We start from the raw sequence: 57671 nt of genomic DNA on the forward strand, positions 1-57671 counted from the left end.
CCCTAATAACAGCTTCCATGTATTATTAGCATCTTTACCGTCCGCTGTTGTATTACTCATACCAGCTACAGGTTTTCTTATAACATCACTCATCTTGCATATCCCTTTCAAACAATCGTCAAAGTCTTATCGTGACTGACTTTGACAATCTTATTGTTATCAAAACAATGATTAGCAAAGCCTGTATAAATGCTGACATTTCACTAAATCGTGTCAGTCGCTATTAATCTGCCATTACTTCACAGACAGGTATTCTATTGTCGATTACTATATTGCAGCATCTGAATATTGTAGATCCTGTGCAAGCAAGCTTGGCATGAAGACATACCACTCTTGCTCTTCTTTCAAAAACTTACCATGGTTATAAGGCGCAAATGGTGAATTAGGATCAATCGCTTCTGGGCGGTACTGATCCTGAGTAAACTGCTCAATACCGAGCACTTGATCGACCAGTAGTCCTGAAAAACTATTATCATGGTCAACAACCATAACTTTTCGCTGGCTTAACTGAGACAGTCGACTCGGAACTTGCAAAAAATGTGACAAATCCGTGAGCGGTAACAAACGTCCACGGATATTGGCAATACCTAGCATCCAAGGCTTTACTAGAGGTAAGCTTGTGTATTCTGGCATGGACAACACCTCTGATACCTGACCCATAGGGGCAACCAAGCGTTGCCCACCAATTTCAAATACCACACCCTGCCAATCAAATGCTTGACCACCGCGGCGACCACTTTTACGCGCACGTGCCAAATCTGCTATACGCAGAAGCTCAATAAATCCTCTAGAAGCCACAAGTTACTCCATCACTTTGCGAATCATATTGACCAATCCATTTTCGTCAACTGGTTTACTCATATACTCTTTAGCGCCTTGGCGTTTGCCCCAAACTCTATCGGTTTCCTGATTTTTGGTACTGATCATAATGACAGGAATATGCGCGGTTGTTTTGCCACGAGTAATCTTTCGCGTGGCTTGAAAGCCGTTCATCTCAGGCATAACCACATCCATCAAAATAACATCTGGCAAATGATCAGCGGCCATTTGACAGCCTTGCTCGCCGTTTGAAGCTTCTAGTACTTGAAAATTATTTTTGGCAAGCATGTCGCGAAATTTCGCCATTTCTGATGGCGAGTCGTCAATGACTAAAACTGTAGCCATAGGGATTTCCTTTATTTCTAAGATATCCATGAGGATATATTGTTGAAGTAAAACGATTGAAAACAATACCCAAAATTTATTGGTGGTATATTTTTTATCATAATTACTCAAAAATTGAGCAATCACTTCCAATCTTAACAATCATTACGGTTAAGTCTAGCTATACCTGACTAGCGGTACTGATTGATAGCATCAAAAAGCTCATCTTTACTAAATGGCTTGGTCAAATACTCATCAGACCCGACAATACGACCACGTGCTTTATCAAACAAACCATCTTTAGACGACAACATAATTACAGGCTTATTGGCGTAATCTGGGTTATTTTTTATCAATGCGCAAGTCTGATAACCATCCAAACGAGGCATCATAATATCGACAAAAATAATGTCTGGATTATTATCAACAATTTTTGCTAAAGCATCAAAACCATCAATAGCAGTTACTACTTCACAGCCTGCCTTTTGTAACAAGGTTTCTGCGGTACGGCGAATGGTTTTTGAGTCATCAATTACCATCACTTTTAGGCCATCAAAATTATTTTCCATTATCATTATCCTATGAACAACTATTTATACGTAACGCTCTTCTGTCTATACAAAGTCTTAACCATTAATCTCAGACCGTAACGACAGTCAGCATTAAAACGATACAGAAGATTAAGCATATATCAAAACTTATTCTGACAGCGGCTATTTTTTATCAGTGTCTGCCCATCAAACACAGCGTCAACATGGGTTACTATACGCACTTTGCAATTAATAAGCTCACATAATCGAGCGTTATTCTTAGTATATTGGGCTTGTCACCCTACTCTTGTTTGTGGATATCAATCAAACTCATGTAAGCGCTGAAGACACTTGGGCATATTTTTAGGCATATTTTAAAATCAATCATCGCCAAAGCAAAGTAATCAAATCAATGTAGTAAACAAATTTACGATACTTTTGCATTATATAGAATCAATAGCCACATTGCTGAATAATTTGCATTTGTGATAAAAATGTATCAGTGTATTTCTTTATGTTTGTTTTAGCACAGTTATTAACCCTTTTCCAGTTATTCACGAATTAATATTCAGACTATTGAGTCTTAAAAACATCTGTTCTTATCTGATAAATGAATAACTTTTGTTGCTGATCTGGCAAAAGGGCTTAACCTACTTAAGTTTGGTAAGTAGGCTGCACTCATTCCACCACGTGACAATTCACTATATAATAAGGTAATGACTATAATGGTAACTGCTATGACAGCCTATAAACATTCGAAAAAAAGCCTATACTTGCTTGGTGCTTTATTGCTCGCTGCTTGTCAGCCATCACCATCCAATAGTGAGCCAGTCGCTGCTGAAAATGAAGCCGCTATAGATACGCCGCTTGTCATTACCAGTGATAGCGTCACCATGACACCAGATCATATACTCAGTGTAAAGCCTTCACGATATCAGCCAAGTCTTGGTCTGCAAGGTAATATCGAGCCTATTAAACAGACCTCATTTGTGGCAGTACATCCTATAACCATCGAAGAAACCTTAGTCAGTGAAGGTCAATGGGTAGAGAAAGGGTCACCGCTGCTTGTTTTTAGGCGTGCAGGTACTGCTAAAGATGTAGCATCTACAGATGATTCTATAGACAACGATACAGCAGCTACTGAAACCAAAGAGTCAACGCTAGCAGACAAACAGCAAGCAAATGCAAGTGCCAAAGCTGTACAGCCAACTAAAGATAAAGATATTGCGGTCGCAAAAGAAACTACCAATGATATAAAGTCACCAGCAACAGACTTAGTAACCGCAAAAGCTGACGATGGTGCTAATAGCAATAGCACTAACAGTAGCGGATCTACCAACAATGAATCCGATAGCAACAACGTAGAGAGTAGCGCCGCAACACCAAGTGGACAATACAATTTGATTACCATACATGCCAGCTTCTCAGGTCGCGTAGAAAACCTAAATGCGAAAGCTGGGCAAAAGATGGCAGCGCGCGCGTCTTTATTGCAACTTAGTGATGAAACAAAACTGCATTTTGCAGCGACCCTGCCTATCCAAGCAGAACCTCAGCTTTCAGTGGGTCAAACCGTTAACTTTACGGTCGAGAGTATGACTGATAAATTTACTGGACAAGTCAGCAAACTGGTCTCAACCAGTCAACCAAAAAAGCTCTTGGTTTATGTTAACGTCATTGACAATGAAGCCAGTCGTGACAAACTACTGCCAGAGATGAAAGTCACTGGGCGAGTCAACTACGGACAAATAGATGTCGGTACAATCGTACCCAAGCGCGCTTTGCATGACGTTGATTTAACAGAGCTACAAAAGCCGCCATATATGCCACTTAGACCGTTGGCTGCTAATGTTTGGGTTATTGGGCAAGACCAGCGCTTAACACGCCAGCCTATTGAGGTTGTTGAATATGATCCGAATACCCAGCAGTATTTAATCGCTGGGGTGAGTAACGATAGTTTGATTTGTTTGGCTGATTTACCTGTTGATTCTGAAGGGAAAAAAGTCATCGTGTCATAGCAGCTTACCTTGACAGTTACATTATGTAGAAACATTAACAAAGCTTCTCTTGTTTTGTAACAGCATAATTAGGCACTATGACGTACCTTATATAGCGTTAACCGAGTATTTTAGACAGCCTTTTTATAATGGCTTAGTCTTTTATACATTTAAAAAATTAGAGGCTCGCCTGTTTAATTATATTAATGATTTAATTGCTTTAAAGTCAAAATCATTCGAACAATTATCATAATTAGGCAATTAGCGCGTATTAGAGTTTTAGCAAATCATAACAACAACTAGAGGATATCCCATGAGCAAGCAGATTTTATTGATTGAAGACGATCCAGATTTAGCAGAGCTGATTAGTGATTATTTGACCATGAACTACTATGATGTCCATCATGCTGGTCTTGGTCAAGAAGGTCTCGATCTATTAGATACCAAAGAGCGTGATATTGATTTGGTCGTACTGGACTTGATGCTGCCTGATATGGATGGTATGCAAGTGTGCCAAAAAATCCGTGGCAACAAAAACAATATGACCAACAAAGTACCTATTATCATGCTAACTGCGAAAGGTGATACTACCGACCGCGTACTAGGATTAGAGATGGGTGCTGATGACTATATCGCCAAGCCTTTTGAGCCACGCGAGCTTCTCGCTCGTATCCGTGCTGTCATTCGTCGTCACGAACAGCCAAATCAGGCAGACAGCCAATCAGATAGCCTAACTTTTGGTCGTTTGAGTGTGTTCCCTGATAGCCATGAAGTGACTATCGATGATGAGCCTGTACGTCTGACAACGCATCAGTTCCAACTGCTGCATTATTTTGCCACTCATTCTGGCAAGGTACTAAATCGCGAGCAGCTATGGCAGGCAATGCCAAATGATGACAGCTCAGACAATATCGACCGTGCTATTGACGTTCATATCTCGCGTCTGCGTGCTCTGATTGAAGACAATCCGCGTCAACCAAAACGCATCATCACGGTACGCGGCGTTGGCTATCAATTTGCTACTGATCAGGTTTAATCTAACACAGTCGATTAATCAGCAACTTGTTGAGCTCAGTCGTACCAGTCCATATCAGCGTCCGATAGTAGAGATTGTTTAATGCAGCAATTGGGTTTTCGTTCCGTATTTGCCAAGTTATTTGCCAGCGTCATGCTGGCACTTACTTTATTTGCCGTAGCGATGGTGTTGTTGACCCAATTGGTCCATGACAAAGATGCAGGCATACGGTCGGAGATATTAGCGACGCAGATCTTAGGACAAATCGATCCATTTTTACATGAATTAAATATCTCTATTAGTAAAGATAACCGTCTACAGTCGCGGTTCATGCTCGCTGTTGTCAAAAAAAGCTTTGATATTTTTGATGAGTCTCTTCAAGCAAAAATGGGCTTGTATGACAGTGAAGGTCGGATGCTCATGCAGACTGACAACAGTGACTTACCACTAGAATTACCGCCAACGCCTTCTTTGTTTTCACGTGTTTTTCCTTCGTTCGCAGATACTCCGCCTACCAAACAGGCGCAAGTATATAGTAGTACGGGCTATACGCTACTGTATGAATCACGTTTGCCACCCAAAAAACCTGTGTTGTCTGCTGCGCTAAATCTGTTTACTGGTACTCTATTGCTGCTCATCATTATGGCAGGTGTTCTCTGGCTCATAGCCCGTACCATGACCTGGCGCATCGATCAGTTGAGCCAGCAGATGACTCAACTGGGTGATGGCGATTTTACGGTTCGCGTGAATGCTCGGGGTAATGATGAAATCGCTTCACTCGCACGAGGCTTCAACCAAGCAGCGCAAAAAATCGAGCATCTCGTCGATGCCAATAACTTATTACTGGCACATGCCTCCCATGAGTTACGTACACCCATCACGCGTATTCGCTTACAGATCGAAATGATGGACATGTTAGCTGGTGCGTTGCCAACTGATACCAAAGCCAAATTTGATAAGCGCGCTCATGCCATCACTCGAGACTTATCGGGGCTCAATGACTTGGTAGAGAGTATCTTATTGGTCAGTCGTCTAGATGCGGGCCATGCCTTGCAACAGATTGAAGATTTAGACTTATATGACCTTGTCAATCAAGAGCGTCAACACTATCCTGAAGCGACCTTGATTGGTGAGCACATTATGATTGATGGTCAATCATCAATGTTGACTCACCTCATCCGTAATCTATTGACCAATGCTATGCTGCATGGCAAGCCGCCTGTCACTGTGCTTCTTTATGGGGTTCAAACTATCGAAGACGCTGGAGTAGTCCCTGATTATCTGTTGCAAACGGTACTCGCCAACAGTTTCACTGATTATAATAGCTTGGAATTTGATTCTTATGATAATCAGACTGATGTCACTGCGAACCATCAAAATAATCCAAGTGAACATGATGGCTATGATAATTATGAGCGAAACGATACTGATAAACCTGAATCAGTCGACCTCATAGATAAGTTACCAGCACCGCCGATATATATGAACGGTGAAAATGTGCCCGTTAGTGAAGACATAGACACTCATATAGACACCAATACAACGACTAGCGATAGTATAGATACTACTCTGACAGAAGATAATACTGATACTAGTAGAGGCTCAGCAAACCATTTAGGTATGCCAAAATCGGCTAATGACTCGTCATTACTTGCGAACTACCATAGCTTCACCAATGAGTTGACTGATAGAGTCAAAAAAGTAATGTGGAGAGCTGTTCCTGACTCTGACTCCGAAGCAACTACTAAAAATACTGACCACCCTATTCCTAATGGTACAGTCCAGTCTACAGATAACAAAACATTCATTAGCAAAGACACTCTCGAGAGTCACCGTCAGCAGAACACTGAAAATATGCTCAATGAAACAGCTAACACTAAAAATGCCAGTAAAGACAGCGCTAAAACCAATACTAAAAACAGCAATGACATATCAGCGCCGCCGCGCAAAGAAGGACTTTTTGCCAAGCATATGAAAAAGGCAAAGGCTGAACCTGTACGCCCGCAACCTAAATATGCAGTACTGGCAGTGATTGATGAAGGGACAGGTATCCCTGAAGAGAAACGCGAAGAAGTGTTTAGCCCATTCGTACGCTTACAGCAGAAGAACAAAGGTTCTGGCTTAGGTTTATCGCTGGTTTCACAAATTGTCACCGCACATCAAGGTCGCATCACTACCGATACGCTAAATGGTCATACTCGGTTCTTGGTTGCTATACCTGTCAAGCACGATCCTCATTATCATCAGCATGATTGATCACTTATATTAAGAGTATAACGACTTTCGTTGTATTACCGCCCCTTCTACCTTCCAAACGCCCTATCCTTAATAGCTATTCATCATAAGCTGGACACGGATGTGCATATCCAAAGTGCCAGATAATATGCTATATTACCGCCCCTTATTATACGGTTATTGACCGTCGTTGTTTTAGTTAGGCTCCTCGCATAGCGATAGAGCCATAACGACGCATAATAATCACAAAAAATTTATTAAATTTTGAGCCCTCCATGAACGACATGATTGTCTTAAACGATGTGACCAAAAGTTTTTTAAGCGACCGCTCAATCAAAGACAAAGACGGCAAACCGCATTGGTTTACTGCTGTTGAGCCGACGTCTCTAACGATCAAGCAAGGCGAAATTTTTGGTCTAATGGGTTATTCAGGTGCAGGCAAATCGACCTTATTGCGTCTCATCAATATGCTTGAACGTCCAGACTCAGGTCAAGTCATGATAGATGGTACTGACTTGACCACGTTATCTGCTAGTGAACTGCGTATTGCCCGTCATAATATTGGTATGATTTTTCAGCAGTTCAATTTGATGTCTAATCATACTGTCTTTGACAATGTCGCATTTAATTTGAGAGTGTCAGGCTATCCTAGTCATGATATTCATAAGCGCGTTATGGACTGTCTTGAAATCGTAGATTTGACTGATCGAGCAGGTCATTACCCTGCTCAATTATCAGGTGGACAAAAACAACGTGTCGGTATTGCCCGTGCAATTGCCCCGAGCCCAAAAGTACTATTGGCCGATGAGCCAACCAGTGCACTAGATCCTGCAACGACTCGCAGTCTACTCACCTGTTTGCGCGATATCAATGAGCAACTTGGCGTGACTATCGTTATCGTAACTCATGAGATGAGTGTGATACGCCGGCTTTGCGATCGTGCCGCATTATTGCATCAAGGTCAGTTGTTAGAAGTAGCCGATGTACAAGATGGTCTGATTCAGGCAACCACCCCAATTGGCAAAGGTTTAGTCGTTGAGGACTAATGAGGCAGGAGAAATAGATATGTTAACTGGTACTGAATTATCCGCCTCTATAGACAAGCTGCTTGTTCTACGTAAAGAGATTATGAGCGCGTTCGTTGATACCTTTATCATGCTTGGTATCTCGACCACGGTAGCCATCATCATCGGTGGACTGTTTGGCGTATTCTTGTTTTTGTCTAGTGATCGACAGTTTTTGCAAAACAAGACACTGTACGGTGTACTTGGTGGTATCACCAACTTTATGCGTGCCTTCCCATTTGTAATTTTGATGATTGCGATGAGTCCGTTTACCAAGGCTATTGTTGGCACAGGTATTGGTCCTATTGCGGCATCATTGGTACTGGCAATTGCAGGATCGTTTTATTTTGCGCGCTTGGTCGAGCAAAACCTACGTGAAGTGCCGCGCGGTATCATTGAAGCCACTGAGTCGATGGGCGCCGGGCCTTTTACTATTATCAAAGTATTGCTCAATGAAGCACGCTCAGGCCTGGTACTGTCAGTGACTATTCTTTGTATCAGCTTGCTGTCTTATTCGGCGGCGGCAGGTATGATCGGCGGCGGTGGTTTGGGTGACTTGGCCATTCGTTATGGCTATTATCGCTATCAAACCGAAGTCATGATTTTTATTGTGATTGTACTATCGATCATGGTCATATCAATTCAAGCCTCTGGTAACTGGCTTGCCAATCGTTTGGACAAACGTTAAACCGCTTTAGAGAATACTTGACATTACGAGCGACTAGGTTTATTTTTGGCAACACTCAATCCCATCTCAGCGCTCATAAAAAGCAGCATTACTATTTATAATGTTGCTTTTTTAATGTTTAGACAATAAACATTTTATTTAATCCCATTCATTATTAAGGACATATTATGAAATTAACAGATATCAGCCGTCAGTTGGCCAGCGCATTTGCCGCTGTTGGTGTATCAGGTTTGGTCTTGGTTGGTTGCAGCAATTCATCAGCGCCAGAAGCGACCAAAGAACCAGTCACCGAAGGATCAACTGCTGAAACTGCCGCTAGCGATATCGATCCTGAACATACCAAAATCGTTATCGGTACCACTGAAGGCGATTTTGCTGATATGGTTCGTAACCAAGTGAAAGGTACACTTGAAGCACAAGGTTATGAAGTTGAGCTAATTGCATTTACTGACTATGTGCGTCCTAACCTTGCATTGGCTGAAGGCGATTTGGATATCAACATTTTCCAGCATAAGCCGTACCTCGATACCTTCAAGACAGAGAACAATCTTGATCTTGTCGAAGTATTCCAAGTACCAACTGCACCACTTGGCATCTACTCTGGTAAAAAAGACAGCCTTGATGCTGCATTTAAAGGCATGAGTGTTTCTGCGCCTAACGACCCAAGTAACTTTGCCCGTGCGTTGGTCATGATGGATGATCTTGGCTGGATTACCCTCAAAGACGATATCGATCCGCTAACTGCATCAAAAGCAGATATCGCTGACAATAGCAAATACGATATTGAAATCGTTGAGCTAGAAGCAGCCCAGCTGCCACGTGCACGTGACGAAGTAGACTTTGCAGTAATCAACGGCAACTATGCTACTGACTCTGGTATCGAGCTGACTGAAGCACTATTCCAAGAGCCAAGCTTCTCTTATGTCAACTGGTCAGCAATCAAATCTGCTGATACTGGCAAGAAATGGGTTGAGGATGTTACCAATGCTTATAACTCAGAAGCTTTCAAAAAGTACGCTCACGAAACGTTCCCTGGCTACAAGTACCCAAAAATCTGGGGTACTGACCACAGCGCGCATATGGGCACTGCCGAAACTGAAAGCGCTGACGCTCCAGAAGCTGCTGCTCAGTAAGACTTAGACTGCATATCCAAATCGTAAGTATTTAGGCTTTGAGTACCTGAGCTTTAAGTGCTTAAGTATATTTATGATTATGAACGTCCGTCACTTGATAGTGATGGACGTTTTTTTATGGCAATAACTATAAAACTTTTTTACTCTTGAATAGCCTGTGTAGATCCATCTGATTATTAAATATCACGTTACAGCCTGTTTGCCCTTTGTAGGGTTGCGTCACTCGACCTTCCACTTTGGGCTCGTTTTTCTTATAGTAGACGAGACTGATTAGTGACGCGTCGACAATTAAATATCGACCTTTTAAAAATGATGATCGAACAAAATTTTTATTGCTTTAACTAAGCCTATCAAATAATACCGATTGCCTTACTATCAGTAATTATATCGAAATTAATCAATAATAATAGAAACTACAAACAGAACAAGGATAATAATATGAGTGCCAAAAGCTATAATATTCGTACTGCTGGACAAGCAAATATTCCCGTTTTAGGATTGGGCACGTGGCAGTCAACGGGACAAGATTGTATCGATGTGGTCAAAAAAGGCCTACAGATGGGTTATGAGCATATCGATACCGCCCAAGCTTATGACAATGAAAAAGAAGTTGGTGAAGGTATTAAACAATCAGGGATAGCTCGCGATAAATTCTTTTTGACTACCAAGATTTTTCCTGACGATATGAAGTTTGAGCCAGAGAAGCTAAAAGCTGCTGCGCAAAAATCATTAGAAAATCTGGGCGTAGACTATGTCGATCTATTGCTATTACACTGGCCAGACGACCGCGTACCATTGTCTGAAACTATTCCTGCATTGTGTGAGTTACAAAAGCAAGGTTTGACGCGTCATATCGGTGTTTCGAACTTTAATATTGCCAATATTATTGAAGCCAAAAAATCTGCTGATGTGCCTATCGTAGTGAACCAAGTAGAGTTTCATCCGTTTATCAAGCAAGACACACTACAAACCTTTTTGAATAATCACCATATCTTGCTAGAAGCCTACTCACCGCTAGCGCGTGGCGATGTGTTTGATAACGATATTATCAAAGAGATTGCTGATAATCACAATGTAACACCAGCGCAAATATCGTTGGCGTGGATACTGTCAGACAAGCACCGCGTTGCTATCCCAAAAACCTCGAATCCTGATCACTTACAAGGCAATTTAGATGCTACCAAGGTAGAGCTGAGTGCAGACGAGCTAGAAAAAATTGGTAAGCTTGCAAGCTCTGATGGTCGTAAGATTGAGCATCCTGATTATACTCCTGTATGGGATGACTAATGTGGCGAGTACTTCGTTAATTGGTTGAATGTAGAACAAAAAAAAGCCACCGATCATCGGTGGATTTTTTTATATTCTAAATACTCTATAGCTTAAATGCATACAGCCACTACTGTTGTAGCGTGTCAGTCTCGTGAATTTTTACGGCAGGGTTATATTGCTCAGAGGAAGGCACTACCCCGCTACGATTGTTTTCTTTCATAGACTTGGCAACTTCTGGTGGCATGTAATTTTCGTCATGCTTAGCCAATACTTCACCTGCCACAAAGGTTTCGCCTTGCATTTTACCAGTGGCGACCACGCCTGAGTTTTCAGCAAACAAATCTGGCAAAATACCTTGATAAGTCACGGGTACTGTCGATTGAAAATCAGTGATCGCAAACTCGACATTTAGAGGATTATCCGCTGCGCGCTGCACACTACCTGCAACCACCATACCACCAGCACGAATACGTTTGTCTTGAGGCGCTTCTCCTTGAGCAATGGCAGTCGCATCAAAGTAGTAGTCAGTTTGCTGCCCGATAGCATAGATAACCAACATAACTGCTACGGCGGCACCTGCCAGCGTAAACATAACCCACGTCAGTTTTTTCCGACGAACTGCATTCATACCACTACCCCATTAACGAGTCGCTGTTTTATAAACCATAATCTGTCTATCAAACAGAAAAATTTGAAGAAACCACCATTAGAAAAACGTTCCGAAAATGTCTTTCTAATCGTACTCTTCTAATCGCTATATGGTAGCATTTTTCAGACAAATCAATAAGCCTCATCATTGCCTATAAAGTCATATTTTTGTCAGTGTAAGGATACGGTGCCTTACAGTAAAACTATGATATTAAGATGATTTTTTATTCAGAACTCTTTTTATTCAAAATTTTTGGTAGCAGGTGTTTGTGTTTTGGTAGTACGTTGTGCCTGGCGCGCTTGTTGGATAGTGAGCTGTTTGATGAGCGCTTGGCGTTGTCTGCGACTGTAGATGATAAAAGCCAATATTACACCGACGGTAATCGCCCAGCATGTCCATACAAAAACCCCATGCTTACCCATGGCAATGAACTCAGATATGCTATAAAAGTAGGGCTGCATAGTATATTCCTGACCGTTACTTGTGTTGACTACGAATGTATTCTTTGACCCATGCCTTGCCTTGATCACGGTTTAAAATCAGCGTATTGGTACGATAAATCGCTAATGTCGCAACCAGTAAATAGCTGCCTATAATCATTAGTAGTAGCGGCATCCACATATCTGCCGACATTTTGGGTGCTGCCGTCAAACTAAAGGTCGCCCCTTGATGCAAGGTGTTCCACCACTCCACTGAGTACTTGATAATAGGCAGGTTCACTGCGCCTACGATGGATAGTATTGCGGCTGCTTTACCACGATTGGCGGTATGCTCAAAAGCAGCAAACAGCGCCATGACGCCCGCGTATAGAAATGCCAATATGAGCATTGACGTCAGGCGCGCATCCCATACCCAATAGGTGCCCCATGTTGGCTTTGCCCAAATGGAACCTGTGAGTAAACTAATAACGCATAGCAAAAACCCCATTGGAGCAAGCGCCTGCGCGACTAAGCTGGCAGTCTTAATCTTCCATACCAAATAAATCACTCCCAGAACTGCAAGAGAAAAATAGATAGAAATAGCAAGACTGGCCGCTGGTACATGGATAAAGATAATGCGATAGCTATTACCCTGAAGATAATCAGGCGGCGCAAAAGCAAGGCCCCATACACTACCAATGAGCAAACAGATACTGGCTAATATCGCAAGCCACTTGACCCAAGGGCCAAAAATACGAAAAAACTGCTTGGTGCCTACAGTGGTTAAGAAACCCTGCCAAATGCGCTGCCACAAGCTAGGGGATGAGACGTTATTCAGGTTGGGCATGAGAATAAACCTATTACACAGCTTACTGGTTTTGACCGATATAGTGCAAAAAAGCACTCCTATTGGCTCACCTGCTGGCGTTAAACACTGGATAGAATCTACAAAGATCTGTGTACGTATTCAATAGACTATTATAGCAAAATTGCCCGTTTTCAACACGATGTTAATACGCTGGATTTGGACTACGGGGTTTCGAACATACCTCTTAATTGAGCCATGACATTTTGAGGGTTGTTGCAATCACCCAAGGCATCACCAATACTGAGATAATGCTTCCTGCCAATAGTAGTGCTAATATAGGCAAACCGTTAAGTCCCGTGGCAAATAAGTCGACCGCGCCTGTCGCAAAAATCAATACGGGTAACTGCATAGGCAACGCAATCAAAGGCACCAGCACTGCACCATTCTTTAGTGATAGTGTCAGGCTACTAGCGACCGCTGACAGCATCAACAGCATCGGACTGCCTGTCACGATAGATGCCATCAACACCCATGCCTCAAACCAGCTCAGCTGAAACAAAGGCACCGCAAGCAAGCTCAGCATTGCCACAATACCACTACTAAATATCCAGTGAATGACCAGACGTATCAGCACCCATAACGGTAGTGACGCTTTGGCGACGACCAATTGCGCAAGCGTACCATTATCAAGCGCAGGCTTAAATAAACCATCAACACCCATGACCAGTGACAATAATGCCGCGATCCAGACTGCCGATACACCAAGGCGCTGTAACAGCGCAGGCTCACTACCCACCGCTAGCGGAAATAAAGTAATAATCACTAAAAACAAGACTAGCGGATACAACCATTGCACCGCTCCTTGCTGCTTGACTTGCCATTCGCGGCGCCACAGCTGACCAAACCCAATCCCACGCGGTGTGGTGACGATACTCACGGGTTTTTTGCTTGCCACTGCAGCTGAGTTTGCTTGCGTTGGACTGTCTGTCATTATTCGTCCTTTTACCTATACTGATAGTACTGCTAGCAGTCCCATTTAGACCATATAATCTGACAAATCGAGTACCTGATTGGCCACACCGACCGTCTGATGACTGGTCATGAGTATCGACCCACCAGCCTGTGCAAAGTCACATAGCCGCGCCTCCATTCTCGCCACCATATCCACATCCAGCGCTGTAAAAGGCTCATCAAGCAGCCATAATGGCGTCACATCAGGGGTTAATAAATATAAGCGTGCCAGCGTGATACGCCGCGTTTGTCCCGCAGACAGATGACTTGAGCTGATCGTCTCAAACCCTTGTAGACCTACCCAAGTGAGCGCATCATCAATATCGGATGCGCTTGGGCTGATACCATACAAGTTCAGTAAGAACGTCAGATTTTGCGCGACGGTTAGATTAGGATGAATACCCAACTGATGCGAGACATAAAGCGGCTGGATAGGCAAGCTCGATTGATCCTGATAAGCAACTCCACCTACCAGAACTGGCAACAATCCTGCTAACTGCATGAGCAACGTCGTTTTTCCCGTACCATTTGCCCCAATAAGATGGCAGATACTACCGGCAGATAAATGCAATGAGACCCCTTCACACAGCGGTATCTCACCGCGCTGAACCGTCAGCTCGTCAAGTGTAAGTAAAGGCGTATCCAAAACCGTCATCCAAACCTCTGATTATTTATCAAGTGGCAGTCAACATTCCTCACAAATAAAGGTAATGTTCGTGGCATAATACCCTATGACCACCACAAACACACAGTATAACAAATTGTCGATTACTCTGACTTTAAAAAGTACAACCTCAAAAAATACGACCTCAAAATATGACTTTGAAACCTATGCAGACTTTACCAGATAGCCAAAACGACACGACTAATACCTCACCAACCAGCCGTTTAACAGTAGATAGCTTGATTGATGCTCAGATTGATTTTATACAGCAGTGGCTGCATCAGCAGGCTGAACCTCTAGCGATGGAGGCGTGGCAATGGTTTGGGGCGCAGCCCTTGAGCAAATATATTAAATGCGAGCATTTGCAGCATGTGATGAAGGACTGGCTATTAAACCAGCCGATGACTGAGGTAATGCGCAAAGACATACGTGATATTTTGCACACCCTCATTTATCACCCGGTCAATGACAACGTGCCTTTGTCTGAATTGGTCGATGATGTACAAGTTGAAACCCTTGCTAATTACATCGGTAGCCATGAACAGCAGCGTAACGTATTGATTCATACGCTGGTCGGCAACGAAACCTTTGCAGACCTACTGACCCAAACGCTCTATCATGCTATCAATGACTTTATGGATACCACACTTGATAAAGCAGGCGGCGTCGGTAAATTAATGAAGCTTGGACGCAGCTCTTTTGAGAAGGCAACCAATAGAAACCTCGATGAAAAACTGCAAACGTATTTGCATCGTAATATTAAAGATTTGACACGAAAAGCCGAATTTAACGCACAAGAACACTTATCGAATAAAGAAGTAGCGCGTCTAATGGTCATGGGCTGGGATCGTATCAAAGATCAACCGATCAGCGAGCTGCAAACCTATCTAAGCGATGAGCCTGGCAATAGTAGTATTGATCATATCGAAGCCAGTATTCAGCAAAGCTACAACCGTCTCAGAGTATCACCGTATTTGCACAGCTTGGTGTCAGCAAGTATCGACACATGGTATGCCAATCATCAGTCTGACACGATGGCAACTATCGCTGCGGGTCTGCACATTGATGACGATGCGATGCGTCAATGTAGTGCTTCGCTACTGCCTATCGTCAAAGATGCTATTGATGCGCCTTGGTTTACCGCTCATCTACATGACATGCTAGAAGCATTTTATGCGCAGCCTACTATTAAAGAAGGACTCGCGCTGAACCAAGATTAAGCTGTCGTTTTGCTTGTTTGCTATTTTAACTTTACTTACTTGTCAGCATACTATTATGGGTCAACGCAACAAACTCAGCCTGTGGCAAAAAATCAAACGGTTACTGACTGCATCCGCGCCGCAGTCGGTTATCGATGGTACAGGTGAGCAAGCAGATTTATCACTCGCTGATAGTAACGCTGACCACCATGCTAACACTGCTAACGATAAAACTGGTATATACACTAATGTCATTGCCCGTAGTTCTGAGACTACTGATAATAACTCCTCTGCCGCTACCTCTGAACCAGATGCCAGCCAAGTCCGTGAGCAACTAAACTCCTCTCGTCTAAAGCCTGATCATTCAGTAGCAGAAACACAGCGCCCCAGTGACACGCCCATTGTCGACTGCTTAAAACAATATTTCAGCGATAAGCAATGGCACTATACGCATTATCGACCCAAGACGAATGATAGCCAGCAATCACATCACTTATCCTTGAGAATGCGCCACAAACAGGTCAACTGTGGTTATCTGTTTCGTGTACAAGAAAAAAATAAGCTGCTGGCTGTTTATGGTATCTTGCCATTTTTGATACCAGAGAGTCATCAAAACGCGGCACTACTACTCATTACCCAGATCAATTATGACATGCTGATCGGTAATTTAGAGATGGATATCAATGATGGGGAGATACGCTACAAAAACGCTATCGACGTTGAAGCCGTCGGTATTGATAATGATATCATTGAGCACTTGCTGCAAAGCGTGGTCGCGATGACTACCGTTGCCAATGAGCTGTTTGATAACCTAATCAACAATCAAGATCCTGCTGAAGATATGCAAACGCTGCTTATCGAGCTACGTCAGCAGTCAGATGCGCGTACATTCTTCTTGCCGACCCAGTTTGTTCAATAACTCGGTTTATTCAGTAAGCCAGTTTTTTCAGTAAACTGGTTGTTTATCAAGCGATAATTAGCGATAGCTCGCCTCTGTCTTTGTGCTTATCTATCTAAAATAACCACCCTATCTACAACAACCCTCAATATGAAGCTAGAATTTTTATGCTAAAAATTGCCTACTCTGATGTCTTTCGTTATTCTGTGCCCGAAAAACATCGCTTCCCCATGCAAAAGTACATCTTGATTCCTGAGCGCCTACTGGCAGAAGGAACCATTACCCAAGACAATTTCTTTGCCCCTGCCCGCTTAAGCGAAGCTGAGATTCTGACCACACATACTCCAGAATACTGGTATCAGCTCAAAACGCAAACCCTACCACGAAAGGCTGCGCGAGCTATTGGGTTTGAGATGACGCCGCAGCTGGTGGAGCGTGGCCGCTATATTGCTCATGCCACCTATGAGTGCGCACTCTATGCTCAGCAATATGGCGTGGCCATGAATGTTGCAGGTGGTACTCATCATTCTTTTGCCGGTCATGGAGAAGGGTTTTGTGTCTTTAATGATGTCTGTATTGCCAGCAACTTATTATTAAATCGCGGACAGGCACAAAAGATTTTGATTGTAGATTTGGATGTTCATCAAGGCAATGGTAACGCCAGTATCATGACGGATGAGCCACGCGTCTTTGTCTTTAGTATGCACGGTGCCAAGAACTATCCATTTCGTAAGCAAGTGTCCGATCTAGATATCGAGCTGGACAACGATGCAGGTGATGAAGCGTATTTGCAGATATTAGAGGAGACGTTACCTCGTTTAATTGCTGAAGTTGCGCCAGATATGATTTTTTATCAGTCTGCCGTTGATGTGCTTGCAACAGATAAGCTTGGCAAACTTGGTTTGACACCAGCAGGTTGCAAAGCACGTGATGAATACGTCTTGCAACAAGCAAAAGCTGCCAGCATTCCTGTTGCTATCGTGATGGGCGGTGGCTATTCAGAAGATATCGAAGATGTGGTCGAAGCGCACTGTAATACTTTTCGTTTGGCACAGCAGATATATTTTAGTGAGACTGTTCAACTTACAACGACATAAGGCAAAGTTTATATGGCGAAACTATTGATAGGCATAGGTATTGTGCTGGTTATTATCGGTATTATCTGGTTGCTGTTTCCAAGTGCTTTTTCTTGGATAGGTAATATGCCAGGCGATATCAAACATACTTCAGGCAATACGCGAGTGTATTTCCCAGTAGTGACTATGATAGTGATTAGTGTCGTCGCGACTATTCTCTTAAATATGTTTAACCGTTAAACCATATTGAGAGACTCGATTGTGCCGACTAAACCAACTCTTGCAATCTCAGTAGCCTTGGTAGCTTCAGCAAGATTTTGAGCTAGCCTTTCAGCTGACCATTGTTATGTTGAGCGTCCCTCCTATATTGGCTCTGACTTAGCATAGTGCATTAAGACAACGATACTACAATAGTGCTGTGATCCCCTGCCAGCCAACGCGTACGCCAAGCACGATTAAGATCAATAAAATAAGCTGACGAAAACGTGCTTGTGGCAAATAACGACGTAAACGAATACCAATCAAAAGCGTGGTTATAGACAATATACTCAAAAAAGCAATTAACTGCCACTCGCCGCTACTGAGCGCCATGATAGGCTCGCGTAAGACGATAATTTGGGCGATTTTTCCTAAGAAGTAGCACATGTTGCCCACTTTGGCGATAGTGTTTTTATCATCACTTGCAGACAATAGATACATCATCAGGATGGTAGACATGGCATTGGTCGAACCGCCGATAACGCCTGCACTAAAGCCAACAGCAATCAGTACCGGCTTGGTATCTGGTAGACGGATTTGTTTTCCGAGTAGACTACTCACCACATAAAAGGCTATCACCGCCGCCAATAGCAATAAAATATAAGCGCTATTGATCCATAGCAACAGCTTAGCGCCCAAAATACTACCGAGTAAGCTGGTAAGCGCAAGCAGCCAATAGCGCCTGCCGTAATAGATAAAGTTTTGCCAAATAGTGCGCTCACCACCTGCCAACCATGTCATTGCATTGAGTAGTAAAGAGGGGAAAATAACCAAGACAATGGCGTGTGGCAACGGGTAAATACTGGCAAGCGCCGTGGTCGTCACCAAGGTCACACCCAGCCCACTAATACCATGTAACAGCGATGCCAGCGCAAAAATAATCGTTAGCACTAGCATCTGAGTGCTATCGTTACCAGCCATATCTATCATATCGGTCACACCATTTTAGGCTCTGCGCTCATGTCTACTGGTTGTAAGCCTGTACCTTTAGCCGTTTTTGCGTTGACCGATTACTTCACCGATGATGCCAGCCAACTGCTCAGCGATTTTGTCTTTGCTGGTCTTTTCTAGTGCTATCGCATCACGTGCATAATACTCTGAGAAGAATACCTGCATTGCATTATCATCGCTGGCAAAACCAATATCTGCGCGTGAGACATCGTTACAAGCAATCATATCGAGATCTTTTGCGACCAATTTACCACGTGCATAACGCTCAACATCTTGCGTTTCTGCGGCAAAGCCGACGACAAACAGCTCTGGATGCGCAAGAGAAATGGTCGCTAAAATATCAGGGTTTTTAACCAGGCTAAGCGTCATCGCATCTTGCGTTTTTTTGATTTTTTGCGGTGCGGCTTCTTCAGTACGATAATCGGCAACTGCTGCAGTCGCGATAAAGACATCTGCCTTTGTGACTGGGTTGTGATCATGAGAATGTAGCGAGTCGTGGTCATAGTCGTGATTATGATTGCCATCTTCACCGCAACCACAATCGCTATGATGGTGTTCTTTGGATTGGGTATGAGAATGATCGTGCATATGCTCATGAGAATGGTCGTGTTCTTCTTCAAAATCCAGTTGCAGCTCACTGTGCGTGCCATCCACACACTGCTGTGCAGCAATCAGCATATCTTCGGCAGACAGCACATCGATACGTGTGACATTGAGCGGTGTAGGCAAAGCGACTTTGCCGCCTGCAATCAAGACGACATCTGCACCAGCTGCAACGCAGGCACGCGCTAAAGCAAAACCCATTTTTCCTGAAGAGTGGTTGGATAAGTAGCGTACAGGGTCAATTGCCTCTACCGTTGGACCTGCAGTAATAACGACCCTCTTGCCTGCTAACAGCTGGGGGGTCGTTTGCATTGCATTGAATAGCAATACTTCGGCTAATAACTGCTCAGGCTCAGGCAATCGCCCTGCGCCTACATCACCGCACGCTTGCTCACCGCTAGCTGGTTGGATAATTTGATAATTCATATCCCGTAGGGTTTGTACATTTAAGTTTACCGCTGGATGCGCCCACATCTGCTGATTCATCGCAGGAGCAACAATGACAGGTGCTGTAGTGGCAAGGCACACTGTCGTCAACAAGTCATCTGCCATACCCATGGCCAGACGTGCGAGCGTGTTGGCAGAGGCAGGTGCGATGACAACCAAATCAGCCCATTTAGCCAGCTCAATGTGACCCATGCCAGCCTCTGCTTGCTCATCAAGCAATGAGACATGCACTTCGTTACCTGTCAACGCTTGTAGGGTTAGCGGCGTGATAAAAGCTTGTGCGCCTGTCGTCATAATGACGCGCACATCAAAGCCTGATTTGATTAATAAACGGGCAAATATGGCAGATTTATAAGCGGCGATACCGCCAGTAATAGCAAGCACAATATTGGACATAAGCGTGGCATCAACAAAAAAGTAAAAAGATAAAATTGCGCTTATAGTAACAACTATGAGATAAATTGGGTAAGATTTTCCGTATTTACCTCGTTATAGTCCACACGCAATAAGACAATACAAGAAATTGAGTATCAGTGGCACATGAGTCTGGCTTGCTATATTGATGCCGCCACCGAGTTATTGACCGTGTTATTGTAAGTAGGCTACAAGCAGTATCAATCCATTTTCAAGGAGTGACAATGGCAATCAAAGACTGGCATGAAGACGACAGACCACGCGAAAAACTACTGAAATTTGGCGCAGCTCATTTATCCGATGCTGAGATATTGGCTATATTTTTGCGGACAGGGACTCAGTCTCTATCAGCGATTGAGCTGGCGCGTCAATTAATCGATCAATTTGGCAGCTTAGCTGAGCTATTGTCTGCGCCGCAACAGACCGTTCTCGCCTGTCACGGGATTGGGCCTGCGAAATACGCTCAGATACTGGCATCGCTTGAGATGGGCACACGCTATCTAGATAGCAAGCTCAAGACAGGTCAGGCGCTTGGACGCTCGCAGGTGGTCAAAGATTATATCAGTACCCAGTTGCGCGGCGAGCATCGTGAAGTGTTTGCCGTACTATGTCTCGATAATGCATTGAACCTTTTGAACTTTGAGATACTGTTTACTGGCGGTATCTCATCTTGTTCTGTCTGTATCAAGCATGTATTGCGACATGCCCTGAGCCACGCTGCCAGTCAGTTGATTATTGCTCATAACCACCCTCATACTGACGCAAAGCCATCGAATGCGGATAACCTACTGACTTATGAGCTAAAAAAAGCATGTGAATTATTAGACATATCACTTGTCGATCATATTATTGTTGGTCGTAATGAAACCTTATCCTATGCCGAAAGCTGTCTTGTGCCTTTTGGCTAGTCTATAACGCTAGTTGCTTAGCAAGTCGCCATATTTTAGTCACTCTTAAGGCTTAATCCATCAGAGTCTAATAGCTATACACTGCTTGATACATATTGTCGACACAGCGTAGCATTTTGGGTCTTGATAGTCATCGACAACTGTCTCATATTAGTGACCATTCTTTTCATTTATTTATCGATCACTTACTAGACCGTTAATACTGGCATTTAAAAAATGTAGAACCGGACATTTAGTAATTAGAAAGTCATTCGATTTATTTATAAGATAGTGAGTTGCAAAACATAACGATAATTACAGTTACCTGTTTCACTCAAATACTTTTCACGCTTTTTATCCAGCATTTCAAAGGAGATAGTCATGGCAATTGGCTTGTTTATTTTGGCAGTCATCATTCAATTAGCCGTGGTCTTGGCCATCTTTTTGTTGTCCTTATCAAGGGTTACTGGCAGTATCGTCGCTCTAATAACGGTCATCGTTACGGCAGTTATTAGTCCCTGGTCGCTCATCTTGGGTGTACCAATGGCGTTGCTATGCTTGGTCTTACTCGTTGCACCACTGCGCCAATCCTTGATTACAAAGCCTGTCTATAAGGCACTCGGCGGTGCGATGCCAAGTATGAGTGATACCGAACGTGAAGCGCTTGATGCGGGTACTAGCTGGTGGGAAAAAGAGCTGTTCATGGGTGCGCCAAACTGGGATACTTTTGCCAGCTACCCTTATCCGAAATTATCAGAAGAAGAGCAAAGCTTCATTGATAATGAAGTAGAGGCCTTGTGTACCATGCTCGATGAATGGCAAATTCAGCACAAGGATAAGGAGCTGTCACCTGAAGCATGGCAATTTATCAAAGACAACGGCTTTTTAGGTTTGATTATTCCAAAAGAGTTCGGTGGTCTAGAATTTAGCTCTTATGCGCAAAGCCGCGTGATGAGTAAGATTGCGTCGCGCTCACCGACTGCTGCTGTGACCTGTATGGTTCCCAACTCGCTCGGCCCTGGTGAGCTACTAATGCACTATGGTACAGATGAGCAAAAACAGCGCTGGCTACCAGGTCTTGCCAAAGGCGATGAAGTGCCTTGCTTTGGTCTGACTGGTCCTGAGGCAGGATCTGATGCAGGTGCGATTCCTGATACTGGTGTGGTGTGTTACGGCATGTATGAGGGCGAGCAAGTACTTGGCCTGCGTATGAACTTCTCTAAGCGCTGGATTACCTTGGCGCCTATCGCTACTGTAGTCGGTCTGGCATTCAAAATGCACGACCCAGAAGGACTGCTTGGTAATCCTGAAAAAACTGATTATGGTATTACCTGTGCGCTTGTTCCTGCTAGCCACGAAGGCGTCGTAACAGGCCCACGTCATAATCCGATCGGCTCGCCATTTATGAATGGTACAGTCGATGGCAAAGATGTCTTCATCCCGTTAGATTACATCATCGGCGGTGTCGAAAACGCTGGTCGCGGCTGGCGTATGCTGATGGAATGTCTCGGCGTCGGTCGTGGTATTTCTTTACCAGCTCTGTCTACATCAGCCAGTGAAATGACGTATTTGTCTGTCGGTGCCTTCGCAAAAGTACGCGAACAGTTCAAGATCTCAGTCGGTAAGTTTGAGGGTGTGCAGGATGCTACTAGCCGTATGGCAAGTAACACTTATATGTTAGAAGCGTTCCGTCATTTGGTGACTTGCGGGTTGAACCAAGGTGGTACGCCGTCAGTCATGACTGCTATGGCAAAATACTACGCGACTGAAACCATGCGCAGTGTGGTCAACGACGGTATGGATGTGGTCGGTGGCCGCGCCGTACAGATGGGTCCACGTAACTTCTTAGCGACACCTTATCAAGCGATCCCTGTATCTATCACCGTTGAGGGTGCTAATATTCTGACGCGTTCATTAATGATTTTTGGTCAAGGTGCAATGCGCTGTCATCCTTATCTATTTGACGAGCTGCAACTGCTACAAAGCGAAGATAAAGCTGCGGCAACCCAAGAGTTCGATACTCTTTTCTTCAAGCATTTAGGCTATACCTTCAACCGTGGTGCAAAAGCGTTTGTAGCAGGGTACGTTGGTGGTAGTAATGATGCACCAAGTTTTGCTGATGCTTTCACTCGTCCTTACTACAAGCACATTAACCGTTTAAGCGCGAGCTTTGCACTAACTGCGGATATGGCGTTAGGTTTGCTAGCAGGTGATCTAAAACGCAAAGAGATGCTGTCTGGTCGCTTAGCAGATATTCATAGCCACTTATTCATTGCGACTGCCATCTTGCAGTTTTATGAGTATGGTAGTAAATCAGAGTCTGAACGCTTACATGCCGAAGTTGCGCTACAAAATAGCTTATATACGGCTCAAGAAGCCTTTGTCTCTTTCTTTGCCAACTTCCCGAATCGTATGGCAGCCAATGTGGTTAGCTTTGTGACCTTCCCTAGCGGGCGTATTTTTACGCCAGCGAGTGATGAGCTCAAGCGTCAATTGGGCGATACGTTCATGGATGATTTTGCGGCAAACCCATTTCGTGATTATCTGAAAACCATGGTCTATTACAATACCGATGCAGACGATGTGACTGGTCGTATGGAACATGCTTATCAGACGTTAGTTGAAATTGAACCGTTGTGGCAGAAGTTCAAAAAAGCAGAACATCAAGACAGCTTTGAAGGACTGACGTTTGAGGATCATGTGGTACATGCCAGCCAAAACGGCGGTATTACCGAAGAAGAAGCGGAAGTACTGATTCAATATAATGCCATGCGCTTTGACTCGTTATTGACCGATACATTTGACGAGCATCTATCAGAAGCGCTAGAGCGTGACAATCCACACGCTCTTGAAAACGCGGTTCATCAACTGACGGACTACGCTCAGCTAAAACAACAGGCTCAAAGCAAACGCGGTATGTCTGACGATATTGATACGGCAGCGGATACTGACGCTCCAGCTATCGATGCTCTAGCTACTGGTAAGCTGAATGATACTTCAAATACAGACACAAAAACGGGTGACGAAAACCCCAATCACGGTTACGAGAGTGATGGTGACGTAGAGATGGTAAGCGAACAGGATACTGCCGAAGAAGTAACCTCACAGACAGATTTTAAGAAATCAAAACCGCAAGCAGACGCATTAGATCATCGTTACCGTGATGCTGAGTCACATCTCAGTGAGCGTATGAGTAACAATCACAGTCGCCACATTGATCCACCCGATGAGGCTCATAATAGTGCTGAAGCGAATACCCTCAAGCATTCGGAGCAGCCAGTGCATGTACCACACGAGGATGATAAAGTATAAATAAGCATTTATTGTAGATAGCGCCACTATTACGCTTAGTACTTATAGTGGCGCTATCTACCCTCAAAGAGCCAGACTGTCCCTATGCGACCGTTTGGCTTTTTTTATTACTAAAATTTAGGGGCATTTAAAGTCGATACTGAGTCCGTTGCATTAGGTTGGTCCGATATCCGATATAAAATCTCGATGTTTAGCCAGCCTCAAAACTCTTTCATAAATATTTTGTTTCATATAAGAAACAAACGGTTTAGAATAAATAATGATTATTTTATGGGCACATCGTTGTGAAAATTATCATCGTCTCAGAATAAAATGGTAAAAAAATCTTGCAGTGCCCTTAACTATTCTTTTATATTGTCCCCGAAAACGTGACATCAAACGACAATCATAATAACTTAATAGTCATAACACGCATTATAGTTAGATAAATAAACACGATCATGATCTCTGAGTGATTGCTGACTATAGCGCTGTTGTGCACACAAAGGATATGAATTATGTGGAAGAATTTGGGACTGACGGGCAAGATTATTGTTGCCATGGTGCTCGGTATTGCACTGGGTTTATTTTTAAACTATTCGGGATTGAATGGCGAAGGTGGGTTTGTTAATACCTATATCACTAATGGCTTTCTTGCCATTATCGGTAAGCTATTTGTTAACTCACTAAAAATGTTGGTCGTACCATTGGTACTTATCTCACTGATCTGCGGTGTGTGCGGTATTGGTGATATTCGTCTATTAGGACGTATCGGTACCAAAACATTTATGATCTATATGTTCACCACCGCGCTTGCGATTGCAACAGCGATTGGACTGGGTTCACTATTTGGTATTGGTAAAGGCATGAACATTGGTACTGATGCGACTTTTGAAGCCGCGTCAGCACCGCCTTTACTTGATGTATTCTCAAACATTGTCCCATCGAACCCTATCAGTGCGATGGCCAATGGTGACATGTTATCGATTATCTTCTTTGCGATTTTGATCGGTGTGAGTATCTTGATGGTTGGCAAGCCTGCCAAAGGTTTGGTTCAGAGCCTAGAGCTTATTAATGAAGTCATCTTGAAGATGGTGACGATCATTATGAACCTAGCACCTTATGGTGTGTTTGCACTATTGACCAAAGCAATGGCAGAGCTGGGACTAGACTTGATCTGGTCACTACTTGGTTATGTTGCGGTATTAGTTGGCTCATTAGCATTCCACTTCTTTATCACGATGATGATTGTACTCAAAGTCGCATCAGGTCTATCTATCAAGACCTTTTTGGCAAAAATGCGTGAAGTACAGATCTTTGCTTTTAGTACGTCAAGCTCGAACGCGACGATTCCTATTACGCTGCGTACCGTTACCAAGCGTATGGGTGTTAATAACTCAGTTGCGTCGTTTACCGTTCCTTTTGGTGCCACCATCAACATGGATGGTACTGCCATTATGCAAGGTACTGCGACCATTTTCATTGCCAATATTTATGGTATTGATCTGGGAGTTACCGAATACTTGACCGTTATTTTAATGTCGGTTCTTGCTTCTGTTGGTACAGCTGGTGTGCCTGGTGTTGGTCTCATAATGCTGTCTATGGTATTTGCTCAGGTTGGTCTACCAATCGAAGGTATTGGTCTAATCTTGGGTGTGGATCGTATCCTTGATATGTTACGTACCGCTGTAAATGTCGGCGGCGATGCTGCTGTTACGACTATCGTAGCAAAATCAGAAGGCAAAATGGATTTGGCTATTTATAATGATCCTAACGCTGGTGCAAAAGACGTATTCGATGGTCATATCGACGAAAACAACGAGCGTGAATTCTCTGAAGTATTCAGCGATGGCATCATGGGTAGTGAGTACGATGACGTAGATCGTCGCCGCTAATCACATCTATTGGATAAATAATGTCATAAAAAAACCTCAGTCACCTATGCACATGGACTGAGGTTTTTTTGTGATGAGTATATTTATTATTTTTATTTAGCCAAAAACGTACTTGGTCAGCATGGCCAAACATACCACGACAATCATCGGACGAATGAGCTTGCTGCCGCCCTTTACCACCATATGTGAGCCAAAATACGCACCAATAGTTTGACCTACCATCATCGCCAGTCCTACTTTCCACAGTACATTACCGCCCAAAATAAAGAATATGAGTGAGCCGATATTGGTAGATAAATTCAATACTTTTGCGGTACCTGTCGCCTCGATAATCTGTCGCCCACGCAGTGCTACATTGCCAAGCGCAAAAAACATCCCTGTACCTGGACCAATATAGCCATCATAAAAACCAATGAGTGGCGCCACAATCTTTTGCCATTTACCCTCTGAGATGCGCGGTGCAGCTTCCACTTCCCCAAGCCTAGGCGCAAACAACGTATAAATACCGATAGCCGCAATCAAAAAAGGAATCAGTTTTTCGAGTAAATCTGGTGGCGACATCTGCACCGCGATGGTACCTATGACTGACCCGATAAAAGCGGCAATAATCGCCAATTTTATACGCTGTGGTTTAACGACTCCTTTTTTGATCATGGTAATAGAAGCTGCAAGCGCACCTGAGGCCGCTTGGAGCTTGTTGGTGCCTAGCGTGAGTACCGGTGGGATGTTAGCCAGTAGCATGGCAGGTATGGTCAGTAGTCCACCGCCCCCAGCAATAGCATCAATAAATCCTGCTAATGCTGCCACCGCAGTGAGCATCAAAATGATCTCTAATGAGAATGTTAAATCCATAACGCTGACCTGCAAAATATCGTAAGAAAAAAGTGAGCTTGAAAGATGAGACTAGCATGTCACTGATGTGAGGCTACTAGCAGTCAGACAATTGAGTCATTGAAATCGACAAGGGAGCCGGGACAACCTCGTAAAGCGTCGATCATTATAGAGATAAAACTGCAAAAAAAGCCAAAAACCTACCAAAGTCTGCTAAATTTGTTTAATAACGACTGGGGTATCATTTATAAAAGACCTTTTGTTAAAAAGATTTAACGACTTACAACTATGTTGCTCAGCGTATCACCTTTATAATGTCACTATAATGAGTACAACAAAGTGGGCTAGCAGGTTTGTTTGGGCGTATTTTGTTGTCTATATCGATAAGAGTATGAGAAACTGTTGCTGTCTATTTGCTACCCTCGCATTGTTGGTAGCGCAGACATTGATGGATATTTGAGGTTATTTAGTAAATTGTATTTAGCGAATGAGGATGATATGGCAATACGAAGGATTAAGGCATTTTTTGAATTTGAGGCAGCAGGCGGTATCGTCTTAGCATTGGCTGCCGTTGCTGCAATGATCATTGCCAACTCCCCTCTTCATGTGTGGTACGAAAGTTTCATTCACGCGCCAGTTGCGATTCAGATTGGCGATTTTGCTATTGCCAAAGATGCGCACCACTGGATCAATGACGGCCTTATGGCGGTTTTCTTTTTCTTAGTTGGACTTGAGCTCAAGCGTGAAGTACTCATTGGTGAGCTGTCTAACGTCAAGCAAATCATCTTGCCAGCTGGTGCAGCATTAGGTGGTATGATTATGCCAGCAGCGGTGTACATACTTTTTAATCTCAATGAGCCTGAGTACTGGAAAGGCTGGGCAATTCCTGCAGCAACTGATATTGCGTTTGCACTGGGTATTCTGAGTCTATTAGGTAGCCGCGTACCCAACTCCCTAAAAGTATTCTTGGTCTCTATCGCTATTTTTGATGATATTGGTGCGATCTTAATCATTGCTCTATTTTATACTAGTGAGCTGTCATTGGAGTCATTGGCAGTAGCCGGTCTATGTCTGCCATTCTTGTATCTGCTCAATCGTCGCAACGTAACCAGTATTACGCCTTATCTGCTTATCGGTATCGTTATGTGGATTGCGGTACTCAAATCAGGTATCCATGCCACATTGGCAGGCGTGGTTTTGGCCTTATTTATCCCTATGTTTGACCGTACTGATCCTGAGCACTCTCCATTAGAGGAGCTAGAGCACGATCTCCATAACTCTGTTGCCTTTGGTATTTTGCCAATATTTGCTTTTGCCAACTCGGGGATATCACTCGAGGGCGCAGGTCTTGCTGAGCTATTCCACTCAGTGCCGCTAGGTATCGCTGCAGGCCTGTTCATCGGTAAACAAGTGGGTGTTATGGTCATGTGCTGGTTAATCTTCAAGCTTGGTCTATCAACCATGCCAAAAGGGATGGACTATAAGCAAATATATGGCGCAGCATTATTATGTGGCGTTGGCTTTACCATGAGCTTATTTATTGGCGGCTTGGCGTTTGCTGGTGATACAACGATGTTTGATGAGCGCTTGGGTATCATCATGGGTTCTATCGTCTCTGGTATCGCAGGTTATATCATGCTCAAAGTGAGCTTAAAAGACAATGTCAGCGGCACGTCGGTCGACTTGACCCGCTCTCATTAATATCAAAACGAGCGACTTATGAGCCTTTAGCTTATAAGTCGTTTTTTATTATGTACAGGTCGCTTGTTATCGTGGATAGATATACTGCAACCAGCTGACTCATAAAACCTCAGTAACTATCTATTAAATGGCTATCTATTAAACGATAAATTTAACAGCGGTCAAAGGCTTGTTAAGGATTATCATACAGAAATCGATAAGCTAAAAAATGGCTCGAATTTCGGTCTTGCTAGCGAAAAAACGCTTGTGCAACACTGTTATCACTATTGGCTGAAAGGCACTATATCAAATATCGTATCAAACACCATATTAAGCAGACGCAAAGACAGCTGGATGCATCAATTCGGTTTTATGAGGGATCGCTATAGACGGATTCGATGTTGCAGATATTAGATCTATAGCTAAATCAAGCTATAACTTAATCATAAAGGCACTTGATCATATGAGTAAGAAAACCACCAATACTGCAAGTATCTCTACACAACCTCATCATCAATCAAAAAAATCCTATCAGCGTCACGGGCGCACCACCGCCATCAGTGATCATAGTGATTTACAGGTTTTAAAGCGGATCAAACGGTATCTATTACCGAAAGATTTTAAAATCTCGCCTACCCTACTTGATGAAATAGTTGCCGGCTACGATATTGGTGATCCACTTGCAGATGCATTTGCCGCTGAGAACATTCGTTTTGCGAAGCCTTTGCAGCAAGTTATTCTTGGTGACGATATATCTGGCGATCACTTAGCTCACCCCTCATTTAGTACATTAGCCGAGCAGTTCAGTACGCATCCTGACTGGTTCGACCCCAAACTGGCTCAGATTGGTGCCGTTGCTTACAGACGCTATCCATTGATGCTCATTTGGCTACTGCGTAATGTAGCACTCATGGCAGGCTATAGCATCCCCGCCCTATCATTGCCACTGATTCAGACTGGCGCACTGATGCATGACGCACTGCCGCGACTCATGCGCACCTATGCCTATATCTTGGCCGTGTCTGAGCATCCGCAGTTAGATATGAGTACGCGTAATCATCATAACGCTATTGATCAAGTATTGGCCATCGGCTCTGAAGGCTGGCGACAGTCCATCAAAGTACGTCAAATTCATACTTTGGTACGTCAGAACTTACTCAAAGGTAAGGGCAATGCCGCGACAGGTGTGATACTAAATGCTGACCAGCATCATAATCCTGATGGCAGCTGGAACACCGATTATTGGGGTGTGCCCATCAATCAAACCGATATGATTGCCACGCACTTGCAGTTCTCTTTATTGATTATGCGCGGTCTACGTCTGCTGGGTGCCCGTATTAGCACCGAGGAAGCAGAAGGTATCTTGCATTTATGGAATCTTGCCAGCTATTGGATGGGCGTTGATTTAGATCGTCTGCCAAAAGATGAATCAGCCTGCTGGGAATGGCTGTATACCTACCTATCCATTCAGCAGCTTGATTTTAAGATGGGGCAGCCACTTGCAAAAGCCTTGCATGATTTACCACGTCAGCTCATGGGCGAAGACAATCGCCGTGGGCGGTTTGTGGAAATGGTCAACGCCAGTGTGACTCGTACCTTAGTCGGTGATGATATTGGTGATGGCTTAGATTTACCAAAATCAAAAATACGTTTTGGCGTATTATCTTCAGTGCCTATTTTGTTTGCTCTAGATACCGCGCGAGGACATAACAAAAACATTGCCGATAAGTTAGAGGCGTTCCGTGCCAAACGTCAAGATAATATGAACTGGTGGCTCAAGAAAAACGACGATTACTATAAATAAAGCGGTCTATAAGACTCTAAATGATTTATCAAATATAGCAGCCGTACTTATATAGTATCATTTGGATAGTAGTACTTAGATAAGCAGCCCTATTTAAGTACAAACTCGTGAAGGAATGCTTTTGATGCTATAAATCTAAATGTTATATTATCGGTTGTTGTCCACGCGGTAATACCACTCTAACTGTCGATCGAACCCTGTCTCTAGCAGGTTAGCTATGACACGTCCTGTCAGCCCCCACACCGTCTCACCATCGACTTGCCAGCTTGGTGTCAGTAAAGTCGCTACTTGATCTTGCATTTTATACTCTACCGCATACTCTACTGTGGGCTGAGTGACTAACGACTCAAAGTCCGCCCAGAAAATACGTGATATCTCTCCTACCTCAGGTACCAGTACCAAGCCTGGCGCAATAAGTGCAACGATAGGGCGTACACTCATACCGCTTTTGGACGTTTGGATAGGCAACTGTCCAAGCAGTTGGACTTTGTTGGGTGGTAGTGCTGTTTCTTCACAGGCTTCACGCAGTGCTGTGACGACATTGTTACCATCGCCTCGATCATGTTTACCACCCACGCAAGACACCTCACCCGCATGACTGTTCATATGGGCGGCGCGGCGTGTTAATAGCAGTTTTGGTCTACGCTCATGAGTGATCGCGACCAGTATTGAGGCGTCAGCAATCGGTGTCTGGTACAAGCTATCTAAAATGCGCGTGCTGTGCGAGGTGTTGTGCGCTTCATACATCGCTGGGCTGGTTAGCGTATTTAGGGTTTCATGTTGCACACGCTCAGCTAATTTTCTGAGTGTGGGATGTCGTATAAAGCTCGGTACAGCGACTGACAGGTTATTGAAGTTTACAGTCTCTGGAGAAAGTAACATTATAATTGCCTTGTTTTTTATCGTAATTTCGCTTTATCAAAAGCGTTTTCGCTTGTTTAATTCTAGCTTATTGCTGACCATCATTAACCAAAAACATAAGTAGTGACTATCGATACGACTGATTTGCAGTCTAAAAAATAGCAGCTAAGCACATTTATACCAGACTACAGCATACTTATCAGTGAAATGATGCGTTACTGTTATCTTGATTCTGTATGCCAATAATATGTGCTATCTTAAGATCACAGCTGTTTCTTAAAATAATATCTTACAGCATCTCAAAATATGGGCCTTACAACCTACAAAATCACTATGCATCATAACTTTTCTAATAAGGTAGTCGATATGAGCTATTGTCTCCAATGCGGTCATAAAGCAGAACGAAAAATCCCACCTACAGACAATATGCCGCGCTTGGTGTGCCCTAATTGCCATTATATCCACTACGAAAACCCAAAAGTTATCTGCGGCTCACTAGTGGTACACGAAGATAAAGTACTGCTATGTAGGCGAGCGATCGAACCTCAATATGGCTTGTGGACCATACCTGCAGGCTTTATGGAAAATGGCGAAACCATGGCTGAAGGTGCAGCACGCGAGAGCTACGAAGAAGCTGATGCCACCGTGATACATCCGCATCTATACTGTGTTTACGACCTGCCAGATATTGGACAGATTTACTCGATTTATTTGGGAAATCTAAAAGACGGTGCTTATGGTACTGGTTCAGAGAGTCTTGAATGTGCGCTATTTAGTGAAGAAGAGATTCCATGGGACGAGCTGGCTTTTGAAGCCATCCGCCGCACCCTAAAGAGCTATTTTGCTGATCGCAAGCAGTTTGACGAATGGTCCGACTTCCCAGTTCACCAAGAAAAAATTGGTAAGGATTTGAGCATCAAGCGCTATTAATTCATATACTAAATCACAAAAAGCCAAGCATGATGCTTGGCTTTTTTGTTATTGATAGCAGTCTTGCTGATTTAGCTCTTGATTTTGCAAACCTCAAAGCCCAGACCTTTTACCGTCTCTTCTTTGTCATAAGGGGCTAGCACTGCACGTACGTGTTTTTGACCCTGCAGATATTGCTTAGCAACACGCTGCAAGTCATCAATGGTCACGGCCAAAATCGCAGCGCGCATTTTACGCTGCCAGTCAGCACCGCGATGATGTAAGTTGGCAAAGCATGCTTTGATTGCTTCCCCTGCAGGAGAGCCTGGCTTATCCATACCTGAGATAATCCCTAAGATTGCCTCTTCTAACTGCTCATCGGTTTGCGGTTCATTCAAGACCCACTCGATACTGGCCTCAAAGTGCTCAAAAGTCTCTGCACACTGTGGATCACGGTAGCTAAAGAACTTAAATGCACATGCATTGGCGTCATAGCCTGCACCGCCGCCATACGCACCGCCGCGCTCACGAATCGCACTGTGCAAGTAGCCGTTACGCAAATACGGCGCTAATACCATCAGAGCCGCAGTATCAGGATGATCAGCCGCTGGTACCGTATAGGCGCTAGCATTATGATAGACGTTGGTTGGCACCAGCCACGCTAGATCTGCAACATCGAGCACATCGTTTTTAACATCATCGCCACTCTCTAATGCCTTGACTGCATCAGTCTCACCATTTAAAGCGGTATCTAACTGCAGATTTGCAAACTCACTAGGAATATTTGCTTTAGTATCAGTTTCTTTTTCAGTAGACGTTGCTGCTTGGCTATCTGTCCAGCTATCGACAATTAAGCTGCTCAAACGTTCTGTTTGCTCGGCTTCACAGATAATAACGGCATGCTTAGGTAAGCTGATTAAGCGTTGATGTAAGTCCATCAAGCTGGTTGCCAACTGATCCCACTGTGCATCATCAGTACTCGCGTGCGTCAAGAAGTCCTTGAGCGCATTTAGTGCTGGTAGACCACTACGTACATACTCTAGCTGCGCTTGACGACTCATACCGCGACTGGCAATTTGCATCGCATACGAGTGACCAGAGCCTGCTAGGTTTGACTGCCAGCTGGCTTGACGCTGCTGTAGAATCTCTTTGATGCGATCATGCTCAGTAAAGATACTGTGCTCCATGACTTCTTTGAGCAAATCAATCGCTTCAGGTTTGCGATTGAGCGCACGTGTTGCGACCACAAAGTAGCTACCGATGGACTGACTGTCATCAACATGGGTTCGTTGACTGATACGTGCTGTCACACCTGATGAGTGCGCGGCTTGCTTGGCTTGCATTTCATGGGCACTGAGCGAGTCAGTCCCTAGCTCAGATAGCAAACTTAGATAGATCGGCAGCAATGGATGATTGATGACATCATTCACTGGTAGCTCATCGGCGCTCGCGTTACCAATCGCCTCAGTCAACGGTACGATCACTTGGTAATAATACAGACCATTGGTGCCCGCTTCGTACTCAAATAAAGTACTGTCCTGCCCACTCAGGCGCACTTGTTTTTGTTTGCCTGCTTTAAAGCTAATATCCGCTGGTACGTCTTCTAGACCTACCTTTGGTAACAGGCTTAAATCATCGGGCGCGGCTTGACGCGCAGCCAAATCTAGTGCTTGTTGCTTCAAGATAGCCTTGTCATCAGCAGTCAAATCCATCGCTATGGTATCAAGGCGAGTCTGTTCAGCTGCTGCTAGACGGGCGGTTTTTTCGCTGTCAGGTGTCATCGTCACACGGACTCGATGCTGATTGTCTAGTAGATGCGTTTTGATCAAATTCGGTAGCCACTGCGGATCGACGACTTGCGCGCGTAGCCACTGTAGATGCTCGTCTACTTCCCATACATCGATAGGATTACCATCATGGATAGCGGTGCTAAAGCCTTCTAGCATAAGGTTTAGACCATAAGGTACGCTATCACCACCAATATGACGCTGATCAATCTCAATCTGATGGAGGATGGTTTCAATGGTTTCATCATCGACTGGCGTGCTTGCCACTTCAGTCAGTAGATCAATGATACCTTGCTCTACCGCTTCGGCATGCTCAGGGTTAGAACCACGCAGACCGGTATAAAAGACCATTTCGTAATGGCTGTCATCAAGTCCCAACAACGGACTTGGGGCTTTACCCAGTGGGTGACTGTCAAGATAAGCACGTAGTGGTGAGCCTGAATGCTCAATCAACACGCCTTCCAGCAGACGTAATGCCAAGCGCTGCTTTGGATCGGTAATCGATGGTAGCAACCAAGCGACCACGTGATGGGTCTGATCTGGACCGGCTTCGTCAGCAGTATAAGTATCGACCGCACTGATTGGCGCAGACAAACGCTGCTCTGGGCGTGATACGTGCTTTTTGCCTGCTTCGAACTGAGTCAATGCGTCGTCATGTATTTTTGCTTGTGTCTCGGCGACAGGGATATTACCAAAGCTCATGATGACACTATTTGACGGATGATAATGGCTCTGATGGAACTCGGTCAGCTCAGTATGTGTCAGGTCAGGAATCTGGGCAGGATCACCACCTGAATTATAGTGGTACGTCGTCGTTGGAAATACATGATGCGCCACCGTATGATAGAGCTGATCAATCTCGCCGCTCATAGCCCCTTTCATCTCGTTAAAGACAATGCCTTTAAACTGCGGTTTATCGTCTTCGTCCAGCTCTACTCGGATGCCCTCTTGAGCAAAATCAAGCGGATGAATGTTGGGGAAAAACGACGCATCAAGGTATACAGACAGCAAATTAAAGTAGTCGTTTTTATTTTGCGTGGCATAGGGATAGGCTGTCCAATCCGCCGCGGTCATCGCATTCATAAACGTGTTCAATGAACGTTTTATCATTGAAAAGAACGGATCACGTACTGGGAATTTCTTAGAACCACATAATGCGACGTGCTCTAAAATATGCGCCTCGCCTTTTGAATCCATTGGCTGAGTACGAAAGCCCACCAAAAACGCATTTTCGTCACTTGGATGCGCAAGATGATAATGCATCGCGCCTGTCTTTACATGCTGACTGATCAGCACATCCATCGATAGCGCCTCAATATGGCGATGCTCGAGCAGCTCAAATGCTGGATGCAGCGTTAAATCCGCAGTAAATGGGGTGTCAGTCATAGTTATCCTTATCGCTTACAATGCGTATAGTGCCCTGACTATCAGGGTAAATAAAATGGTAATAATTATTAATCTATCAGTTATAAAAAGTGGCTAAAAAGTCTTGGCTTAGCGCTATTAGTGGGGCTGCGGCATCGATAAGTCAAGTCAACCCTCACGCAATAATCGATGACATCGAACTCAGCAACCCTCTACATACTAAAACAGCCCTAGCAAAACACAAAGGCAACAATAACTATAGATAAACAATGGTTGAGTCACTTAACAAAAATAGCCTGCACTGCTACTATAAAAATGGCTATTAAAAAGTAAACACCAAAAGGAGCCACTTATGAGCTATCAACACATTTTACTGGTGACTGACTTATTATCTGATGCCGACAAGGTCGCTCTAAAAACCAAACGTATCCTTGCAGGCTCGCCTGAGGCTAGGTTATCTGTTCTGCATATTGTTGAAGATGATATGGTGCGCTTCGGTTACGAGCTGGTACCTTCATCTAGTCTTTCGGGCGATTTCGATGGCGAAAAATGGCAAGAAGCACGCGCTAAACTGGCACGCTTCCTTGAGTATAATGAGTTAGAAGCCGCCAACTCTGAAGTGACCGCTGCTATCTCTAACAGTAAAGGTATCGTTAACTACTGCAATAAAAAAGAGGTCGACTTACTCATTATCGGGCGGCATGACCGTCAAGGTATCGCCGCTTGGTTGGTGCGCGCGACCGCCGATAGTATATTGCCAAACATCTCTTGCGACAGTTTGGTTGTCAAACTGAGCGAACCCGTATCGGAATAAGCAGTGTATTGAGTCTTTGGTTTGATAAATATTAATACACCTGAACTCATATTACGGAGAGCCTCAAAGATAGGCAAGCACCACTTAACAGCGCTCTATAGTAGTGCTATAGTAAATACTATCTGACATGAGGAAGACGCTATGAGTTACGAACATATACTACTGGTCACTGACTTACTCTCTGATGCGGATATCGTCGCGCAAAAAGCCAAGCGTATCGTTGAAAACCGTCCAGGATCTAAGCTATCGGTGCTACACATCGTAAAAGATACGATGGTTGGTTTCGGTTACGAGCTGGTACCCGCCTCCAGCCTATATGATGAGATTGATGATGAGCGTTGCCAAGAAGCACGCGCCAAACTGGCCCAGTTCTTAGAACGCAATCAGCTGAACGCAGCGACATCAGAAGTCACTACGGCCATCTCTAGTAGTGAAGGTATCGTCAGTTACTGTCACAAACACGATGTAGACCTATTGGTCATCGGTCGCCATAAGCGTACTGGTATCGCGGCATGGATCAGTGGCGCGACAGCAGATAATATTTTACCCAATGTGCCTTGTGATAGTTTTGTGGTGAGACTAGACAAGCCCGTTTCAGCATAGCGTTGAGCCACAATGCTCTGATATGAATAACGTATACAATTAAAATTAAAAGCGCAGCGCCGAGATAGACGCTGCGCTTTTTTATGATTTACCTTCTCTTATTCATCTCTGCTGAATAATATCTATAAAGGTTTGCCATATCGGACTTTGATGCCTTGCCTTATGCCAGACCAGCCACCACGTCCGTGACAAATCAATCCCAGCAACATCGACTTGTACTAGTTCACCTGACGCAAGTTCTGTCTCAATCACATGCTGTGATAGACAGCCAAGTCCAATATCTGCACTCACCATATGCTTGATAGCCTCTGACTGATGTATCGCCTTAACCACCTCGGCATTGGGCAGATATTTTAGCAACTGCTCATCGATAATTTGCCGTGTGCCCGACCCTGCTTCACGTACCAATAATGGTAACTGTTCGAGCTGCTCAATAGTCAGACGATAGCCATCCTCGTCTTGGTGATATATAGCGATATCCTTTAGCCACTTGCTATCACGTTTAGCAAATATCATCAGCGTATCTGTTCGCCATTCGCGCAGCTCAATGGCTTTCATATCTATCGGTCGCGGCATCCCTTCTACTAGCGCAATGTCAATATTTAACTGCTCAACCTCACCCACGACCTCTTGTGTGTTGGCAATATATATATCGACATTGGCATCTGGCAGCGCCTCATAGAGCTTACCAAGCAATGACGGCAGTACATAGTTACCGATTGTGGTACTCGCCCCAATATGAATCTGTCCTGCTTGGTACTGATGATAATGCTCAAGCGTGAGTGACTGCCCTAGGATGGCTTGCGCCTGTACATAAATAGGATGCGCATTGGGGTGCTGATTGAGCCTGCGACCAACGCGCTCAAACAATGGCATCTGTAGTCTAGACTCAAGCTCTGTCAGCGCGCTACTGACCGCTGACTGTGATAGATGCAGCGCTTCACTGGCGCGGCTGGTACTGCCTGTCTGATAAATACTGACAAAAACCGCAAGCTGCTTGAGCGTAATCTTTGGTAATGTTTGCACAGATTTTTTCATGACATCGATGGCCTTGCGTCAGTTTTTGAATGCTCTTATAGGCTAAGTATATTTAGTGTGTAGCAGCAGCCTTTTATCAATACTTTTAAAATTCAACACTCTCAACATTCAATACTAAAAACACTGTAACCTAAAAAATCGATAGCTTGTATCTTATTAATCTGTTTTTATTATAAATGTAGCAGGCATATACTGTCTACTCATAAGCTCATGCTTATCTTACTATCAGTAATAGGGTGCCGCGTCATGCATACACTACTCCAATTCATCAGCAGCTCAGCTCATAACTACGTCCCGAGCCAACGTCACTTGGCAGGTTTGGCTGTGGTATTGATCGGTAGTTTGTTCTGCTTATGGTTGGATAGCAGTTTAGATGTGTGGTCGAACGGGCGCATTATCGGCTTGTCATCCTTAACGCTTGCGATATTGCTTGGTATGGTATTGGGCAATACTATCTACCCCAAATTCACTGAACGTTTAAACGGCGGCGTATGCTTTGCAAAAGGTCAAATCCTACGACTTGCCATCATGTTTTATGGGTTTAAGCTGACCATGACACAAGTAGCAAGCGTTGGTATGCCAGCGATTGCGACCGATACTCTGGTACTGACGTCTACTTTTTTATTAACCTACTGGCTGGGTACTAGATGGCTAAAAGTCGATAAAGAAACCGTCATTCTGATTGGCTCAGGGGCAAGTATTTGCGGCGCCGCTGCCGTCATTGCAGCAGAGCCAGTCGTCAACGCGCAAGCGCACAAAGTCACTATCGCCGTGGCAACGGTTGTGGTTTTTGGTACTATCGCAATGCTACTCTACCCTTTTCTCTATCATCTTGGCTGGCTACAACCTTGGCTGAGCGCCCAGCAGTATGGCATGTATACAGGCTCTACTGTACATGAAGTGGCACAGGTCGTGGTCGCTGGCAACGCCATTAACACTGAGATTGGTGACACTGCTGTTGTGACCAAGATGATACGCGTCATGATGCTCGCGCCTTTTTTACTCGTGTTGTCTTTTGCGCTAACCAAAGATCGCACCGTAGATAATTCCAATATAGAAGATAAAAGCAATAAGAACGAGACAACATCATTTATAACCCGCGTCAAACAAGTCAAGGTGCCATGGTTTGCGTTTATATTCATTGGTATTGTGTTGACACATACGTGGGTACCGATGCCTGAGAGTATCGTACGCAGTATGGTGATGTTAGATGATGTACTACTGACAATGGCAATGTTTGCGTTAGGTCTGACCACACATCTAAACGCGATTAAGCAAGCTGGCGTCAAACCTCTAGTCTTAGGCGCAGTGATGTTTGGTTGGTTGTTGCTGGGCGGCGGTCTGATTAATATTGGTATCAGCTTAATATAAGAAGTCGATTTTATATTTTAGCGACTGATATCACTTTCTATATCATAGCCCAAAAACAACACCGCCAACTATTCACACAGTTGGCGGTGTTGTTATATCTATCATGTCGTTTGATATCAAACAGCAGACGAAAAAAAACGAACCCGAAGGTTCGCTTTTCTACATCTATTCATCTATCTGTCTATAAAGACAAATTAGATAGCAACGATGTTATGTGCTTGTGGGCCTTTTTGGCCTTGAGTTACAGTGAACTCAACTTCTTGGCCTTCAGCCAAAGTTTTGAAACCTGAACCAGTGATTTCGCTGTAATGAGCAAAAACGTCTGCGCCAGTTTCTGGAGCGATAAAACCGAAACCTTTAGCTTCGTTGAACCACTTAACTGTACCTTTTTGAACGTCTGACATAGTATAATCCTACTTTTAAATTTATTAATGGTCTAATGACCGGTAACGCTTGCAAATAGCTACTGAACGATAAATATTAAAACGAAGGATTATAACTAATACTACGAGGTAATGATTTGGTGCAGAACTGCTCTTAAGCTTGGGCGTATTATAAGGGGTACATCCTAGTATCGCAAGCCTTATCTCATCTTTCGTGTAACTGGCGCCATATTTGGTACAAATTGCAACAATTTTAGGCGTTTGGCAGACGGAATAAATATATCGCGACCCCGCTACAGACAGCGGCTACCAGCCATGCTATCCACATCATATCCGTAGGTAAGCGATAAAATAACATAGCGGTTGATGCTGCCATCATGACCGTTGCCAGACACTTGGCATATAGAGGAACGGCATGGCTCTCCTCCCAATCGCGTACAAACTTACCAAAATACTTGTGATTGATCAGCCAAAAATGAAAGCGCTTAGAACTACGCGCCCAGCACCCTGCTGCTAGTAGTATGAATGGTGCTGTCGGCATAACCGGCAATAAGATACCGATAATTCCTAAAACAAAAAATATCCAGCCGAGCGTCACAAACGTCCAACGCATCATTGGGCTTTTGGATTGATTGGTCTTTGGCCTATGATAAAACGCTTTTTTATTATTGCTCATGACAGCCGTATCGTATGGTTAGCAAGTGAGTAAAAGAACGACATCAATCAACGCGATCATCTATCAGCGCTATTGATATCAGTCCAGATGAGCATTCATCATGCCTTAGACACTATAGGCACACAAGATTACTTTTGCGTCTTTAGTTTGTCTTTTGTTTCATATACCGAGTCGTTTTCAGAAAAAACCATTAATGAGCTCACTAACCGTAAAAACCGCTCCCCATTGAATGATGAGCGGTTTTTTATGTCTAAAGAGCGATTACTTTTATAAGATCGAATGCGTCTCAATGCTTGAATATTTTTAAGTTTATATTATCTGCCCTCGTACGGGCTGATCCCTTATATTTTCCTTAATTGACACTCTGACTCACATATCTCAAAGTCCAAATTATACCGGCCTCTTAACAGCTCGATCCCTTTTCGTCTGAGGGTCGCATCATCTGTCGGCGATATGATCACTTTGGTAATGCTCTTTAGATCGATATGGACAGGAATATACGGAATAATCACGCCTGATTTTGAGCGAAACTTAATCGATTTGTCATGCTGATTAATCACCGTCAGTATCAATCTTTTCTCTTTTTCATCAGAGAATTGTGGATTCCTTATCAGCGCAAACTCTGTTAGCGCCTCAAGTATAGAAGAGAACAGTAAGTCAGCGGTCGCATTATATCTATACTCCGTACCTGTCTTTCTGAGCGCACTATGCTCCCTAATACTGCGCACATTATTGACCAGTGCTTGTTTTCTATTTAAGAACACCTCTCTTATTTTATGCTTATCAAAATACCTTTTTATACTATTGGAGTAACTATAGATAATACTATCGAACCTGTGATGCGCTTGAGAGTGTCGATTGAATTTATTGTATTTAAAACCATCTGACAGTACGTGCTCATCGAACTCTATACAGATACCGTCATTGTGTTCACAATAAGATGTCCACTGTCTCAGGTAGTCTTTGTTATGTGTAAAAGAGGTGATATAAAACTGCTGACTGAGCCCCACCAGCATCTCTAGCAGATAGTTGGTGAGCGACAACTCTGCATCAGCCTCCAGACTGTAGTGATCGGTAGATATCTCCTGCAATCTTTCGATAATTTTTTGATAGTCCTGCGACATAGACTCAAATAACTTTTCGTCTTTTAGATTTTTTCTGACGTAATCAATACCTTTTTTCATTTCTTGATAATCATTCAAAAAAAAGATATTGGTCGCCCATATGCTTGAGTCATTGACTATACCCAAAAATCCAGCGGTACTCGTATAGTGATAGACTTTACTCATAACTTAACTCATTAGGTCTCACATATAGATGACAGAGCATTTCTAGCTGTAATAGCAAAGACAGACAAACCTTATCGTTATATTCGACTTCAGTTTACTAATCATACCTTTTTTTGCCAATATTTTCGATCGCCTATCAAAGGCATAACATATAACAACTGCACAAAGCATACCAACTCATGACTCAATCCAATACCTTGCATTACCGCTCGTAGGTCGTCTATGATGAGGCAATAGCCATATGGTAATAACCATCAGTAGTAACTATTTGGTAAAAGCTATCTACAGTCGCCGTTAGCGGTACTGATTCAGTAGCGCTACTGCTTAAAAATACTGTAATACCACTCAATCTTGTCGGGGTGCTTTGCTTTTGACGTTCTAACGTCGTCAAAACCATCGCTGAGAGACACCCGTGAACCTGAAGCAGTTAGCACTGACGTAGGAAACAAGCATGACATACCTTATCGTCTATGGATAAGGTACGTAAATAAGGAACGCAGATATGCGATATGGATAAATGAGGTACCAATACCCATACGCCTATCATATGTAGATTTTGCTTTTCTTGTTTCGCCTTTCATGTTGTATTTGAACAGCATCAGTCTGATTGTTTTCTATCATTAAAAAGGAAACAACCATGCAATCGACTACTAAACTGATCCTCACTCTCGAATGGTTCTTGAACCCTGATCACTTGCCTTTTATCGCGGGTGTGATCACAGGCGCATACGAGCAAGCAGGGTTAGATATCACTATTATTGAGCCAGATGACCATTATGATGGTTTTGCTGAACTACAGAATCAAAGCATCGATCTACATGTGAATGAGCCGATTCATCTGTTTGAACATTACGCACCTAATCTGCGCGCATTGGGCTGCTTTTTTGAGACCGATGGTGGCATATTGATGCAGCAGTCCAGTATGGATAAGCTCAAGAACCATCAGCCGATTCGCATCTGTACCCCTGCTGCTGAAGAAAAAACCAATCGTATTGGCTTTGAGATATTGGCGCGTTATGCCAAGAAAAATGGCTTTACTATCAGCCGTGATAATGTGACGTTTGTGCAAAAAGACTTCTATCACATCAAAAACCTGCAAGAAGACCCAAGTCTCGATGGTGCGTGGCTGTGCTTTTATAACTTTGAGGGCGTTGAGGCAACTCATGAAGGGTTGGACTTTACGTTTATCGATCAGCATCTGTCACCTTATCCCAACTTTTCGGCGTTAGAGATTCTGACGACGGATGAGATCTATAGCGCGAAAAAAGACGCGATAGATACCTTTATCGACGTGACCAACCAAATGACAGAGCTGTGTAAAAACGAGCCAGCCACCGCTCACCGCATGTATTACGACTATAGCAAAACCGAAGCAGATGCGCTGATGGGTGCCATCATTGATAATACGCTGGGCAGATTGATCACGCCAATCACACCTGATGCAAATAAGTGGGAAGAACTGCGCGAGATGCTAGCCGAGATCGATATTGTGACGTTGACTGATGAGCAGTATCAATCGCTGTGGGCGCTATAGAGATTTTAGAAGTTAAGTTATTTTGAATAATAAAAAACCGCCATAGTTTTGCTGTGGCGGTTTTTTTATTGTTTTAAATAAGAGCGAAGTTAAACTAATACTAAGCAGCTGATGTCCATCTCTATCGGGCTTTGACGAGTGAACTTAAGCGTGATGGGTGCGGTATCGTCAATAGCAAGGTTGCTTAGAGGCGCGCGTTGTCCGACGGTGAGATGGTTCATGGTGTTCCTTAACGTTAACGTATTATTCCTTTAAAGATAATAAGCTAATTATTGGCAGTAAAAAATTGCTCTCAAAGAAGACTGGAATAACTTTTAATCAATCTATAGCATTAGTTAAAAGCTCAAATATAGCTGGCTTTTATATTTTCGATAAAATCTCTCAAACCTTTTGGCTCTTCTGTATAAGCTGTAAAATCACATATGAAATCTTCTTCTTTAATCTGCTTCTTAAATTTTAACTTAGTATTTATTCTGTCACTTTTTTTATGAAAAGTACTTTTAGCTAAAGACAACACCCTATGAGCGATGAAAACTAACTCTTTTCCTCTGTATGAATCCAAAGAAGTGACTCTACTGAAATACTCTTTAGAATCTAAAATGTTATTTTCCACATAGCCTATTTCTGCTTGACTCAAATATTCTAAGTCAAAAATATTTTTGAAATTAGGTATAATTAACTCATTATTATCATTAATTAAATTTTTATCTTGGACTAATTTAGGTAATATATCTTTAAAAGACTTAAATTCAATTTCTGACTCACCAGTTACTATTGCTCTAAGACATATCATATAGTCTTCCAAGAGTAACAATAGATTGTCTCTTTCGCTTAGAATAAAGTTCCTAACTTTAATAAAGTCTGAATCTTCAGATATCTCACCAGTCTCACTATCTCTTTCTTTCTCTAACTTAGTTAAGGACTCTAATATATTACAAAAGAAATCGTCGGTTATGTAAAAATTTTCTATACTGTATTTATTCAAGTAAAAAACTCTAGAATCTTCTAATTTATTTTGCAAATTTAGACCGAAATCAGAATCTAAAAATATTATAAATATACTACCTGAGTAATAGTTACTTTCATTTATAACATTTAAAAATTCAATAGCTTTATCTATACCGCCACTTATAATTTTCTCTAGACTCATTTCTAGTAAAGGCCTTACTTTAGGTTCATAAAAACTATAATCTTCATCACCTTCTACAATACAGGGAATCAACTCTTTCTTTTTATAAGCTTTACTCTTCGAGATATCCATAAACTTGCTTAATAATACAGAAGTATCTTCAAGCTCAGATAACATAGCTTCCACCATACTCATAGACTAGGCTCCAATTTTTTCTTCAATATCTACTGTATACTTCTGCAATCTATTTGAAAAAATAAATGGAGAATGTGTTGAAGCTATTAAAAAACCGCAATTTTTTAAATTATAAATATCTTCTAAAATCATTTTTTGCCACTTAATAGATATTGATATTTCAGGCTCATCAAAAATTACAGCTATATTTTTATCATCAGTCAAAATCAACCTTGCGAAAATAGATATTATTTGTTTTTCTCCAGAGCTAAGTAAGCTAAAATCTATCTCTTCGTTATCTATACCTTTCAGTACTTTTAACTTTACCTTTATTTCATCATATTGGATTTTTTTGTTTTTAAGATACTTATTACAAACCTTAGAAAAGTCTTTTAATTTATTATCATTCTTGTTTTGCTCTTTGTATAGCTTAAGCATGTTATTCAAAAAATATACAAGAGTCTCATTCTCATCAATTTTTCCACTTTCAATCAATTTAAATATTTTCTCTTTACTTGCACTATTGAGATGTCTTTCATCAATCCTATTTAGTGTTTTTTTTATTTGCTCTTCATTACTTTTATCAAATATTATTATTTCGTCTTCGATATTTATTATTTCATTTATTATTTCACCATTGACTTTAGATACCCAGTTAATTGAAGACTGAATAATTTCGTTTGTAATTTTCTTAATAGCAGTCTTTACGTCATCCATTCCAAAATTTATATTATCATCCTCTACTTCTTCTAGCCCGAAATACTCAGAATTCTGTTCAATTCTTCGATATGTAGGAAGGAATAATGTTTGAAAATTTAGTTGGTCTTTAGCTCTGGTAATCTTATTTTTGATTTCTTCATATTTATCAAAAATACTTTCTATAGAATCTTTTGATTCCGACTCATTAACTAAGCTAGTTATCACTTCATCATGATAGTGATCTGAATCTACATCCAAATATTTACTAATTTTTTGATTATAAAAATGTTTAATAATTTTAGAACTTTTTGAGTTAAAAGAAATAGTGGTCTTATGATTACTTATATTACTGAATTCTTCATAGATTCTAAGTTCTATCCTACTAATACTTATAGAACTAGGTTTATTCGTTTTAGTATCCGTAAAATATAACCCAACTTCTGAAAAATTTACATCTTTTAAGTGTTTCATGTTACCACTTAAAATAGAATACACTATATTGAGTACACTAGTTTTACCAAACCCGTTATCTCCAACTATGATTAAACAATTATCATATATATCTACATTTAAGTCTTTATCGCCATGTAATTTTTTAATGACTAATTTTCCTATAGGTGTTGTTTGAAAATTCACCTCCTCTTTAGATATATCGAACTCATTATTTCTCATAATCATTACCTTTGCGTAGACTATTATTATAGATATTTATTAAAAAAACTAATAGAATTAATATTAAATTACAGGAATATTAAAGCTAATATCAAAGTGCAGATATAATTAGAACATAGTAAGAAAACTGCAAAATCGCAAGCAAGCTATTTTAAATTTTCATAATAATATCTTTAACTTTTTTACTTTTCATGGTAATGCACAATATAAGTTTCAAGTAGATAATCCATTAACCTACCCTAAAAACTTTTCAATTAATCATCACCCCAATGAGTCTCGTTCGGCATCGTCATCTCACCTTGTAAAAACCCAAGTTTGCGTTTTTACTTAACGGATTGAGTATTAACTTCTGTTTCATTCTCTACAGGAGGAAACACGATAACAAAAACCTGAACAGAGGTAGACACAGGTTAAGTATCTAGCCACTTGACCCATATTTCCTCTATCAATGATAGGTTCTTGCGCGAGGGACGAGCGCCGAGCTGAGTGATTAAAGAACAACGCCCCATGCATCGCATATTTGCCCATTTTTAAAGGACTCCGATGCTGAGGCCATGCTTTTTAAGCTTTTGCTTTTCTTATAATGCTTTTAACTGCTCCATCTGCGCCGTCGTCGCGGTCAACTGCCCTTCTAGCTCAGCCAGTTTCGCTTTCTCAGCATCGACCACTTCCGCAGGTGCTTTACTGACAAAGCCTTCGTTACCTAGCTTACGCGCGATGCCGTCGGCTTGCTTTTGTAGCTTTTCATGCGCTTTGCCCAGACGTGCTAGCTCAGCCGTAGGATCGATTAGCCCTTTCATCGGTACGAGTACCCGTAGCTGACCGACCATACTTGATGACGATAGCGGCACATCATCGCCTTCTTTGACGATGGTTAGGCTCTCGACTTTAGCAAGCGCTTTGAACTGGTTTTTGATACGTGATAGACGCGCTTCTTCATCGCTAGAGACGTTTTGTAGTAGCACTGGCAAACGTACCGCATTGCCCAATTTCATCTCACCACGGATGTTACGGACGCTCGCGATTAGCTCCTGTAGCCACGCCATATCCGCTTCAGTTTGCTCGCTGATTTGGCTGTCATCGGTCTGTGGATAGTCAGCGACCACGATGCTGTCGGTGTTTTTACGACCCAGTAGTGGCGCGATGGTCTGCCAGATTTGCTCAGTCAGATACGGCATGATTGGATGGGTGAAACGTAGCGCCGTCTCTAGTACGTGCAGTAGCACATAGCGGATTTGCGCTTTACGCTCGTCAGATACTGAGTCATCATTTAGACTGGCTTTGGCAAGCTCAACGTACCAATCACAGTATTCGTTCCAGATGAACTCATAGATATCTTGGCTGACCATATCGAGACGATACTGAGCGAAATGCTGATGGATATCGGCAACGGTAGAGTTCAGACGACTCATGATCCACTTTTCTGGTAATTCCCACACGTCAGGGTTCGCCGTTTGGTCGATAGGCTTGGCATTGCTGTCACCATCGACACAGTTCATGAGTACAAAACGGCTGGCGTTCCAGATTTTATTACAGAAGTTGCGATAGCCTTCGACACGCTTAAGGTCAAAGTTGATATCGCGACCAGTACTAGCAAGCGAGGTAAAGGTAAAGCGTAGTGCATCCGTACCATAAGCTGGGATACCCTCTGGGAACTCTTTACGCGTTTGCTTCTCGATCTTGGCCGCGTCTTTTGGATTCATCATGTTGCTGGTGCGTTTTTCTACCAGCGCTTCTAGCTCAATACCATCGATTAGGTCAATCGGATCTAAGACGTTACCTTTCGATTTTGACATTTTCTGACCATTGCCATCACGTACCAGACCATGCACATATACGGTCTTAAACGGTACTTGCGGCGTACCGTCTTCGTTTTTCACAAAGTGCATGGTCATCATGATCATGCGCGCAACCCAAAAGAAGATAATGTCAAAACCTGTCACGAGCACGCTGGTCGGATGGAAAGTGTCCATCACGCGTGGATCGGCGTTGACGTCTGCCCAGTCAAGCGTACTGAACGTCCATAGACCTGAGCTGAACCATGTATCGAGCACGTCATCATCTTGGCGCAGTTTTACATCGTCGCTTAGGTTGTATTTAGTACGCACTTCCGCCTCATCACGGGCGACATAAATCTCACCTGTCGCATCGTCATACCATGCGGGGATACGATGACCCCACCACAGCTGACGACTGATGCACCAGTCCTGCAGATCAGTCATCCACGCCATATACATGTTTTTGTACTGTGCAGGGACGAACTCAATACTGCCGTCTTCTACTGCATCAATCGCAGGCTTAGCCAGCTCTTTAACAGCGACATACCACTGATCGGTCAACCATGGCTCAACGATCGTACCGCCACGCTCAGCACGTGGTGCTTTTAGCGCGTAGTCCTCGATATCTTCTAGCCAGCCTTGCTCGCCTGCTTGCTCTACAAGGAATTTACGCGCGGCAAAACGCTCAAGTCCTGCGTATTCGCTCGGTGTGGTCTCTAATTCTGGCTCACGCGTTTGCAAGTCAGGATAGACTTCCATCGCTGGTAGGATATTGGCGCGCTCATCAAGGATGTTAATCAATGGCAAACTATGGCGACGACCCAATTCATAATCGTTAAAGTCATGCGCTGGAGTGATTTTGACACAACCCGTACCAAAGTCTTTTTCGACATAATCATCAGCGACGATAGGCACGACGCGACCCGTAATCGGCAAAGTAATAGTTTTGCCAACCAAATGCACGTAACGCTCATCGCTAGGATTGACCGCAACAGCAGTATCACCGAGCAAAGTCTCAGGACGTGTGGTGGCTACGACCAGATAGTTTTTACCATCTTGAGTGGTCAGCTCTGTATCCGTGAAATGATAGCGAAAATGCCATAAGCTACCTTTTTCATCATGGTTTTCGACTTCGAGGTCAGACAGCGCAGTTTGGAACTTAGGATCCCAGTTCACCAGACGCTTACCACGATAAATAAGTCCATCGTCAAACAGGCGAACGAACACTTCTTTTACTGCGTTAGATAGACCATCATCCATGGTAAAACGCTCACGCGACCAATCAACCGAGCTACCTAGACGACGAATTTGGCTGGTGATATTGCCGCCCGACTCTTCTTTCCATTCCCATACTTTATCGATGAAATCTGCACGGGTCATGTCACGGCGCTTGATACCTTGCGCTTCCAGACGACGCTCAACAACCATCTGGGTGGCGATACCCGCATGATCTGTACCTGGTTGCCACAGCGTATTGTCACCATCCATGCGGTGATAGCGGGTGAGCGCATCCATGATGGCGTTGTTAAAACCATGACCCATGTGCAGCGAGCCTGTGACGTTTGGTGGTGGCAGCGCGATAGAAAACGACTCGTCTTTGTCAAACGTCGGCTGAAAATAGCCGCTCTCTTCCCAGCCTTGATACATACCTGCTTCGACTTGTGCAGGATTATAGGCATTTTCTAGTTGGCTTAGCGCCGCTTGGATAGATTGCGTGAGGGTCTGGTTACTCATAATAGGGTGATCTTATTGTTGGTAATGAATGTGGTCAAACTGAGATGGCACAGAATGCTATAAAAACAGAGAAAGTTATTGATAGTGTGATTTTAACGCAGATAGGCAGATTTTGTTAGATGGTAAGGCAATTTATAGGACGTGAACCGCATTTATTCCTCAATTAACAACCCCAGTCAGCCAAACGCGCAACAGAATATCTTACCCTCATACGATAAAATATGAATGGTAGCTGTATTTGAGCATACTAAAATTTAAAACTACCAAGCCTGAAACGTACTAAAACACTATATAACCAACAGTGAGCTGACCGTGCCCCAAGATACCGAGCAACCCTCTAACTCTCAAAGCAACTTGCCAAACGATAATGCTCTGCATACGAGTACCACAAGTCACGTAAATTCAGATGACGATGCGCTGAATGGCAGTCACAAAAATAACAGTATGGAGCACAGTCATACCCTACAGCACAGCCACGCCGTAGAAGACATTCACGCCGGCTCTCATATAGACAGCTCTGATGTGGACAGCCATCACTCAGATAACCACATAAAAGCCACAGAAGAACTGGATAATGATGACTTGCCAGAAGAAATCAGCGAAGAAGATAAAGAAACCATCAAAAAAGTCGCCAGTGATGACAATCTAAGCCAAGCAAAAAGCTACGCCAGTATCTTGGTAGAGCAAGTCATCCATGCCAAAGAAACCTTTCAGCGCTCACTTGGGTCGTTATTTACCAGTGCCTTTACCGCTGGGCTCGAGATTGGTATCAGTTTTTTTGTGATTTTATCCGCGTTTGCACTACTAAATGACGTATTGCCCAGTCGCTATGCGATGGTATTGTCGTCCCTACTCTATCCGATTGGCTTTATTATTGTGGTGATCGGTCAGTCGTTATTATTTACTGAACAAACATCCCTACTCAGTCTGCCTGTACTCAATAAAATCGAACCACTGCATAAATTGCTCAGGCTGTGGGGCATCGTTATTGCTGGTAATATCGTGGGCGGTTGTATATTTGCAGCCCTTATGATTGGTCTAGGTCTACACATGCACCTGTTTACAGATCATGCTATTGACGCCTATGCCGAGCATATTTTGGGGTTTGAGTGGTGGGTTATCTTTGGCAGTGCAGTGCTGGCAGGCTGGATGATGGGCGTCGCTGCATGGCTAGTGACTTCTGCCCGTGACACTCTGAGCCGTATCGTCTTGGTCACCCTCATCACTGGTAGTATTGGGTTCTTGGGATTGCACCATAGTATCGTGGGCAACATCGAGGTATTTTCAGCACTGCTATATGGCAATACCGTCAGCCTCTGGCACTATTTGGTATTTTTAGTCGTGGTACTGGTGGGCAATACGGTGGGTGGCGTGGTATTCGTTGCCGTACTCAAAAACCGTACGTTCTTATTTGAAATCGAAAAGGTCAAAGAGCAAACTGCCGAGGCGAGAGCAAAAATAGACAGACGAAGATTTTAGATTTGAGATAAAAAGAGGTACTACACACAAAAGCCCGCAACGCACTTCCTTATACGAAGCGTATTGCGGGCTTTTTTATTGCATCATACATTACTACTTTTTTGCCAAGTACTGTCTCAACTGGCGCAATCATACATTATTACGGTTATCTTAATATTTTAAGCACCTTACATTCTACGTGCTGCCAATACACTGTTTTCTATCTCGGTTTTTTTGGCTTTATTGTGCTGAGCTGTGAATACTCTGACCATGATACCAGCGGTCAAGAACATAATTAGCGTGTAGATAGCTGGCGTCAACGACATCTTATAGTTAGCGAGCAGCGTCAATGCCATAAACATCGATAGCGTACTGTTTTGTAGACCGACTTCCATGGTGATTGATCTTCTCTGTTCAGGATTGAGACCAAACCATTTACTCGTATAATACCCAAGTGCCATCGTTGATACGTTTAATATGAGCGATACAGGACCAGTAGCAATTAGGGCCTCTACAATGATGTCTCGTTGCACATAGCTCAAGAAAAGCACCAAGAAGCTCAAAAAGATCACCCCAAAACGGGATACCATAACCTGTGCTCTATCAGCAAAGTTAGGCTTATATTTTTTGATCAGCATCCCGATACTAACCGGCAAGATAGTCAGCGCAATCAGACTAATCATGGTCTTGGCGACTGGCAGTTGAAACTCGCTGCCCGCTCCCATGAAGTAGACGAGCGAAAAGCTAAGTACGATAGGAATGGTAAATACAGTAATGACGCTGGCAATAGCGGTCATTGTAACCGACAGGGCGACATCGCCTTTGGCAAGGTAAGTGAATAGGTTTGATGTGGTGCCACCAGGACACAGTACCAGCAACATAACCCCAACCGCATACTCAGGCTCTAATGACATAGACGCCGCTAAAGCAAAACCAACCAGTGGTAAAAATATAAGCTGATTGGTGAGACCTATACCGACGGCCTTGGGGTACTTGACGACTCGTTTAAAGTCATTGGTAACTAGGGACAGTCCCATTCCCATCATAATTAAAAAAATACTGATAGGAATAACTTTTGAATTTACAAACGTGACTAACTCCACACCTTCCATAACTACATCCTTGTAGATAGAGCCCTTACACGGGCAAGTTTATGACAACGTTGTGATGCTCAATCAGCCAATCCTGCTGATATCTGGGGTAACAGCCATCGATGTTGTCAGCTCTTTATATAATCTTGATTCACACAACTGTGTGCTTAGAACGACAATTTTTTGATGATACTCATCTTTTACGGTATTAATTCTTTATGGTACTGGTCTTTTACGGTATTGGTTTTTATAGTACGAGTACTTGTAATACTGATTCTTGTAGTACTAATTTTTGGCAATAACGATTTTTAGTCCATACGAACCGAAATAATAACGGAACGGCAAAATTCAGTATATCGTTGTAAAAGTGTATGTATTTGATTTTTTTGACTACTCGTCAGTCAACTATCAGTTTATATGTCTGAGACTGAGGTAAAAACGATCTAGACGGGTATCACGTGAGGTGTAGCAGATGTATGGTCAGTACTGATTACCGCTGTACCATAGGCTATGGCTTCTACCATACTGCCCAATTGGTTGACATTGGTGACTTCTAAGCGCAAACCATAGATATGTGTGTAGCCTTTGGCTTTTGCTTGGGTGCGCATACGGACGATCGCCTCACGGCGCGCGCGATCTAATAATGTCTCGTAGGTAGTTAGGTTTTTGCCAAAGACACTCAGTACACGGGCGATAATCATTTTAAAATAATCTTGCGCGATGACAACACTACCCAGTACCAGCTCACCCTCACTACCAGTCGCCAGCAGAGGACGATAGAAGCGTTCACTTGAGACGGTAATATCACCCAATGCTTGCTCTGCTACTCTTAGCTGCGCTAAATGCTGACGCTCGTGACGCGAGCCAAAAAACCAACCAGCAGCGAATAGAAAGACAAACGGCCCATAATTGATAAGCACTTGCATCAGTGAGTCATTCATGGCACGTCTCTCATCATAAACAGCACTACAGCTTTTAGCATTATATAATTAACCGAAATGAATTAATCAAACAAAATTAACCAAAGGGATTGAAACGCGGTAAATCATCGGGCGCGGTTGGGGTTTGAGGATTCATATGTTGAGCTGAGTGATGGTGGCTATCACTTGGCGGGTTTTGGAATTGTTGCTGCGGTACCGCTTTGACAGCCGTACCATAGACAAACAGCTCTGAGGCACCCTGTGCGATACTAGAAGTTGAAAAGCGTAGTCCTACAATCGCATCAGCACCCAGCGCCTCTGCCTTGACTATCATACGATCTATCGCCTCTTGACGTGACTCTTCTAACAGCTCGGTATAAGCCGTCAGCTCACCACCGACGATGTTTTTTAGTCCAGCAAACAAGTCTTTGCCTACATGCTTTGAGCGTACTGTGCTGCCGTATACCACATCTATGCGCTCGGTGATTTGATAATTGGGCAGGTGTTCAAGATTGGAGAGTTGCACAGCCATAACAAGACCTTATCAGTGACTTATAACGTATCTAAGAAAATGACCAAAATACATGGGGCAGCTTTAATATAAGTAAAGAGACTATGCTATTGTACTAGTGCGTGCCACTATATGCCGCTAGTAGTACCACACAGTGGTATAGTCTCCTAGAGTAACGACTAGTCATTGGTATGGAACAATAAGAACAGCTCGGTCAAATTACCCTCGATGCTATTAGCCATTTGTACCATCTTATCTTCATCTTTACGCATTTCAGACAGCTCTGGATCTTCATCATCGATGCCGCTTAGTACGATCATTGGCAAGGTCAGTACAGCAACGTCTTCTGCTGTCTCTTCGTCTTCGAACCAATCGCTCGCCTCATCGCCATACATCGCATCGACAAAACCAATCGACCAAGCCACGATATCCGACTCATCTGAAAAATCAACTGCTACCTCTTCGTCACCAGCATCTTCACCAAATGGTAACTCAATCGGCGTCTCGTTTTTTAGCTCAGCCATGATCGAGTCACGCCAGCGTTTGATGCCATCGATGACATTGTCTGGAATCTCACTCACATGTCCTTCAAAAAGCGCATCCATCCAGTTAGGCAGTGGACGACCGATGACAGTCGCTGTCAAAAAGCCATGCGCCGCGACACTATCGAGCACGAACTGGCTCTCTTGGTTATCCAAATAATCTAGTAATTCATCAAAACTTAGTTGGTTACTCATGGTTTGGTAGTCCTTGAAAGATAGGTGTCATCAACCGCAGCAATTGATCCGTTGTATGCAAGATGGTGGATGGTCTGAAAACAAAAGCTGCTTGAATCACTAAAACCAAGCAGCCTTTATGAAGTATGTATCATCAGATAGAAACGACTGCGAGCAACTGTAAATAACAACAAACAGCGAGTACTCTATATCAACAATTGAATAGTAATGTGTCGGTCGATCATTAAAGCACTTTAGTCAGCTTAGACGATCAAAGCATACAAATTAAAAGTCATCATCGTCCCAGTCATCGCCGTCTTCATCGAAATTGTCTATATCATCTAGATCGTCTTTTAATTCTTTAGCCAAACGCTTTTCTTCTAGCAAATTATCGATCAGTCGACGCTTCTCTAAACTACTCAAGCGCGTACGTACGCTCGTCTCAGCTTCTTCAACCATCTTTGCATCATCATCGTCGACAAAATCATCATCAAAATCGTCGTCAATATCAGCGTCACTCATGACAAACTCCTATCATTTTTAGGCAAGGGTATTAAATATACATTAATATATATATGCCTTATAAAGTCTCTGTTGAATGTTGTCAATGCTTTTTCTTAATATGTCACATTTCGGCCTCAGTGCCAAGACCGTGATATAGGTAATATAGCGGACAATTGTAATATAAATAATGCCTCTACATAGATGACTCATCGTCGTCTTCAATCATCAGCACCGCATTACGCACGTCTGCCAATCGCTGAATCAGGGAATCATTACCACCATCGAATATCGCACATTCTCGCTCATAAACTGTCGTTGGGCGCATGATGCTATGTACTTGTACATGATTGCTGATCTGTTTGAGACCTGCATTAGGTAATAGTATCAACAGCTGCTCTTTTTTGCCGATACTCTGTAGCAGATGTGTCATTGCTTCTGCTTGCGCCTCATCGCTGACACCTGCTTTTGCTGGTAAGGCAAAACGTGACAGCTCAATGTGCTTATCGTGAATGATTTTGTTAAGCATCAAGTACAATTTGGCGAGCATCACACCAGCCAGCGCCACTTTTGCATGGCTATTGTCCGCCTTTAATACCACGCTTGCGCCATCGTCCTCGAAACGTGCCTCATTGGTCGCACTGACGCCCAGCAATAGTGGCTGTTTGAGTAGCTCGGTCACTGCCTGATTGAGCAGTTGCGTACACAGCGCCAGATAAGGTAGGCGCTGAGCTGGTGCTAAACGCTCCAGCATATTGAACTCATCATGAAAGACGATTTGGACTCGTACGCTATCAACGTTTCGCGTCGCAGACAGTTTAGCTGTATGACTACTGGGCTGATCGTCGCTCGTCGCTGCTGCGCCAACGACACTATCCTCAGTCGTGGCGGTCAAGCTGCTCGCTTCGTCATTGACGCCTTGATTTTGCTGTGTTCTGAGATATTCGTTGACTTCGTTATGTACATTGAACGTACGTGTGTTCGTTGTGTCTTCGGTCAGCGCTTGTTCGGGAGCGGCGCTAGATGCTTTACTATTAGTGTCTGTGCGGCGCTCAAGATCACGATTGTAGCCTCGCTGGTCGACCTGATTATATTGCTCGCGGTACAGCTCTTGAATACTGCGACTTAGTGCGCTGATTTGCTCCTTGGTAGGGCGTGCAAGATAACCATAAATTAACCATAACAATAAATGCAGTAGCATTGTGCCGATCACGAACGGCCATTGCATGGTAATGATTTCGCCCTTACTGACATCTTTTAGGGTCAGTGCGACGCTACCAATCACCGCGTCACCGTTGGTTGCGATTTGGCGAATCGTATCCCCTTGTTGCATCGGCGCGTTACCTACTGGCACTAGGATCTCGTCGGTGTTGTCTTTGATAAGTATTCGCGTCACATCTTGCTCGCTGGTATAGCGATTAGCAATAACGCTAAGACTGACTCGGTCTTTGTTTTCTAAAGACAGTCTTGCTTCATCAATCAGCTGGGCGACCATCTGCTCGCCTTTTAACGCACGACTTTTGCTCAGCTGTTGGTCGGTACTGATGACCAACAACAGCGTCTGCAAACAAAAACTAACCAGAAGAATAATGGCAAACAACCCTTGCCGCGGCGCTAAATACGTCATGATATGGTAAACTTTTTTGGAGAAAAGAAATTAAAAAACGAGGCTATTGCTCATTTTTTGGCTATTTTTTAGAAAATGTTGATGCGGGCATACTGATGCAACTTCACTGAGGTTTATCAGCACATAGGCTCTGATGTCTTTGGCTTAGCGTTACTACCTATTGCTCAGTTTGTCTTGTCTACTATATCACCATAACAAACCTTATAGCGTGAGTCGCTTTATAAATTTATCATAATAACAGCAATGCATTTCTATCGCGTCTTACATCATAAGATCTGTTTTTGAGCATCATTTCTGTTTTTAAACATCATTGTTACTTTGCGCGTCATCTATAGGCGCTGCTCAGGAAAACTGTTATTATTCCCAATCTTATATGAGCATACAAGGGACAAATGAGCCATGCCAAAAAATACCTCTTATTCGTTACCAAAAGACAGCAAAGCATGGCAGCAAGCCGTCGACTCTATTGCGACATTATTGCCTGATGATACCAATCTGCAAGATTTTGATGCGCTACAATCGCTACCTGTTTTTGCACTTATCGTCGTACTACCGACGCAAGTGTCAGCAATCGATATTCATCAATATATTCAGTCTTGGGTAGATGAACAGCCAAGCTGGCATTTGGTGACTGTCGCAGAAGATACTGATGCCAGTTTTGTCAATATCACAGTATCTGATACGGAGCCGACGGCGGCAGATGCACAGCGCCTCCCTTTTACCAATGCTCAAGTGTACCGCTATTTGCTAGTACCCGTGACTGATACCCTGATGCATCCTGGCAAAAAGACTGCCGCCGCCCACATCATCGATGATCAGCTAACCACTCGCCTGCGTCATGATTTGTCTGAACAATACAACACTGGTATTGCAGATAGTGCTGTCGACCTAAACGTTGTCGATTGTCATATTTTGTCTGTCGGTCATATGCTGCGCACCCATAAGCTTGCTTGCTTTGACATGGATTCGACTTTGATTGAACAAGAAGTCATCGTAGAACTGGCAAAAACGGCTGGTATTGGTGAAGAGGTCGAAGCCATCACTGAAGCTGCGATGCGCGGCGAGATTGATTTTGATGAGTCATTTGCTCAGCGTGTGGCGTTGCTAAAAGGCACCTCTACTGAGGTACTTGATGATATTTGTAACCGCTTAACATTATCAGTTGGTGCACGTAC

The 57671-nt window shown here is 43.3% G+C and carries 50 protein-coding genes (1 of these 50 cut by a window edge); 23 read left to right on the forward strand and 27 right to left on the reverse strand.

Features of this window, described 5'->3' with window-relative positions; translation table 11 throughout:
- Positions 1-267: 267 nt before the first annotated feature.
- The 3 genes from AC5JPY_RS05770 to pilG form a co-directional block, all read right to left on the reverse strand.
- Positions 268-798, reverse strand: a complete 531-nt coding sequence (locus AC5JPY_RS05770; protein ID WP_443525647.1) for a chemotaxis protein CheW — start codon at positions 796-798, stop codon at positions 268-270.
- Between the two features lie 3 nt (positions 799-801).
- The gene (locus AC5JPY_RS05775) at positions 802-1164 is read right to left on the reverse strand and encodes a response regulator (RefSeq protein ID WP_319050912.1); all 363 of its coding nucleotides are present in this window, start codon (positions 1162-1164) and stop codon (positions 802-804) included.
- 170 nt (positions 1165-1334) lie between these two features.
- On the reverse strand, positions 1335-1712 hold the full coding sequence (pilG, locus tag AC5JPY_RS05780) for a twitching motility response regulator PilG (protein ID WP_114701589.1): 378 nt from the start codon (positions 1710-1712) through the stop codon (positions 1335-1337).
- Positions 1713-2410: 698 nt separating this feature from the next.
- On the opposite strand from pilG, the gene AC5JPY_RS05785 reads away from it, so the two are divergent.
- From AC5JPY_RS05785 to AC5JPY_RS05815, 7 genes are all read left to right on the forward strand, one after another.
- Complete coding sequence (locus AC5JPY_RS05785; RefSeq protein ID WP_443525646.1) at positions 2411-3688, forward strand: efflux RND transporter periplasmic adaptor subunit; 1278 nt, start codon at positions 2411-2413, stop codon at positions 3686-3688.
- 292 nt (positions 3689-3980) lie between these two features.
- Positions 3981-4703 carry a response regulator transcription factor gene (locus AC5JPY_RS05790; RefSeq protein ID WP_058025471.1) on the forward strand — a complete coding sequence of 241 codons (723 nt, stop codon included), beginning with the start codon at positions 3981-3983 and terminating at the stop codon, positions 4701-4703.
- Positions 4704-4784: 81 nt separating this feature from the next.
- Entirely contained in the window at positions 4785-6938 is a 2154-nt protein-coding gene (locus AC5JPY_RS05795; protein WP_443525644.1) for an ATP-binding protein, read from the forward strand.
- A gap of 254 nt (positions 6939-7192) precedes the next feature.
- Entirely contained in the window at positions 7193-7963 is a 771-nt protein-coding gene (locus AC5JPY_RS05800; protein WP_443525642.1) for a methionine ABC transporter ATP-binding protein, read from the forward strand.
- Between the two features lie 19 nt (positions 7964-7982).
- On the forward strand, positions 7983-8669 hold the full coding sequence (locus tag AC5JPY_RS05805) for a methionine ABC transporter permease (RefSeq protein WP_443525641.1): 687 nt from the start codon (positions 7983-7985) through the stop codon (positions 8667-8669).
- A 167-nt stretch (positions 8670-8836) separates the two neighbouring features.
- Entirely contained in the window at positions 8837-9802 is a 966-nt protein-coding gene (locus AC5JPY_RS05810; RefSeq protein WP_443525639.1) for a MetQ/NlpA family ABC transporter substrate-binding protein, read from the forward strand.
- Between the two features lie 438 nt (positions 9803-10240).
- Positions 10241-11089, forward strand: coding sequence for an aldo/keto reductase (locus AC5JPY_RS05815; protein ID WP_443525638.1), 849 nt, complete (start codon positions 10241-10243; stop codon positions 11087-11089).
- A 109-nt stretch (positions 11090-11198) separates the two neighbouring features.
- Here AC5JPY_RS05815 and ccmE read toward each other — a convergent pair whose 3' ends face one another.
- The 5 genes from ccmE to ccmA form a co-directional block, all read right to left on the reverse strand.
- Positions 11199-11699, reverse strand: coding sequence for a cytochrome c maturation protein CcmE (ccmE, locus tag AC5JPY_RS05820; protein WP_443525636.1), 501 nt, complete (start codon positions 11697-11699; stop codon positions 11199-11201).
- A 260-nt stretch (positions 11700-11959) separates the two neighbouring features.
- Complete coding sequence (gene ccmD, locus AC5JPY_RS05825; protein ID WP_319050921.1) at positions 11960-12181, reverse strand: heme exporter protein CcmD; 222 nt, start codon at positions 12179-12181, stop codon at positions 11960-11962.
- Positions 12182-12197: 16 nt separating this feature from the next.
- Complete coding sequence (gene ccmC / locus AC5JPY_RS05830; protein ID WP_319050922.1) at positions 12198-12986, reverse strand: heme ABC transporter permease CcmC; 789 nt, start codon at positions 12984-12986, stop codon at positions 12198-12200.
- Between the two features lie 205 nt (positions 12987-13191).
- Positions 13192-13938 (reverse strand): heme exporter protein CcmB, encoded by a 747-nt coding sequence (locus tag AC5JPY_RS05835; protein WP_372863650.1) that lies wholly within the window; start codon positions 13936-13938, stop codon positions 13192-13194.
- A gap of 45 nt (positions 13939-13983) precedes the next feature.
- A complete protein-coding gene (gene ccmA / locus AC5JPY_RS05840) occupies positions 13984-14613 on the reverse strand; it encodes a heme ABC exporter ATP-binding protein CcmA (protein ID WP_443525634.1) in 630 nt (209 codons plus the stop codon).
- Positions 14614-14774: 161 nt separating this feature from the next.
- Here ccmA and AC5JPY_RS05845 point away from each other — a divergent pair, with 161 nt between their 5' ends.
- The 4 genes from AC5JPY_RS05845 to AC5JPY_RS05860 all read left to right on the forward strand — a co-directional run bounded on the left by AC5JPY_RS05845 (position 14775) and on the right by AC5JPY_RS05860 (position 18035).
- Complete coding sequence (locus AC5JPY_RS05845) at positions 14775-15842, forward strand: hypothetical protein (RefSeq protein ID WP_443525633.1); 1068 nt, start codon at positions 14775-14777, stop codon at positions 15840-15842.
- A gap of 55 nt (positions 15843-15897) precedes the next feature.
- A complete protein-coding gene (locus AC5JPY_RS05850) occupies positions 15898-16740 on the forward strand; it encodes a type III secretion system chaperone family protein (RefSeq protein WP_443525632.1) in 843 nt (280 codons plus the stop codon).
- A gap of 146 nt (positions 16741-16886) precedes the next feature.
- Entirely contained in the window at positions 16887-17816 is a 930-nt protein-coding gene (locus tag AC5JPY_RS05855; RefSeq protein WP_443525631.1) for a histone deacetylase family protein, read from the forward strand.
- A gap of 12 nt (positions 17817-17828) precedes the next feature.
- Positions 17829-18035: a DUF2905 domain-containing protein gene (locus AC5JPY_RS05860; protein ID WP_319050928.1), complete on the forward strand. Its 207-nt coding sequence runs from the start codon at positions 17829-17831 to the stop codon at positions 18033-18035.
- Positions 18036-18200: 165 nt separating this feature from the next.
- On the opposite strand, the gene AC5JPY_RS05865 is transcribed toward AC5JPY_RS05860, so the two are convergent.
- Positions 18201-18983, reverse strand: coding sequence for a TSUP family transporter (locus tag AC5JPY_RS05865; RefSeq protein WP_443525629.1), 783 nt, complete (start codon positions 18981-18983; stop codon positions 18201-18203).
- 57 nt (positions 18984-19040) lie between these two features.
- Positions 19041-20450 carry a bifunctional phosphopantothenoylcysteine decarboxylase/phosphopantothenate--cysteine ligase CoaBC gene (gene coaBC, locus AC5JPY_RS05870; protein WP_443525627.1) on the reverse strand — a complete coding sequence of 470 codons (1410 nt, stop codon included), beginning with the start codon at positions 20448-20450 and terminating at the stop codon, positions 19041-19043.
- A 242-nt stretch (positions 20451-20692) separates the two neighbouring features.
- Between coaBC and radC the strand changes: the two genes are divergently transcribed.
- The 3 genes from radC to AC5JPY_RS05885 all read left to right on the forward strand — a co-directional run bounded on the left by radC (position 20693) and on the right by AC5JPY_RS05885 (position 26541).
- A complete protein-coding gene (gene radC / locus AC5JPY_RS05875) occupies positions 20693-21376 on the forward strand; it encodes a RadC family protein (RefSeq protein WP_443525626.1) in 684 nt (227 codons plus the stop codon).
- Between the two features lie 360 nt (positions 21377-21736).
- Positions 21737-24667, forward strand: a complete 2931-nt coding sequence (locus AC5JPY_RS05880) for an acyl-CoA dehydrogenase (RefSeq protein ID WP_443525625.1) — start codon at positions 21737-21739, stop codon at positions 24665-24667.
- Positions 24668-25164: 497 nt separating this feature from the next.
- Positions 25165-26541: a dicarboxylate/amino acid:cation symporter gene (locus AC5JPY_RS05885; RefSeq protein WP_319050933.1), complete on the forward strand. Its 1377-nt coding sequence runs from the start codon at positions 25165-25167 to the stop codon at positions 26539-26541.
- Between the two features lie 96 nt (positions 26542-26637).
- On the opposite strand, the gene AC5JPY_RS05890 is transcribed toward AC5JPY_RS05885, so the two are convergent.
- Entirely contained in the window at positions 26638-27393 is a 756-nt protein-coding gene (locus tag AC5JPY_RS05890) for a TSUP family transporter (RefSeq protein WP_443525624.1), read from the reverse strand.
- 477 nt (positions 27394-27870) lie between these two features.
- On the opposite strand from AC5JPY_RS05890, the gene nhaA reads away from it, so the two are divergent.
- Positions 27871-29073: a Na+/H+ antiporter NhaA gene (gene nhaA / locus AC5JPY_RS05895; protein WP_319050935.1), complete on the forward strand. Its 1203-nt coding sequence runs from the start codon at positions 27871-27873 to the stop codon at positions 29071-29073.
- 442 nt (positions 29074-29515) lie between these two features.
- On the forward strand, positions 29516-30856 hold the full coding sequence (locus AC5JPY_RS05900) for an oxygenase MpaB family protein (RefSeq protein ID WP_443525623.1): 1341 nt from the start codon (positions 29516-29518) through the stop codon (positions 30854-30856).
- 147 nt (positions 30857-31003) lie between these two features.
- Here AC5JPY_RS05900 and AC5JPY_RS05905 read toward each other — a convergent pair whose 3' ends face one another.
- Positions 31004-31738, reverse strand: coding sequence for an NUDIX hydrolase (locus AC5JPY_RS05905; protein WP_443525622.1), 735 nt, complete (start codon positions 31736-31738; stop codon positions 31004-31006).
- A 345-nt stretch (positions 31739-32083) separates the two neighbouring features.
- On the opposite strand from AC5JPY_RS05905, the gene AC5JPY_RS05910 reads away from it, so the two are divergent.
- Positions 32084-32647 (forward strand): NUDIX hydrolase, encoded by a 564-nt coding sequence (locus AC5JPY_RS05910; RefSeq protein ID WP_443525621.1) that lies wholly within the window; start codon positions 32084-32086, stop codon positions 32645-32647.
- Between the two features lie 71 nt (positions 32648-32718).
- Here the strand turns inward: AC5JPY_RS05910 and AC5JPY_RS05915 are convergent, their stop codons facing one another.
- Positions 32719-35799, reverse strand: coding sequence for an insulinase family protein (locus AC5JPY_RS05915; RefSeq protein ID WP_443525620.1), 3081 nt, complete (start codon positions 35797-35799; stop codon positions 32719-32721).
- 331 nt (positions 35800-36130) lie between these two features.
- On the opposite strand from AC5JPY_RS05915, the gene AC5JPY_RS05920 reads away from it, so the two are divergent.
- Together AC5JPY_RS05920 and AC5JPY_RS05925 are read left to right on the forward strand one after the other, a co-directional pair.
- Positions 36131-36592 carry a universal stress protein gene (locus AC5JPY_RS05920; protein ID WP_443525619.1) on the forward strand — a complete coding sequence of 154 codons (462 nt, stop codon included), beginning with the start codon at positions 36131-36133 and terminating at the stop codon, positions 36590-36592.
- 141 nt (positions 36593-36733) lie between these two features.
- Positions 36734-37195 carry a universal stress protein gene (locus tag AC5JPY_RS05925; RefSeq protein ID WP_057761630.1) on the forward strand — a complete coding sequence of 154 codons (462 nt, stop codon included), beginning with the start codon at positions 36734-36736 and terminating at the stop codon, positions 37193-37195.
- Between the two features lie 102 nt (positions 37196-37297).
- Here the strand turns inward: AC5JPY_RS05925 and AC5JPY_RS05930 are convergent, their stop codons facing one another.
- Entirely contained in the window at positions 37298-38233 is a 936-nt protein-coding gene (locus tag AC5JPY_RS05930; RefSeq protein WP_443525618.1) for a LysR substrate-binding domain-containing protein, read from the reverse strand.
- A 246-nt stretch (positions 38234-38479) separates the two neighbouring features.
- Here AC5JPY_RS05930 and AC5JPY_RS05935 point away from each other — a divergent pair, with 246 nt between their 5' ends.
- A complete protein-coding gene (locus AC5JPY_RS05935; protein WP_443525617.1) occupies positions 38480-39604 on the forward strand; it encodes a YeiH family protein in 1125 nt (374 codons plus the stop codon).
- A gap of 194 nt (positions 39605-39798) precedes the next feature.
- On the opposite strand, the gene AC5JPY_RS05940 is transcribed toward AC5JPY_RS05935, so the two are convergent.
- From AC5JPY_RS05940 to AC5JPY_RS05950, 3 genes are all read right to left on the reverse strand, one after another.
- Positions 39799-40008 carry a cold-shock protein gene (locus tag AC5JPY_RS05940; RefSeq protein ID WP_045453470.1) on the reverse strand — a complete coding sequence of 70 codons (210 nt, stop codon included), beginning with the start codon at positions 40006-40008 and terminating at the stop codon, positions 39799-39801.
- 232 nt (positions 40009-40240) lie between these two features.
- Positions 40241-40663: a YbaN family protein gene (locus AC5JPY_RS05945; protein ID WP_443525616.1), complete on the reverse strand. Its 423-nt coding sequence runs from the start codon at positions 40661-40663 to the stop codon at positions 40241-40243.
- A gap of 341 nt (positions 40664-41004) precedes the next feature.
- Positions 41005-41952, reverse strand: a complete 948-nt coding sequence (locus AC5JPY_RS05950; RefSeq protein ID WP_443525615.1) for a DUF2971 domain-containing protein — start codon at positions 41950-41952, stop codon at positions 41005-41007.
- A gap of 637 nt (positions 41953-42589) precedes the next feature.
- Here AC5JPY_RS05950 and AC5JPY_RS05955 point away from each other — a divergent pair.
- On the forward strand, positions 42590-43486 hold the full coding sequence (locus tag AC5JPY_RS05955; RefSeq protein ID WP_443525614.1) for an ABC transporter substrate-binding protein: 897 nt from the start codon (positions 42590-42592) through the stop codon (positions 43484-43486).
- Between the two features lie 89 nt (positions 43487-43575).
- On the opposite strand, the gene AC5JPY_RS05960 is transcribed toward AC5JPY_RS05955, so the two are convergent.
- The 4 genes from AC5JPY_RS05960 to AC5JPY_RS05975 form a co-directional block, all read right to left on the reverse strand.
- Positions 43576-43707: a hypothetical protein gene (locus AC5JPY_RS05960; protein WP_265088134.1), complete on the reverse strand. Its 132-nt coding sequence runs from the start codon at positions 43705-43707 to the stop codon at positions 43576-43578.
- A 122-nt stretch (positions 43708-43829) separates the two neighbouring features.
- On the reverse strand, positions 43830-44810 hold the full coding sequence (locus AC5JPY_RS05965; RefSeq protein WP_443525613.1) for a DUF4435 domain-containing protein: 981 nt from the start codon (positions 44808-44810) through the stop codon (positions 43830-43832).
- Positions 44811-44813: 3 nt separating this feature from the next.
- On the reverse strand, positions 44814-46160 hold the full coding sequence (locus AC5JPY_RS05970) for an AAA family ATPase (protein WP_443525612.1): 1347 nt from the start codon (positions 46158-46160) through the stop codon (positions 44814-44816).
- Between the two features lie 578 nt (positions 46161-46738).
- Positions 46739-49672, reverse strand: a complete 2934-nt coding sequence (locus AC5JPY_RS05975) for a valine--tRNA ligase (RefSeq protein ID WP_443525611.1) — start codon at positions 49670-49672, stop codon at positions 46739-46741.
- Positions 49673-49984: 312 nt separating this feature from the next.
- On the opposite strand from AC5JPY_RS05975, the gene AC5JPY_RS05980 reads away from it, so the two are divergent.
- A complete protein-coding gene (locus AC5JPY_RS05980; protein WP_443525610.1) occupies positions 49985-51151 on the forward strand; it encodes a formate/nitrite transporter family protein in 1167 nt (388 codons plus the stop codon).
- Positions 51152-51318: 167 nt separating this feature from the next.
- Here AC5JPY_RS05980 and AC5JPY_RS05985 read toward each other — a convergent pair whose 3' ends face one another.
- From AC5JPY_RS05985 to AC5JPY_RS06010, 6 genes are all read right to left on the reverse strand, one after another.
- Complete coding sequence (locus AC5JPY_RS05985) at positions 51319-52242, reverse strand: bile acid:sodium symporter family protein (protein WP_443525609.1); 924 nt, start codon at positions 52240-52242, stop codon at positions 51319-51321.
- A gap of 422 nt (positions 52243-52664) precedes the next feature.
- Positions 52665-53162 carry a YbjQ family protein gene (locus AC5JPY_RS05990; protein WP_443525608.1) on the reverse strand — a complete coding sequence of 166 codons (498 nt, stop codon included), beginning with the start codon at positions 53160-53162 and terminating at the stop codon, positions 52665-52667.
- 76 nt (positions 53163-53238) lie between these two features.
- Positions 53239-53673, reverse strand: coding sequence for a YbjQ family protein (locus AC5JPY_RS05995; RefSeq protein ID WP_443525607.1), 435 nt, complete (start codon positions 53671-53673; stop codon positions 53239-53241).
- 158 nt (positions 53674-53831) lie between these two features.
- A complete protein-coding gene (locus AC5JPY_RS06000) occupies positions 53832-54389 on the reverse strand; it encodes a YecA/YgfB family protein (protein ID WP_319050953.1) in 558 nt (185 codons plus the stop codon).
- A 264-nt stretch (positions 54390-54653) separates the two neighbouring features.
- Entirely contained in the window at positions 54654-54890 is a 237-nt protein-coding gene (locus AC5JPY_RS06005; protein ID WP_057761656.1) for a PA3496 family putative envelope integrity protein, read from the reverse strand.
- Between the two features lie 175 nt (positions 54891-55065).
- Positions 55066-56496: a hypothetical protein gene (locus AC5JPY_RS06010; protein WP_443525605.1), complete on the reverse strand. Its 1431-nt coding sequence runs from the start codon at positions 56494-56496 to the stop codon at positions 55066-55068.
- A 399-nt stretch (positions 56497-56895) separates the two neighbouring features.
- On the opposite strand from AC5JPY_RS06010, the gene serB reads away from it, so the two are divergent.
- Positions 56896-57671 carry the 5' portion of a phosphoserine phosphatase SerB gene (serB, locus tag AC5JPY_RS06015; RefSeq protein ID WP_443525604.1) on the forward strand. 412 nt of this gene lie beyond the right edge of the window, so the window shows 776 of its 1188 coding nt (coding positions 1-776); the start codon lies at positions 56896-56898; its stop codon lies beyond the right edge, outside the window.

The organism is Psychrobacter sp. H27 (genome assembly GCF_059072655.1).

Bases quoted from the DNA above. Each gene is read 5' to 3' on its own strand.
- AC5JPY_RS05775 (WP_319050912.1), bottom strand. From the start codon at position 1,164: ATGGCTACAGTTTTAGTCATTGACGACTCGCCATCAGAAATGGCGAAA.
- pilG (WP_114701589.1), bottom strand. From the start codon at position 1,712: ATGGAAAATAATTTTGATGGCCTAAAAGTGATGGTAATTGATGACTCA.
- AC5JPY_RS05785 (WP_443525646.1), top strand. From the start codon at position 2,411: ATGACAGCCTATAAACATTCGAAAAAAAGCCTATACTTGCTTGGTGCT.
- AC5JPY_RS05790 (WP_058025471.1), top strand. From the start codon at position 3,981: ATGAGCAAGCAGATTTTATTGATTGAAGACGATCCAGATTTAGCAGAG.
- AC5JPY_RS05795 (WP_443525644.1), top strand. From the start codon at position 4,785: ATGCAGCAATTGGGTTTTCGTTCCGTATTTGCCAAGTTATTTGCCAGC.
- AC5JPY_RS05800 (WP_443525642.1), top strand. From the start codon at position 7,193: ATGAACGACATGATTGTCTTAAACGATGTGACCAAAAGTTTTTTAAGC.
- AC5JPY_RS05805 (WP_443525641.1), top strand. From the start codon at position 7,983: ATGTTAACTGGTACTGAATTATCCGCCTCTATAGACAAGCTGCTTGTT.
- AC5JPY_RS05810 (WP_443525639.1), top strand. From the start codon at position 8,837: ATGAAATTAACAGATATCAGCCGTCAGTTGGCCAGCGCATTTGCCGCT.
- AC5JPY_RS05815 (WP_443525638.1), top strand. From the start codon at position 10,241: ATGAGTGCCAAAAGCTATAATATTCGTACTGCTGGACAAGCAAATATT.
- ccmE (WP_443525636.1), bottom strand. From the start codon at position 11,699: ATGAATGCAGTTCGTCGGAAAAAACTGACGTGGGTTATGTTTACGCTG.
- ccmD (WP_319050921.1), bottom strand. From the start codon at position 12,181: ATGCAGCCCTACTTTTATAGCATATCTGAGTTCATTGCCATGGGTAAG.
- ccmC (WP_319050922.1), bottom strand. From the start codon at position 12,986: ATGCCCAACCTGAATAACGTCTCATCCCCTAGCTTGTGGCAGCGCATT.
- AC5JPY_RS05835 (WP_372863650.1), bottom strand. From the start codon at position 13,938: ATGACAGACAGTCCAACGCAAGCAAACTCAGCTGCAGTGGCAAGCAAA.
- ccmA (WP_443525634.1), bottom strand. From the start codon at position 14,613: ATGACGGTTTTGGATACGCCTTTACTTACACTTGACGAGCTGACGGTT.
- AC5JPY_RS05845 (WP_443525633.1), top strand. From the start codon at position 14,775: ATGACTTTGAAACCTATGCAGACTTTACCAGATAGCCAAAACGACACG.
- AC5JPY_RS05850 (WP_443525632.1), top strand. From the start codon at position 15,898: ATGGGTCAACGCAACAAACTCAGCCTGTGGCAAAAAATCAAACGGTTA.
- AC5JPY_RS05855 (WP_443525631.1), top strand. From the start codon at position 16,887: ATGCTAAAAATTGCCTACTCTGATGTCTTTCGTTATTCTGTGCCCGAA.
- AC5JPY_RS05860 (WP_319050928.1), top strand. From the start codon at position 17,829: ATGGCGAAACTATTGATAGGCATAGGTATTGTGCTGGTTATTATCGGT.
- AC5JPY_RS05865 (WP_443525629.1), bottom strand. From the start codon at position 18,983: ATGATAGATATGGCTGGTAACGATAGCACTCAGATGCTAGTGCTAACG.
- coaBC (WP_443525627.1), bottom strand. From the start codon at position 20,450: ATGTCCAATATTGTGCTTGCTATTACTGGCGGTATCGCCGCTTATAAA.
- radC (WP_443525626.1), top strand. From the start codon at position 20,693: ATGGCAATCAAAGACTGGCATGAAGACGACAGACCACGCGAAAAACTA.
- AC5JPY_RS05880 (WP_443525625.1), top strand. From the start codon at position 21,737: ATGGCAATTGGCTTGTTTATTTTGGCAGTCATCATTCAATTAGCCGTG.
- AC5JPY_RS05885 (WP_319050933.1), top strand. From the start codon at position 25,165: ATGTGGAAGAATTTGGGACTGACGGGCAAGATTATTGTTGCCATGGTG.
- AC5JPY_RS05890 (WP_443525624.1), bottom strand. From the start codon at position 27,393: ATGGATTTAACATTCTCATTAGAGATCATTTTGATGCTCACTGCGGTG.
- nhaA (WP_319050935.1), top strand. From the start codon at position 27,871: ATGGCAATACGAAGGATTAAGGCATTTTTTGAATTTGAGGCAGCAGGC.
- AC5JPY_RS05900 (WP_443525623.1), top strand. From the start codon at position 29,516: ATGAGTAAGAAAACCACCAATACTGCAAGTATCTCTACACAACCTCAT.
- AC5JPY_RS05905 (WP_443525622.1), bottom strand. From the start codon at position 31,738: ATGTTACTTTCTCCAGAGACTGTAAACTTCAATAACCTGTCAGTCGCT.
- AC5JPY_RS05910 (WP_443525621.1), top strand. From the start codon at position 32,084: ATGAGCTATTGTCTCCAATGCGGTCATAAAGCAGAACGAAAAATCCCA.
- AC5JPY_RS05915 (WP_443525620.1), bottom strand. From the start codon at position 35,799: ATGACTGACACCCCATTTACTGCGGATTTAACGCTGCATCCAGCATTT.
- AC5JPY_RS05920 (WP_443525619.1), top strand. From the start codon at position 36,131: ATGAGCTATCAACACATTTTACTGGTGACTGACTTATTATCTGATGCC.
- AC5JPY_RS05925 (WP_057761630.1), top strand. From the start codon at position 36,734: ATGAGTTACGAACATATACTACTGGTCACTGACTTACTCTCTGATGCG.
- AC5JPY_RS05930 (WP_443525618.1), bottom strand. From the start codon at position 38,233: ATGAAAAAATCTGTGCAAACATTACCAAAGATTACGCTCAAGCAGCTT.
- AC5JPY_RS05935 (WP_443525617.1), top strand. From the start codon at position 38,480: ATGCATACACTACTCCAATTCATCAGCAGCTCAGCTCATAACTACGTC.
- AC5JPY_RS05940 (WP_045453470.1), bottom strand. From the start codon at position 40,008: ATGTCAGACGTTCAAAAAGGTACAGTTAAGTGGTTCAACGAAGCTAAA.
- AC5JPY_RS05945 (WP_443525616.1), bottom strand. From the start codon at position 40,663: ATGAGCAATAATAAAAAAGCGTTTTATCATAGGCCAAAGACCAATCAA.
- AC5JPY_RS05950 (WP_443525615.1), bottom strand. From the start codon at position 41,952: ATGAGTAAAGTCTATCACTATACGAGTACCGCTGGATTTTTGGGTATA.
- AC5JPY_RS05955 (WP_443525614.1), top strand. From the start codon at position 42,590: ATGCAATCGACTACTAAACTGATCCTCACTCTCGAATGGTTCTTGAAC.
- AC5JPY_RS05960 (WP_265088134.1), bottom strand. From the start codon at position 43,707: ATGAACCATCTCACCGTCGGACAACGCGCGCCTCTAAGCAACCTTGCT.
- AC5JPY_RS05965 (WP_443525613.1), bottom strand. From the start codon at position 44,810: ATGAGTATGGTGGAAGCTATGTTATCTGAGCTTGAAGATACTTCTGTA.
- AC5JPY_RS05970 (WP_443525612.1), bottom strand. From the start codon at position 46,160: ATGAGAAATAATGAGTTCGATATATCTAAAGAGGAGGTGAATTTTCAA.
- AC5JPY_RS05975 (WP_443525611.1), bottom strand. From the start codon at position 49,672: ATGAGTAACCAGACCCTCACGCAATCTATCCAAGCGGCGCTAAGCCAA.
- AC5JPY_RS05985 (WP_443525609.1), bottom strand. From the start codon at position 52,242: ATGGAAGGTGTGGAGTTAGTCACGTTTGTAAATTCAAAAGTTATTCCT.
- AC5JPY_RS05990 (WP_443525608.1), bottom strand. From the start codon at position 53,162: ATGAATGACTCACTGATGCAAGTGCTTATCAATTATGGGCCGTTTGTC.
- AC5JPY_RS05995 (WP_443525607.1), bottom strand. From the start codon at position 53,673: ATGGCTGTGCAACTCTCCAATCTTGAACACCTGCCCAATTATCAAATC.
- AC5JPY_RS06000 (WP_319050953.1), bottom strand. From the start codon at position 54,389: ATGAGTAACCAACTAAGTTTTGATGAATTACTAGATTATTTGGATAAC.
- AC5JPY_RS06005 (WP_057761656.1), bottom strand. From the start codon at position 54,890: ATGAGTGACGCTGATATTGACGACGATTTTGATGATGATTTTGTCGAC.
- AC5JPY_RS06010 (WP_443525605.1), bottom strand. From the start codon at position 56,496: ATGACGTATTTAGCGCCGCGGCAAGGGTTGTTTGCCATTATTCTTCTG.